Genomic DNA, 56813 nt, shown 5'->3' with positions numbered 1-56813 from the left:
CGCATGATTTTTTTCAGCTCTTGGTCCGACTTTTCTGGGAAAGCATTTTTGAGGTTGGTCCACACCTCTTTTTTGCGATAACCGACCAAATGGTAAGCGATCAGAAAGAAGCAGTCAGAAACAATATAAAGGCTCCAAAGCGGGAGATAAGAAATTAAGCGAAATGCAAACATTAACAGTTGTCTTACGTTTAATCCGTCTCATTCTAGGAAGAAAAGACGGTTTTTGAAATTCAAAATAAATCAAAACGAGGGAATTCTTTCAAAAAATTAGTGATAAATTGAGTCAATGATTATTTTTGAAACTTATGTCTGAGGTACAAAAGAAAAAATATTCCGACAAGGAGAAGAATAACATCTTCGATCATGAGTTTATGCCTCACATAGACTCGATGTATAATTTTGCCTTCAGGCTTACATTTGACGAGGATGATGCCAAGGATTTGGTGCAGGACACTTACCTTAAGGCGTACCGTTTTATCAATTCTTTTGAGCAAGGGACCAATGCAAAAGCGTGGCTGTTCAGGATATTGAAAAACAGTTTTATCAACGAATACAGGAAGAAAAGCAAGCAGCCATCCAAGGTTGATTATCAAGAGGTTGAAACTTATTATAACTCAGATAGTGTTGATTACAATATTACCTCTGATCTGAGGGTGGATGCGGTCAAGGACATGCTAGGGGATGAGATATCCAATGCCCTGAACAGTTTGGCCGTAGACTTCAGGACAGTGATCATATTGTGTGACCTGGAAGGGTTTACCTACGAGGAAATGGCCAAGATTTTGGACATTCCGATCGGAACCGTAAGGTCAAGATTGCACCGTGCCCGGAACTTATTGAAGGAGAAATTGCATTCTTATGCAAAGGACATGGGGTATGATGCTGATGAAGATTGATTTGAGTTTTAAAGTGAAAATAAAGTGACATGGAGAAAAATGTAAACTCATCCGGAGAAAGAAAACTAGAATGTGGTGATGTGAGCAAGTGCTTCCAGCTGTTGGAGCGTATTTTGGACGGTGATGATTGTGATGGTTCTAAGGAGGTCCTCAAGGATAAACTGTCCAAGTGCCAGCCATGCTTTGAGCATTATCATTTGGAGCAAGCCATACGTGAAATGCTAAAGAATAAATGCACCAAACAAGCTGTACCTGGTGAATTGGCCGCAAGCATTCGCCAAAAAATAGAAGAAATCAAATAAGCGATCACCACTCACCTATGTCTTCAGGAAAAGCTTTTATTTTTTCGGCCCCATCGGGTTCCGGAAAGACGACTATTGTCAAACACCTTCTTTCCTCCCGAAATGATTTGGGATTTTCGATATCCGCCTGCACCAGGGATAAGCGTGGACGCCACGAGGTGCATGGAAAGGACTATTATTTTCTGTCTCCCCAAGAATTCAAGCAAAAAATTGATGATGATGAATTTATCGAATGGGAAGAGGTCTACGAAGGGAATTTTTATGGCACCCTAAAATCTGAAATCCAACGTATCTGGGACAGTGGCAAGCATGTAATCTTTGATGTGGATGTCAAAGGAGGGCTTCAGCTCAAGGAATATTTCGGTGATAAGGCATTGGCGGTCTTCGTAAAGGTACCTTCACTGGATACGCTGGAAGAGCGGCTCAAGGATCGTGGCACGGAGTCGGAAGAAAGCCTGTCACGGCGAATCTACAAGGCGAAGTTTGAGATGTCTTTTGAGGACCAGTTTGACGTGACACTCGTCAATGACCATATGGAAAAGTCCTTTAAAGAGGCAGAAAAGTTAATCAATGCATTCATTGAGAAATAAAGTAAAGTGAAGGTAGGTTTATTTTTCGGTTCGTTTAATCCCATTCACATTGGACATTTGATCATTGCCAATGTCATGCAGGACAGGACTGACCTGGATGAAGTGTGGTTTGTGGTCTCTCCCCAAAATCCCTTTAAAAAACGTAAAGCATTGCTACACGAGTTTGATCGGCTTCGAATGGTCGAGTTGGCCATTGAGGGGAATTATCGCTTCCGTGCCAATGACGTAGAGTTTCACATGCCCAAGCCCAGTTATACGATTGATACCCTTACCTACCTTTCCGAAAAGCATCCACAGCATGAGTTCAAGTTGATCATAGGAGGTGATAACTTGACCCATTTCCATAAATGGAAAAATAGCGCACAGATACTGGAGCAGTACGGGCTCTATGTCTATCCACGGCCGGGAGAATCGGTTACGTATGATCATGTGAATGTCCGTCACGTGGAAGCACCTTTGATCGACATCTCCGCGACGTTTATTCGAAAGTCCGTCGAGGCGGGCAAATCGGTGACCTATCTGCTACCTCCATTGGTGGAAGATTACATCAAGGGGAAAAAGTTTTTTGTTTGATACACGCTGGAAAGGGCATCAAATCAATAGCCATAGCTGACCCCCAAGGATAATTCATCCATTCTAGGAACCTGTTTTAGCAGCATTCACCTTTCTTTTTTTACAAATTCCCGCTAAAATCCTTTAGGGTACTTGGAGGAAGCCGATCATCTGTACGGCATCAGCATCCTTTCCTGTAAAGGCATGTCAAATTCATCCTTCCAACGTCCATTGCTATCAATTTTTAGCTGCTTGGGCAGCGTCTAAATCAGTTTGTGGGAGCTTGTCGATGACCCAAGCACCGACTTCACGTCCTTGCTTTTGGCCCCTTGTGATGGCGTCCATAAAGTGAATACCTCCATAAAGCCGGGAAATGGCCGCTTCATTCGCTGCTTGGTTAAAGCTCGTGTAGCTTCTGGCCTTAAGCCCGTATCGCTCTTCCACCGTGTCCGAGTAACTGAAATTGTCTCCAAAATAATGCGTCAAAACCGCCGCAGCAGCGGTGGAAATAGTGCTGTGTCCACTCAGGTATTCCGGAAAGGGAGGAGTCTGCAAGAAAGGGGTCCACGTGGGGTCGATGTATTTTCGAATGGCTGTTTCCGGTCGTATGCGATTGCTTCGGTACTTTTCATCCCAGCAGGCGATAAATCCATCCATCAAGGTAGTGGCCACCATGGTGTGGATTTTCATGGATTCCGAAAAGGAACTTTTGGCTTTTTGGCAGGCGATATTGGTGATGCCCATCCAGTGGGCACCGGGGGAGATTTTTTTCATGCCCACCATGAGATGGCCGTTATCCTGTAAAGCAAAGGGATTGCAGTCCCAAAATGCCGCGATTTCCTTGTTCTTTTCCGACATGTCTACATCATAGACTTCCTTGGTGATTTTGTAGAACTCAGAGTCTTTGGTTTCTGCAAATGCGATGGGCGGCAAAGGCTTGAACTGCGCGGCGGAGTCCAAGAAAAAAGGCCTTACCGTTTCAAAATATGGTTCCACGGGAGCAAAGTATCCGGGAGGAGTCGGGTACCAGCTGCCCGGCGTGCCCAGCGGGGTGTAACGCGGATAATTACTGATGAGGTTATACCCATCTGCCTTGGCGTATTCAAGTACGGCCTTTGTCATGGCTTTGGCATAGGCCAATGACTGCTGAATGGTCTCTTCTGGAAAGCCCATTTTCCGACAGCTGTCCAGTAGCGCATCCTCATACCTTTGAAGCTCCGTGCCGGAGGGCTGGATGGTTTTGGCCGTTTGGATCATGCCCAGGACAGCGCTCAGCTGGTATGATTGCTCTGGGAAATCAGTAGGCTTTTGGATGGCAGGATATTGGTTAAGGATGCCGTGGAGATCATGGAGGGAGGAGTCATTTTGAGAAGTGATTTCATATCCCGTAATGCAAGCATAGGAAAAAAACCGAGCGGCCAAGGGTGGATTAGTGACATCATGGATCATCAGTTCGGTCATTTCCTGTGTTACCTCTCCGATGTACTTGGTCGGCAATTCAGGGATGTGCTGTTTGTCTGACTGGCAACTTGCCAAGGTGGCCAGCAGAAAGCAATATAGTAAGTGAAAGTTTATTCGTTTCATCGTGATCAGGGGTTATTTAAATTACTTTTTCTGGGTAGGGGCATAGGCGACAATCCCTTTTTGATTAATACCAAAGAGCCATTGATCTCCGCATTGGAGGATGCTGCGCACGTCCCCTTTCAGGGCAAATCCCGAGGAAGCTTGGGGAAGGCTTTTGAAGTTTCCATTTCCATCGCCCAAGAGCATCAAACCGTAATTGGCATCATACTTCCCAAAACGTAATCGGGCCTTTTGAATATTTCCGCAGAGAAGCAGGTCCTGATGCCCGTCACGGTTCATGTCTCCACTGGCGATGGCCATCACTGGAGCACTTTGGGTCTGGATAGGCAATTTACCCATTTTTAATTTGCCGGAAGGATTGCTGAGGAAAAGCGCCGTTTTCAGTTGGTTGGCAATGAGCTTCTGACTGTTTTCCAGCTCATCTTCGGTGAAAATATCCGATAGCTTGGCGTCAGCATAGCTCTTATAGTCGGGAAAGCGCGTGCGCATTTTGGCCATCTGATCCAGGAGCTCATCCCGGGTGACATAAGGATAGTTTTCCCCTTGGATATAGCAGCATAAAATCGGGTCCAAAGAACCATTTTCATCAAAATCCTTGTAGATCAGACTGGCCGGTTCATCATCACTGGCATGGATTTGTGTGTTGGTGCCTTGATTACCGAAAACCAAATCAGGCTTTTGGTCTCCATTCAGGTCGGCCACGTGGATGGTATTCCACCATCCGCTGTATTTTTTATCGAAGTATTGGTCCGTGACCTCTGCCAGTTTGCCTTGCTCCAGGCCAAATACCTGAATCGGTAACCATTCGCCCACCGTCACAAGTTCAGGCTGGCCGTCGAGGTTAAGGTCCGTTACGGCAGCATCCGTAATCATTCCGGGATGGGTCAAGGCCGGGGAAATGGTGCTGGTCTGATCCGTGTACTTGCCATGGCCATCATTGACAAGCAAGTAACTGCGTGGGGTTTCCGGATACCTTCCGGGTACTGTTCGGCCTCCCACAAAGATATCCATTGCCTGGTCGCCATTTACGTCCAAAAAGGTGGCGCAGCTGGTGCTGGTGAGCATTTTGGGCAGCGCAGAGGATTGCTTTTTAAACTGGCCCTTTCCGTCGTTTATGTAAAGGCGATCCTGGAGTTTGGGGTCGGTAGGCATGAAATTGCCATAGCCTCCGCTACAAACATATAGGTCTGGAAATCCATCTCCATTGACATCGGCAAAGGCGGCATGGCTGTCCTCACTGTCTTTGTCAAGCGCAAAATCACCATTGTTGCTGACGATAAACTGGCCATTTGCTTGCTGGATGAAAAGTTTTGATACATCTCCGGCGCCGGCGCCCACATAAATATCTTCTTTCCCATCACCATTGACATCCGCTTTTGCCATTGAGGGACTTTCAAAGGAAAGCGGGTTTACGATCAAAGGCTGCCTTTTGAAATCGTTGAGTTGGTTTTGTGCCAATTTTATATCCAGAGGGGGAGCTGTTTCGGTAAAGAGCGGAGTGGGCGCCTGACGATGCGGCGCCCGGTTTTCCGCTTCCGATTCGCGCAAGGTGATCAGTTGGTTGGTTTCTACATTGCGAACGGTTTGGGTTTTGCCGTTCAGCCAGTGTACTTGGATGGAATCGACGAAGTCGGCATTGCCCAGTCCGAAATGAAGGACGGGTGAAACACTGGATTGATAGCCACGGGAAGGCATTTGCTCTTGGTACATGGCCTGGTTTCCCTTGAATAGCGTTACCTGTGCTCCCAGCCCGTATTTGTTTGCTTTTTCGCCTGCTAGCTGGATTTTTAGGTAATGGTGGTCCAGCTGCTGGTTTGCCTTGTTCTCAAAGATAAAAGCTTCCAAGTTGATGTTGTTCACCACAAGGTCAAGGTCGCCGTCATTGTCAAGGTCAGCATAGGCGGCCCCATTGCTGTTGGATGAATAGTCCACTCCCCAACTGCTACTGACCTTTTTGAATGTCAGGTCACCGTTGTTTTTGAACATGTAATTGTGGAGGTTGGAGGAAGGGATTTGCTTGACAAGGTCCAGCACGTTTTGCCGTCTGATATTGCCATCATTGTTTTGGACATAATCTCCCATAAACTTCAGGAAGTCCATGTTGGTGTAATCGCGCAAGTAGCCATTGGTGATGTAAAGGTCCTTCCACCCGTCATTGTCAAAGTCTGCGAATTGGGCTGACCAACTCCAGTCGGTGTTGGATATGCCCGATAATTGGCCGATTTCGCTAAAAGTGCTGTTGCCGTTATTGACCTGAAGCATGTTCCGCATATATTGATGATGGAAGCCCATGTCCACTTTAAAGTCAAATTTCTCATAATTGTCCGGAGCCATCAGCAGCTTTTGGCGCTTGTTGTCTTCAGGGAGCATATCCAACGTAAAAAGGTCGGGGAGACCATCGTTGTTTACATCGGCGACATCATTGCCCATGGAAAAGTGGGAAGTATGCCCCATGCTGCTGCCAATCCGGTCGATGAAGGTACCGTCTTGGTTGTTAATGTATAAAAAATCCGGGGCGGTGTAATCATTACAGATGTAAAGGTCTGTCCAGCCATCGCCGTTGATGTCAGCCGCTCCTGCGCCCAGCCCATAGGAAAGGGCCGAATTTTGGATGCCTGCGGCTTCCGTTACTTCTGTAAACTTCCCCTTGTCGTTTCTGAAAAGCTGTGATCCTGCAGGATCTTTTTCTTTCAAGATGGCAGCGGTACTGGCTTCATCGAGGATGGGCAGTGACTTGTGGTTGTGATTGAGAAGGAACATGTCCAGGTCACCGTCCTGGTCATAGTCAAAGAAGATCCCCTGGGTACTGGTAGAGGTGCTCGCTAAGCCGTATGTGGATGCTTCTTCCGAAAATTTCGGAATACCGTTTTGGTCATTTCCTTGGTTAATGTAAAGCTCATTTTTTCGTTTTTCCGGTCGTAGGTTTCCAGAATAGCAAACGTATATGTCGAGTTTGCCGTCTCCGTTGACGTCGGCCATCGTGACGCCCGTTTTCCATGGGCCATTTCTGCCTGCCGTGCCAGAGCTGGTGGTAATGTCTTCAAAGGTCATGTCGCCCTTGTTCAGGTAGAGTTTGTTGGCGATCATATTGCCTGAAAAATAAATGTCATCCAAGCCGTCCCCATTCACGTCGCCGATGGCGACACCACCACCGTTGTAAAAATATTCGTACATCAGGACATTGGTGTTCAGCCCTTCGGTAAGTTTATTTTGGAAGGTGACATGGGTTTGGGAGGGCGGAAGCAAAGAGAAAAGTGATGGCTTTTCAGGAGCAGGGGATTCTTTTGGTTGGGTACATCGTAAGAGCAGCCCGCTGAGAATGACTAGAAAAGCCACCTTGAGGTATAGTTTAAGCATACAGGTATTGTTGGGTTTGGGGATTAAATATAAAAAGAATCTATACCATCCAAAGCAATGGTATAGATTCTTTTAAATGAAAAAAAATCAATAGGTTAGGGTTATTCAGTGTATCCAGGATTCTGGACAAGTTTTGCGTTTCTGTTCATCTCATTGAAGTGAATTGGCAAGTAGTACATTTTATCCAGCCATTGCCGGTCTTCTTTACCAGGGTCTATCGGTGTGACCTCGTAGGAATAGTTATAGATTTCAGGATCATATCGATAGAGGTCCAGACTCTGTCCGGGTTTGAAAGTCCCTACCACGTTGATGCCATTTGCTTTTCTTCCCAGGGTCTCTTCAGGGATCATCCAACGTCGGCAGTCATGGTAGCGCTGTTCTTCATAGGCCATTTCAATGCGTCGCTCATTTCGATAGCGCTCTACAAGGGCTTCACCGGAGTCGTTGATGGCAGGCATGCCCACCCGGTAGCGAATCCTGTTTAGCCAAGTGCGGGCCTCTTCTTCCTGCCCAAGTTCGATACAGGCTTCTACGTAATTCAGCACCGCTTCTGTGTAGCGCAAGAACGGCCAAGGAATTTCTTGCCAAGTATTTTGATCCACGATAGAAGGATCGGGGTCAATAAATTTGCGGAAATAATACCCCGTATATGAACCGTTCCAGTCTTCAATAGAACTATTTCGGGTATCCAGTCCGAAGTGCGTTCCTACCGAACCATTTTGCATGATCTCATATTGGCCGGTCTGGATCTGTCCTAAGGGATCCTTTGGTTGGTTGGCTGAAGATCTGGGCTTCCACTGCGCACCATCATAGAGCAAGGAAGCGTAGAAACGGGCATCCCGGTTTTCATAAGGAGCTTCCGCATGTTCCGGATTGTCCCAGTCAAATTCGGTACCGTCCATCATTTCATAATCGTCCACAAAATGCTGGATGGGAGTGTTCCCTGCCCAGTTGTTATAGCCGTTGGGGCCGTTGAAGAGGCCTTGACGACCCCCGTTTTCCTGCTTGGCATTGATGAAATACCTGGCAAAGATCAGCTCTTCTTCCCCGCCATTTTTGGAAAGGGAATTGTTCATGTAATTCTGAATGCCTTCCTCGTGGGAGACGGGGCCCGATAGGTTGAGCAAGTTGCCTTGGTCATTGTCCAAAACCGCTTTGGCGGCATCTTTTGCCCGTTGCCATCTGGACATGCGGTCACCAGAGGTGTATCCAAGGTATTCAGGATTGGCATAACCTGAGATCAGGCTGGAATTACTGGAAGCCGTAGGGATGTCGTGGAGGTCACTGGCTGCATAAAGCAGTACCCTTGATTTCAGGGCCAAGGCAGCCATTCTACTTGCCCGGCCGGAATCCATGGATTTTCCTTCCAGCAGAGCTGCGGCTTCGTCGAGGTCACCTACGATGAAGTTGATACACTCTTCCCAAGTATTCCGGGGAATTTCGTAGGATTCTTCGCCCAACTCATAAGCCCGGTCCACAATCGGGAAACCACCGTAGTAGCGCAACAGCTGATGACTGTAATAGGCCCGCATAAACTTGGCTTCGCCCATCAACCGGTCCACCAAATCCTGGTCTGTCAGCAGTGGCTCTGTTAGGTTCTCGATGGCGACATTACAGGCGCGGATATAACTGTACATATTGCCCCATTCCAAGGTGTTGTTGATCCAGCCTGGAGCGGCAGGATTGGACCTGGATTCCGTAATAACGGTAATGTCTCTGCCTGGGTGGGTAAAGATGGCTTCATCGGTAAGGGAGGCGAGCATTTGTTCGTCAAATCCCCCTTGGCCGAGCCCTACGTAGGTTCCTGTGACCGCTGCTTCGGCCAGTGCCGGATCCGACCATACATCTTCTTCTGATACCTCATCCAGTGGGCTGGTATTGACAAAATCAGCATTACAACTGGATAATATCCATAAGCTGACCGCCAAGAGGCACAGATAGGTTATATTTTTGAATTTGTTCATTTTCATGTCAGTTTAGGAATTAAAAGGTCACCGATAGTCCTGTGTTGATTACTCTTGCCTGTGGATAATATTGGCCAGTGGAGTTGGATGATTCAGGATCCATTACTTCCAGCTTGTTCATGATGTTGAACAAGTTTAGGCCATTGGCAAAAATCCGTAGGTTTTTGATGCCCACCTTTTCTCCAATTTCCATTGGCAGGGTGTATCCGATCTCAAAGTTCTTTAACCGGATATAATCAGCTTGCCTAAACCAATAGGTGTTGCCATTGGAGTAATACTGGTCACTTCTATTGGCGATCCTTGGGTGTTCGCTGCTTGGATTGGCCACGGTCCATCTGTTTTCATAAATGTCCAGCAGGTAGTTTCCGATGTTTCCTGATTCACCCGCGCTAACGTATTGTCGAGCACCAAAAGCCCCTTGTAAGAGGATGGATAGGTCGAAATTTTTATAAGAAGCCGTGATGTTCATACCACCTTGGAACAATGGAATGTTGTTTTGGTCCATTCTCACGCGGTCATCTGGTGTGATGGCTCCGTCGCCATCATAATCGACATATTTCATGTCGCCAGGACGGAGTTCATTGGTGATGGCAGAGTAATCCAGTTCTTCGTTATCGATGGATTGCTGGTCCGGGAATACACCATCGTATTGGTACACCAAAAACGTGTTCATCGGCTTGCCGGTAGAGAGCTGCCAATCCGGTGCCCCTGGCGGTTCATCCCAGAATAGGATTTTGTTTTTGGCATAGCCACCGTTTACGCTGACGCTATAGTTGAAGCCGCCGTTGGTCCTGCCGCGGTAGCCCATCAAGGCATCGAAGCCGGAGTTGGCCACTTCGCCGATGTTCTCGGCAGGTAAGGTGATGCCGGTGGTTTGCGGTACGGAAGCATTTTTTCTCCAAAGGATGTTGGTCCGTTTGTTATAGAAATAATCAAACTCGAAGAAAATCTTTCCGTCTAGCAATTGCCCTTCGATACCGATGTTTGAATTGTTGGCTATTTCCCAAGTGATGGCAGTATTTGGAACCCGGGTTTCGTACAATGTTTTGGTTTCGGTACCATCGATGATGTAACTATCAAATCCATAAGTGGCCAGGAATTGGTATTCCTGTAGTACATCATCAAAGTAAATCTGGTCGTTCCCCATTTGGCCCCAGCTACCACGGATCTTGAAGAATTCCAGTCCCGGGATGGCCTGCTTAAAGAAGTCCTCTTCAGAGGCTACCCAGCCCAGCATGATGCCGGGAAAGAAGCCGAATCGCGTGTCCTCAGGGAAGATGTAGGAAGCATCATATCTCCACAGGAATTCGGCGAGGTATTTTTCCTTGTAATTATAGGCTACCCTGCCGAAATAATTCAGCCTTGCGCGCTCATAGGCACCCCCGCCGTTGTCTTTTTCCAGTTCCCCACCGGCAAACAGCTGGTCAATGGCCGTAGAGATGTAGTACCTTCTGAAGGCATTGAAGTTGTCACCTTCTTCGGTTTCGCGGTTGGTACCGGCAAGAATATTCAATTTATGGGCTTCATTGAACGTCTTTTCATAAGAAAAAACACCACCCAGAAGGATGTTCAATTGGTTGAAATGTTCTTGTCTCAACCTTGGATCAGCAGGGCCTCTTTGGCTGGGTACGAGAACAGGAGTTACCCCATCTTCTTCAAAGCCCGTTCCACGCTCATAGAGGGTCCAAGGGGTTTCCCATCTTTTAAGGTCCCTGGAGAGTTTATCCACCGCAGCGGTACCGACAAATTTCAGGCCTTCTACCCCTGGGATTTTGATGGTCAGCTCACCATTGGACTGGAAGTAATCTCTTTTGTCTCGATCATATCCGGTAGCATTGGTGGTGATGACCACGGGGTTTTCACCGTTTTCTATATCCGGTCCGGGAAGCCCGTTTGGCCAGAAGGCCGGTTGATGGGGCTTGCCCCGCATTTGCATCCGGAAGATGGCTCCTGCACCGCGCGTCGGGAAGAAACGGAATTCCTCACGGCCAAGTACCCCGAGTTTCAAGCTGATGAAATCGTTGATCTTGGCGTCCAGGTTGATTCTCAGGTCATACTGTTTATAGCCAGTAGCCGAGTTTTTGTAATAAGCATCTTGGTTTTGGTATCCCAGCGAGGCCAGGTACTTGACATTCTCACTTCCTCCGACCAGCTGCAGGTTATGCTTGGACTGGGGAGACCATTCTTTAAGCGTGGCGTCGTACCAGTCTGTGTTCGGGTAATTCCAAGGGTCGTTTCCGGCCCGATAGGCAGCGATGTCCTCTGGAGTAAAAGGGGCTGCCCTTTCTTGACCGTTTGGTCGGGTATATACGCCCGATGTCCTGTAGGCATTGTCGGCTGCAGCCCATTCATCCACGGGCAATTCATAGACGCTGAGGTCGTTTAGCATTTCGGTGTATTGAGCCGCATTGGCCAGGTCTGGGATGACAGTAGGCTGGCCCCAGCCTTGGTTAAACTGATAGGAAAGTTCTGGTTTGCCGGATCTACCACGTTTGGTAGTGACCAAGATCACACCGTTTGCTGCCCGAGAACCGTAAATGGCCGCAGAGGCATCCTTCAGTACGGAGATACTCTCGATGTCATTGGGGTTAAGCCGTTCGAAACCACCGGCCCTGGCAGGGATACCATCGATGACGATTAGGGCATCGTTATTTCCCAAGGTGTTAGAACCACGGATACGGATGCCAGAGCCATCATAGCCGGGTTCACCACTTCTGTTTACCGCGACTACCCCGGGCATTCGGCCGGCGATGGAATTGGAAATGTTCGTGGCGGGTGATTTGGCCAGTTCTGATCCTTTTACCGCAGCTACAGATCCCGTGACCGTTTCCTTTTTCTGTTCACCGTAACCTACTACTACCACTTCTTCGAGTGCTTGCATGTCCGGAGAAAGGGTGACGGAAATTTCACTTTGATTGCCGACGGCTACACTTTTGCTTTCAAATCCAATGAACGAAAAGATCAGCACGTCTTCACCTTCATTGAGGGTGATGTTAAAATTACCGTCTAAGTCGGTAATGGCGCCCCGGGTAGTGCCTTGTACCAATACTGATACCCCCGGTAAGGGTTGTTTGTCTTCGGAAGAAATGACGTTACCGGTCACTTCCTTCCCTTGCCCATATGCTACCATCTGCCAACTGGCAGAAAAAAATAGGCATAGCATAAGGACCCTTAACTTGCGTAAAGTTTGAGTCATGTGGGTTAATGTTAAAAGGGTTATTAAAATGATTTATTGTATCTACTAAATTGATCTAATATTTAGAGAAAAACAAAACTATATTTTACGAAACCTTTCGGTAGTGATATTGTATTTCTATTTGATTCAAGAGTTTGTTGATAAAATTCTAATGGAAGCAATTTTGTGATGCTGAAATTAAAATCGAAACCGATTGTTGTGTTAATATTTGTTAAAGTGTAATAATAACAAATATTATTTTTTTAGTTGATCAGATGTCCGTTATATTATTGTTTTGAGCGAGTTGGTTTGGTATTTGACTATGGTGATGATAAGGTGCAGGAGAGTGGAAATGCAGCTATTTACTTGCGGGAAAATTTTGATTTTGGAAAATGCCAAGGTATATTTAGCACGTAAGGTTTAAATAAATGGAAAGAATTGGCAGCTCATAGCTGTCCGTTCTTTATTTCGAGGCTTCTTAGGAAGCTTTTTTTACGCCTTTATTTTTTTGTTCCTTTTATTTGGTATCAAGCGATATTACTGGGGGGCGAATTTGACATGGTCTTATAAAAGAAAGTTTCATACCGTTAAAACGATGGACCTCCTCCTCAGGGCAAACGCCTTTAAAAAAAATGTTCCTATTTGCATTTATATCTGCCGTTCCTACGGAACTTACCCTTTTGTGTAATCATTTTTGGTGCAGGTTGTCACCTGCAACTTCTATATGCCCCTCCGCCAAAGGCGGATTAGGCAGGATGCTCAGTTGCCAGCGCATATTCAGGGCTTAACCTCAACCAAGCCAACACCATACATGAGCAGATAGCTGCGACGGCTTGTACGATCCAAATCAGCAACTCATTCTTTCAGCCTACTCCGCCATTCGGCACCATAGGCTACCACGGTTTCCCATGTACAAATCGGGGCAAAGTGCCTGCGGCACGATAAATTTTGTAACCTGCGGATTCATCCGCAGGAACTCAAGCACTCCTCAACCTTCCGAAGGAGTGCCAGCGGCACGGATGATAGCTCCTCTACACGAAATAAGTACTAAATGCGTTTGCCCCACGTGAAAACCATCAGGGAAATCGCTTTTAGCCCCCTGAAGTTCTTTAATTTAGGCTGACATCTCTTTACTAATAATTTGAAAGTGTTTGCCTTGGGGAACTGCCAATTTTCATTTTGGAGTAAAATGCCCCCAACTTTTCCGCTTGATCCAATATTTCTACGAGGTGATGGATTTAGTTATCGGAGCAATCATTTGCCGCCAAGGCTCCCAGGCACAAAGCAATTATACATTCCTTTCTATGCAGGACCTACATGCACTTGGTGCCTTTGAGACGTTGTGGCATTTTTTTACTCGTGATTTTGCCATGAAATAAAACTGGCAGCCCCCAATTTTCACGCTTGGTCCCTGATTGGGCCCTTCCATTTTCTTTTTGTTAAAGTATGTCAAGAGCTGGTGGTTTTTGTAGATGTTTGCTATTTATTGTTTAATTTTTCCCTGTAAACATCTTCAAGTTTCTTATGAGTCTTTTTTTAATCCGTAGGGTATTCATTTTTATGGTGCTTGGTTTTGCCCTGTTGGATACGGCGCTGGGACAGGGGATTCGCGGAAAGGTGATGGACGAAAGTGGGCAGCCAGTGCCCTATGCGTCCGTGTTTGTCCGTAACCTCAATGACGGGATTCCGACCAACCAAAATGGGGCGTTCGAATATCCACTAGCACCGGGGTATTACGATATCATTGTGCGGCACTTGGGCTACGAGACCCAGCAGCGAACAGTGGAGGTGAAGGGGGAATGGGTCCCATTAGAGGTGACGTTGGTGTCGCAAACCTATGCCATGGAAGAAGTGGAAGTAAAAGGCGGTGCCGAGGATCCCGCGCTGACGGTGATGAGAAAGGCCATTGCCAAAGCCAAATACCACCGCCTTCAGGTCGCCGAATACTCCATGAAGGTGTATATCAAGGGCACGGGTGAATTGACCAATGCGCCTTTTTTCTTGAAGAAAAAGCTAAAGGAAGAAGGGATTTCGCTCAACGAGGCCTATACCTCAGAATCAGTTTCCGAAATCACGTTCAGGCAGCCAAATGAACTGGAAGAAAAGGTAATCAGCATTCGCTCTTCTGGAGAAAGTAATCAGACCGATCCGGCACCCTATATTGGGGCTTCTTTTTATCAAGACAAGATCAATGATGTGGTGTCGCCCCTTAGCAGGTACGCATTTTCCTATTACCGATTTAAGCATGAAGGGACGTTTTTTGAGCACGGTGTTTTAGTCAATAAGATCAGGGTGACTCCCCGATCCCGTGGCGAGCAGGTTTTTGAGGGACATATTTATATCATCGAAGATCTATGGGCCATCCATAGTCTGCAGCTGACCACCTCCATCATGGGGTTTGATGTGGGCGTGACGCAGCAGTATGCTCCAGTGGAGGAGAATGTTTGGATGCCGCTGACGCATGTTTATACTTTTGGCGGGAGCTTTTTTGGGTTTAAAGGACATTATAAATACCTCGCTTCTACGCGTGATTATCAAATTACCCTTGATCCCGACTTGGTGGCCGATACCGAGATTTTGGATGAGCATGTAGAGGAGATTCCTGAAGAAGTAGAAACTTTTGAGCGGAAGGTCCCAGCAGCTCAGCAGCTTGCCGATGCTGATAAAATGTCCCGAAAGGATTTTCGCAAAATGATCAACCAATACGAAAAAGCACAGGAAAAACAGCGGAAAGATGCCGAGGTAGCAGTAGTACGAAATCATGCGGTGGATTCTTTGGCCCATGAGCGAAGCAAGGCGTATTGGGACAGTGTTCGCCCCGTTAAGCTTACTGAAAAAGAAATCCAAGGATACCACCGAGATGACAGCTTGGCCGTGGTGGAGGAGGCCAAAAAAAGTGAGGTGGATTCCATTGCAGAGAAGGCTAAAAAAGGCTTTAACCCACTGGATATCCTAGGAGGGGGGAGGTATCACTTTGGAGCTGGGAGGTCTGCTGGATTCGATGCCAATTTCACGAAGCTGTCCTTCAATACCGTGGAAGGATTTAAGGTTGGACTGGGGGGCTATTATCGGGTGGACCGGCTGGACAGTGCGTCCAAAAGAATAAGCACTTGGAAGATAAGTCCTGAGGTGCGTTATGGGTTTTCCAGTAAGCAGTGGTACGGGACCTTGGATTTTCAAAAATCCTGGAAGCAGGACCGGGCTAGGTTTCTGTATGGGTTGACCGCAGGAAAATACATTTATCAGTTTAATGGCGATCGGCCGATCAGTGAGCTGGTAAATGCGGCGTATTCCTTATTCCTTCGCCAAAATTACATGAAGCTTTACGACCAGCAATTTGTAAAGCTCTACATGGACCATAGGCCAAAAGATGCTTTTTCTTACAGTATATCCTTGGCTTATGCTGAGCGGGGAATGCTCGCCAATACCTCTAACTACAGTTTTTATCAAAAACCAGCGCGCGCGTATACCTCCAATATGCCAGAAAACATCGAGGCAGATCAAGCGGCGTTTCAATCAAATGAGTCCTTGTTGCTCCGTGCTGAATTCAATTGGCGGCCGGGGTTAAAATACTACCTGCGCAATGGTGAAAAATACCCGTTGGGAAATACTGCTCCAGTGGTGAGTTTCCGGTATAAAAAAGGTCTTTCCAATGTGGGGCTTGGAGAGGGCAGTGCGGATTTTGATCAGGTGGAGTTGGGAGTGAAGCACGGGTTTGAATTTGGGGTGAGTGGTGATTTGGATTTTAACGTTCGGGCAGGAGCTTTTCTAAATGCCGATCAGGTTTATTTTATGGACTATGAGCATTTTGGTGGCAATCGGACCATTTTTAGTAATATGGGCACTGTCAGCAATTACCGCTTTATGGATTATTATAAATTCAGCACCAAGGGCAGCTTTGTCAGCGGGATTGTGCATTATCAGTTTCGGAAGTTTTTGTTGACCCAGCTGCCAGTGCTGCGGTTCTCAGGGGTTCGGGAAAATGTTTTCCTTAATTACTTAAAAACAGCGCATTCCCCACATTACTGGGAGGTGGGCTATTCCCTGGACAACCTGTTCAGGATATTCAGGCTGGAAGTGGGGGCTGGGTTTGAAAACGGCGAATATTCCCGCGGGGGAGTCCGGTTGGGCATAGCGACGTTTATTAATGTTGATTTTGGAGAGTGATGGGGTGAAAGGGGGTAAGCAATATTTCTGGGGATGAGGAATTTCCGACCAAGCCGAAGGATTGTGGAGTGGAAAAATACGATTGAGGTACCTTTCGCCCGAAATGGTATATGGGCGGTGTAGACGTTGCAAAAGAAGTTCCAATACATTTTCAAAAACCACAGCTTCTTAGTAAAGGTCGATATGTTACATACTATTATCGTGTTACTAAACACAGGTGCCAAATTGCAGGAGGAGACATTTCTGGTGGAGGGTTCGCTGGATCCTGAATATGAATATACAGCATACGAAGTGGAAGTAAATATTGGTGGCGTTCATTATTGATCTGGCATTGGATGGGTGAAATGATGATGACGCGGATTGTGCAATAGATATGAATGAACGTAAAAGTTTTTGTGGGATTTATTTAGTAGTAGTGGTGTTTTGTGCTTCTTGCAATATTATGAAACATGAGCTTTCAGCCTCCAAAATAATTAGAGAGGTACTGAAGTTGTGAAAGAAATTCTCAAGAACGTTATCAAAGAGGTGATCATTGAAAAGGGTGTTTTTTCGGCTATTGTTTATGTTCCTATTGATAGGGCTGCTCTGTAATTTTACTTCTTCATTTCTTTTCCTTAGATGAAAAGAAACGAAGCAAAGAAAAATCAAGACACAGCAAAGCTTCTACCCTCAAGGCCATCGCCGGCTCGCTGCTGTGTCAGCCTCCCCGCTTAGTCAATCCATACATTACTATTTAGGACTTTTTCTAACTAGCGCAACGAGTTAAGAATAGCATTATGGTATAACAAAAAAGCCCGAAATAATCCGGGCTTTTGGTTATGATAAGCTGAAGGATGATACTTACACCTTCATGATTTCTGCTTCTTTTTTCTCGAAGAGGGCGTCTATTTTGGCCGAAAATTCATCCGTTAATTTTTGGACTTTGTCTTCAGCCCTTTTGACCTCGTCTTCTGAAACACCATCTTTTTGGAGTTTCTTTAGGGCGTCATTGGTTTCTTTTCTAGCGTTTCTTACACTGATTTTACCGTTTTCGCATTCGTTTTTGACGTGTTTTACCAAGTCTTTTCTCCGCTCTTCCGTAAGCGGCGGAATGGTCAGAATGACGATTTCCCCGTTGTTTTGTGGGGCCAGCCCCAAGTCAGAATTGATGATGGCTTTTTCGATTTCGCCGATCAGGTTTTTTTCCCAAGGTTTGATGGCCAATGTCCTGGCGTCAGGAGTATTGACTGAAGCTACCTGTTGGATCGGGGTGGGGGCACCGTAGTAGTTGACCATGATCCCGTCCACCAAGTTGGGCATGGCTTTTCCTGCCCTGATTTTGAGGAGTTCACTGGCGGTATGGTCTACCGCTTTTTGCATTTGTTCCTTGGCTGCATCGAGCTCTAACTGTATCTCTTCCATCTTTATGTTTACTTAATTTGAGGTAATTAAAGTACCAACTTCTTCTCCTTTAACCAAATCTTCCAGGTTTCCGGCTTTATTCATATCAAACACAATAATCGGCAGGTTGTTTTCCTGGCAGAGTGTAAAGGCAGTCATGTCCATTACGTTCAGGTTTTTTTCGTAGACTTCCTGGAAGGAGATATTGGTATATCGTTCTGCATTTTTGTCTTTTTCCGGATCGGCCGTATAGACACCGTCTACCCGAGTACCTTTTAGCACCACATCGGCTTCGATCTCAATGGCCCTGAGGCTGGCGGTCGAATCAGTGGTGAAGTAGGGGTTTCCTATCCCTGCACCAAAAATCACAATCCTTCCTTTTTCCAAGTGTCGGATGGCCCTTCTTCGGATAAAAGGCTCACAGACACTTTCAATTTTAATGCCGGACATAAGTCGGGTGTACATCTCGTTTTGCTCCAGGGAGCTTTGGAGGGCCATGGCATTGATCAGGGTGGCCAGCATTCCCATGTAATCGCCCTGCACCCTATCGATGCCGACTTTTTCTCCTTGAACGCCCCTAAAAATGTTTCCGCCGCCAATGACAATGGCGAGCTCTACACCCAGTTCCTTAACCTTTTTGATTTCCTGGGTGTATTGCTTTAGTTTTTCGGAGTCAATGCCGTAGCCATTGGGCCCCATCAAAGCCTCACCACTGAGTTTGAGCAGAATTCGTTTGTATTTCATAAGTAAAATTGGTTAGCTAGCCTGCCAATAATTGATTTTTGATGAATAGATAAACTCGACAAATATAAATTCTTGAGCTTAGAAAACTAAATGATCGTTTCTAAAATTGTATCAAGATTTGTTTTTTTTCCACACTTTCCCCTGTGGTCACTAGTATTTTTTTCACGATGCCGTCTCCGGGAGATTTAATGATGTTCTCCATTTTCATGGCTTCCAAAATTACCATTGGTTGGTCCTTTTCGACCGTATCCCCTTCTTGGACATTGATTTCCAGGATCAGTCCTGGCATTGGGGCGGTGATCGAGGTGAGTTTGGCATTGGCCTGCCCGTTCATGCCCAGCTTTTCCAACAGGAGGTCAAATTTATCCTGGATCTTGACCTCAGCGGACTTGTTGTTGATTTTTAAGGTCAACTCTTTTTTGGCAGCATCCAGCTTTACCAGCTCCACCACATAGGATTTTTGGCCTTTGATAATTTGAAAATGGCGGTTATCTATCGGGTTTATTTCCCAGTCCATGATGGTGCCGTTAATCAAAAAGTCTCCACCATCCTGCTCGATACTAAAGTTTTTTTCGTTTACAGTAACTGAGTACATTTGTGCTGTTTTGACTTTAAATATACAATTTATCTTTAATTGGCCTTTATGAATATAAAATTCTCTTTTCCTTTTTTCTTGGCAGGGATGCTTTTGGGAGCTTGTAGCGTCCAAAAGAATACCCCGCCTCCAGCCAGTAAGCAGTCGTTAGCTGTGACTGAAGAGAATGATTCCGAGGATGTCCGGCGGTTGGTAGCAGCGCAGGAGGCAGCCATAAAAAATTATAGGGCTACTCCTGAGAGAACCTTTGATTTGCTCCATACTTCTCTTGACGTGCGCTTTGATAAGGAAAAAAAACTAGTCTTCGGAGAAGCGAATTTAACGCTCAAGCCCTATGGCTATCCCCAAGACCGTCTGGTGCTCGATGCGCAGGATTTTGACCTGCACGAAGTCAGCATGGATGATTCCCGGCAGCAGCTGGAGTTTAGGTATGATTCGCAGCAGATAGAAATACAATTTCCAACTACCCTTACGACAGCGGATACCATTTTGATAAACATCCGCTACACGGCCCATCCCAGTAGGAATAGTGGCGAAGGAAGCCAGGCGATCACCGATACCCAGGGACTTTATTTTATCAATCCAACGGGGGAAGCATCCCTGCCGACACAAATATGGACACAGGGGGAAACCGATCACAATTCCAAATGGTTTCCGACCATCGATGCACCAAATGAGCGTGCCACCCATGACTTGAAGCTCACTGTGGAAGAAAAATTCACCACCGTTAGCAATGGTGAATTGGTGGGTCAGGAGCAGCTAGGCAATGGGATGCGCAGGGATCACTGGAAGATGAGCCAGCCTTCAGCCCCGTATTTGGTGGCATTTGCCGTAGGGGAATTTGAGCGGATTTCCTCCCAATGGAAAGGGATCCCACTTGGCTACTATGTGGAAAAGCCCTTTGCTGAAGGGGCTAAAAAAGTGTTTGGCAGGACACCGGAAATGCTGGACTTCTACTCGGATTTACTGGGCGTGCCCTATCCATGGCCAAAGTACGATCAGGTGGTGGTCAGGGAGTTTGTTTCAGGAGCGATGGAAAACACCACGGTTTCTATTTTTATGGAGGAACTGAACATGAATGCCCGGGAGGCGATTGATAGTGAATATGATGGGATTATTGCCCATGAGCTTTTCCATCACTGGTTTGGAGACTATGTGACCACAGAGTCCTGGTCAAATTTACCATTAAACGAAGCTTTTGCGAATTATGGAGAGTATTTGTGGTATGAGCACAAAGAGGGAAGGGATGCTGCAGATCTTCACCATATTGGAGAGCTGGAGACCTACCTTTGGGAAGCGGAAGAAAAGCAGGTGGACCTTATTCGCTTTGAGTATGCGCATAACGAAGACATGTTTGACAGTCACAGCTATGCCAAAGGCGGAAGGGTGCTGCATATGTTACGGGATTATTTGGGGGATGAAGTGTTTTTTGCAGGGCTGAACAATTACCTGACCAAGCATGCTTTTCGTTCTGTGGAGATTCATGACCTCAGGCTGGCACTGGAAGAAACCAGCGGCAAAGACCTGAACTGGTTTTTTGAACAGTGGTTTTTGGCATCGGGCCATCCTGTCTTGGAGATTGATTTCGATTACAGCCAGCCGGAAAATGTGGTGTTGACGGTGACACAGCAACAGGACTTGGGGAATACACCGCTATATGTTTTGCCTTTTGAGGTGAGTTGGTATGTGGATGGAGCGCGGTTTACGCGGCGTTTTACGTTGGATGCCAAGCAGGGCAGCTTTTCATTGGAAAACAAAGTGCCCATTTCACAAGCCTATTTTGATGAGCGAAAGGTACTCTTGGCCGAAAAGCACACCCATAGGAGTGATGATCAGCTGGTGGACCAGTTTGGAGCATCACATTTTGGGGTGGCAAGGTATGAGGCCTTGGATAGTTTGAGCCAGCGGTCGCTGGACACAGCAGCCATCAAGGAATTGGTGCGCGTGGGATTGGCAGATGATTTCTGGCCGATCAGGGAAGTTACCCTTCATCACTTTGGCGACAGTATTTTATCATTTGGGATGGAGGAGACATTATTGGCGCTAGCGAGCGAGGACAAAAGCAACAGTGTCCAGGCGAGTGCCATCACTGCATTAGCTTCGAGTGGAGGGGATTATGGCAGCAATTACATGCTTTGGATGGAGGACTCTTCGTACTACGTGGCCGGGGCTGCATTGGATGCTTATCTGCAAATGAATGGGGAAGGATTGGGAAAAGAAAAGGTAGCAAGTGCATTCGAAGATGAGCGGAGTATCCGGATGCTTATTCCTTTGATTGATTTTTACACACAACAGGAAATACCGGGAAAGGGAGCATGGTTACACGAGGTCTATGACCGTACATCCGGTCAAGATTTATACTACCTGATCGGTTACTATGGGGATTACTTTGTGAAGTTGCCTGGAGAAGGCAGTGATCGGGCGATAGAGAAGCTCTATCAGACGGGGATGAAACACACAGCATCGTACGTAAGGTTTGCGGCATTCCAGGCACTTTTTGGCTTTATTGACGAGGAGGGAGTACTGGAAAAAGCCAACGCTATATTTGACCAAGAATCTGATGAATCCATTAAGAACAGTGAAAAGTATTTCTTGCTGCCATATGAAGATGAAAATTAATTCCCTGATTTCGAAAACCTTAATAAAAAGGTTGAAAAAAACTTCAGGAATTTTTGTTCAATATTTTGAATGTTTCAGAAAAGGGTATAATTTTGCCATCCGTTAAGACAAACAAAAAAGAACAAAAGTGTTCGAAAAAGGGCTTAACGTATTGAAATACTGATTTGGGGGAATACCAAAGCGGCCAACTGGGACGGACTGTAAATCCGTTGACTTATGTCTTCACAGGTTCGAATCCTGTTTCCCCCACACTTTATATTTCCACGGATTTTTCTAAATTTGTGGAAATCATACAGCAAAAGTTTTTCAAAAAGTAAGACGACGATTGAAACTATTGTCAAGAGTTGATTTTCTTTTGCAAGATTTTGGTATGTGAAAAATATGCCCAGCTGTAAGGTCACGAAGTGTAATGACGAATACATCGGGACTTAAGGTCGGGATGTCAGTATAAAAAACAAGATAGAGTAATAAGCGGGAGTAGCTCAGTTGGTAGAGCGGCAGCCTTCCAAGCTGCAGGTCGCGGGTTCGAGCCTCGTCTCCCGCTCTATGCTTATTTATAAGGCATAGATAATCGATGTTATCAGCCGACGTAGCTCAGGGGTAGAGCGCTTCCTTGGTAAGGACGAGGTCACGGGTTCAAATCCCGTCGTTGGCTCAATGACATTAGCATAATTTAACTAATTCATATCATTAACTAAACAGAGGATTTTCACGCATGGCAAAAGCAACCTTTGACCGTTCCAAACCGCACGTAAATATCGGTACTATTGGTCACGTCGATCACGGTAAGACTACCTTGACTGCTGCCATTACAACTGTATTGGCTAGAAAAGGTCTTTCTGAATTAAGAGACTTCTCTTCTATCGATAACGCTCCAGAAGAGAAAGAAAGAGGTATCACTATCAATACTTCACACGTAGAATATCAAACTGAAGCAAGACACTACGCACACGTGGATTGTCCTGGTCACGCTGACTACGTGAAAAACATGGTAACTGGTGCTGCGCAGATGGATGGTGCTATTCTAGTAGTTGCTGCCACTGACGGTCCAATGCCACAGACAAGAGAGCACATCCTTCTTGCTCGTCAGGTAGGTGTACCAGCACTTGTTGTTTTCTTGAACAAAGTTGACTTGGTAGATGATGAAGAGCTACTTGAGCTTGTAGACATGGAAGTAAGAGAATTGCTTTCTTTCTATGACTTTGATGGCGATAACATCCCAGTTATCCAAGGTTCAGCACTTGGTGCCCTTAACGGCGAAGACAAGTGGGAAGAAAAAGTAATGGAATTGATGGATGCAGTAGATAGCTATATTCCACTTCCTGAGCGTCTTGTTGACAAAGACTTCTTGATGCCTGTAGAGGACGTATTCTCGATCACTGGTCGTGGTACAGTAGCTACTGGTAGAGTAGAAAGAGGTGTTATCAACTCTGGTGATGCAGTGGACATCATCGGTATGGGAGCTGAAGGTCTTAAGTCTACCGTAACAGGTGTTGAGATGTTCCGTAAGATTTTGGACAGAGGTGAAGCTGGTGACAACGTAGGTCTACTTCTTAGAGGTATTGAGAAAGCTCAGATCAAGAGAGGTATGATCATCTGTAAGCCAGGTTCTGTAACGCCTCACTCTTTGTTCAAAGCAGAGGTTTACGTACTGTCTAAAGAAGAAGGTGGACGTCACACTCCATTCTTTAACAAATACCGTCCTCAGTTCTACCTAAGAACCACTGACGTAACTGGTGAGGTAAAACTTCCAGAAAACGTTGAGATGGTAATGCCAGGTGACAACATCACCATGGAAGTACAATTGATCAACAAAGTTGCCTTGGAGAAAGGTCTACGTTTCGCGATCCGTGAGGGTGGTAGAACAGTAGGAGCCGGTCAGGTAACTGAAATTCTTGACTAATCTTACTTGATCAAGAGATATAAAATAGATGCGATCCTGATGTTTTTCAGGATCGCATTTGTTTCTTTATAGATTATTACCTACTTTTGCATTCCTTTTGGACTGTAAAAGGAAACACGGGCATAGTTCAATGGCAGAATAGCGGTCTCCAAAACCGTTGATGGGAGTTCGAATCTCTCTGCCCGTGCAATAAAAATCATAGAACATGAACGTAAAAAACTTTGTTGTAGAGTCAATAGACGAAATGAAGAACAAGGTTACATGGCCGAAGTATTCTTCATTGCAAAGCAATGCTGTGCTGGTTCTTGTTGCCTCTTTGATCTTTGCCGTAGTGATCGGCTTGATTAACCTGGGCTTTGAGAACATCATGAAATGGTTTTATGATTTATTCTAAATAGAATCAATAGTTACTGATGGCAGAACATAAATGGTATGTACTCAGAGTGGTAGCTGGGCAAGAGAAGAAGGCCAAATCATATTTGGACAACGAGATTACCCGGCAAAAACTGGAGGATTATATTCCCGAGGTATTGATACCTTCTGAAAAAGTATATGAAATGCGCAATGGCAAAAAGCGAGTCAGAGAGAGAAACTTCTTTCCTGGCTATGTTTTGGTTAATGCGGATTTGTCCCATGGTGAAGCCAATCACGTAATCACGAGTATCCCGGGTGTCATCGGGTTTCTAGGTGCAAACGCAGGAGGAGCTTCCAAAACTCCTGAGCCATTACGACAATCAGAGATCAACCGTATCTTAGGTAGGGTTGAAGGGATTGATGAGTTTGCCGAGAAGCTTGATACGCCATATATAGTCGGAGAGACCATAAAAGTAATGGATGGTCCCTTTAGTGGTTTCTCGGGAACGATAGAAGAGGTGTTTGAGGATAAGAAAAAGCTTAATGTTATGGTTAAGATTTTCGGCCGAAACACCCCTGTTGAGTTAAACTTTATGCAAGTAGAAAAACAAGACTAGGAAATGGCTAAGGAAATTACTGGTTATCTGAAATTACAGGTGAAAGGTGGCCAGGCAAATCCATCTCCTCCTGTTGGTCCGGCCCTTGGTGCCAAGGGTTTGAACATCATGGAGTTCTGTAAGCAGTTCAATGCCAGAACTCAGGAAAAAATGGGTCAACTTCTACCTGTCCTTGTTACGATTTATTCTGACAAGTCCTTTGACTTCGTGATCAAGACTCCTCCAGCAGCAAACTTGTTGTTAGAGGCAGCGAAGCTAAAAGGAGGTTCTCCGGAGCCAAACAGGAAAAAAGTAGGTTCAGTATCCTGGGACCAGGTAAAAGAAATTGCTGAGGTGAAAATGCCTGACTTAAATGCCTTTAAGGTGGAGTCCGCAATGAAAATGGTTGCCGGAACAGCAAGAAGTATGGGAATCACAGTTTCAGGAAAAGCTCCTTGGGAGGAATAAATATAAAACAATGGCTAAGTTAACAAAAAAGCAAAAAGAAGCTCTTTCTAAGTACGACCCAAGCCAGCAGTACTCCCTTACTGAGGCTTCTTCTATTGTCAAAGATATCACTGCCGTGAAATTTGACGCTTCAGTGGATTTGGACATCCGTTTGGGTGTAGATCCTCGAAAAGCAGATCAAATGGTAAGAGGCGTGGTGGCTTTGCCCCATGGAACGGGAAAAGAAGTAAAAGTATTGGTACTTTGTACTCCGGACAAGGAAGAAGAAGCGAAAGAAGCTGGAGCTGACTACGTCGGCTTGGATGACTATATTGCCAAAATCGAAGGCGGATGGACTGATATCGATGTGATCATCACCATGCCTAACGTAATGGCGAAAGTAGGTAGATTAGGTAGAGTGTTAGGACCAAGAGGCCTGATGCCTAACCCTAAGTCTGGAACTGTTACCCTAGAAGTAGGTAAGGCAGTGAAGGAAGTGAAAGGTGGTAAAATAGATTTTAAAGTAGATAAGTTTGGTATCGTGCACGCAAGTGTAGGTAAAGTTTCCTTTGATCCGGATAAGATCCAAGAAAATGCCCAAGAGCTTATCAATACTATTTCTAAGTTGAAGCCTGCATCTTCAAAAGGGACGTACTTCAAGAGTATACATTTATCTAGCACAATGTCTCCTGGTATTGCAATTGATAAGGGGAGTATTCAAGGTATTTAATTATGACTAGAGAGGAAAAGAAAGCAATAATCGAAAGTCTTACCGAGAAATTCAAAGAAACTCCGCATTTCTATATCACAGATGCCTCAGGTTTCACTGTTGCTCAGGTAAATACTTTCAGAAGAATGTGTTTTGAAAAAGGAGTGGAATACCGTGTATATAAAAACACGTTTATCAAACAAGCTCTGAATAATCTAGACGCAGACTTCTCAGAATTAGACAGTGTTCTTAAAGGCTTTTCAGGAATTATCTTTGCTTCAGAGACAGCAAACTTGCCTGCAAAAGTAATCAAGGACTATCGAAAAAAGGCAGGTTCTAAAGAGACTAGACCCGTATTTAAAGGCGCTTCAATAGATAGCGATGTGGTGATTGGTGAAAACAATCTTGACATGCTGGCTTCTTTGAAATCCAAAGAGGAACTATTGGGCGAAGTTATCGGATTGCTACAGTCTCCAGCCAAAAACGTTATTTCTGCTCTTCAGAGTGGTCAAGATACATTGGCAGGGCTTGTTAAAACTCTTTCAGAAAGAGAATCATAATATCATTCAAATCAATTAAGTAAAAAAATCAGTTAATTTTAAATAATAATACAATGGCAGATCTTAAAGCATTCGCTGAGCAGTTAGTTAACTTAACTGTTAAAGAGGTTAGTGAATTAGCCGAAATATTGAAAGAAGAGTATGGTATCGAACCTGCTGCTGCAGCTGCTCCAGTAATGGTAGCTGGTGGTGCTGGTGAAGGTGCTGGCGAAGAAGAAAAATCTTCTTTCGATGTAGTTCTTAAAGCTGCTGGTGGTCAGAAACTTGCAGTAGTGAAATTGGTTAAAGAATTGACCGGACTAGGTCTTAAGGAAGCTAAGGAAGTTGTAGATGGCGCTCCTAAGGCTATCAAAGAAGGAATCGCAAAAGACGAAGCTGAAGCACTTAAGAAGCAACTTGAGGAAGCTGGTGCTGAAGTAGAGCTTAAATAATTTGAATAACCTCATCTGATAGGATGTAGGTTATTGATTAGACCTGACTTTTAAGTCAGGTCTTTTCCTGTTTGTGCACAGTTTTAAAATTGCACTATTCTAAGCGGAAATTGCCGCATTCAGTTATTTATTATCACTATAAACATATACTGCCTTGGCTATCCAGAATCAAACCGAAAGGAAAAGTTTCTCATCTATTAAGGTGGTCAAAGACTATCCGGATTTCCTCGATATCCAGTTACAATCATTCAAAGATTTTTTCCAATTGGATACTCCCGCTGAAAAGAGGAGACAGGATGGGCTTTTCAAGGTGTTCTCTGAAAACTTCCCCATAAGTGACTCCAGGGAAAACTTCACACTTGAATTCATTGATTATACCGTAGATCCGCCTAAATATAGTGTGGGTGAATGTATTGACAGAGGGTTGACCTATTCTGTTCCATTGAAGGCAAAACTTCGCTTGTTATGCTCCGATGAGGACAATGAAGATTTTGAAACAATAGAACAGGAAGTATTCTTGGGGAACTTACCGTATATGACCGAGAAAGGTTCCTTTGTCATAAATGGCGCAGAGCGGGTGATCGTTTCCCAGCTGCACAGGTCTCCAGGGGTGTTCTTTGCTCAAAGTAAACACACCAACGGTACGAAGCTGTATTCTGCCAGAATTATCCCTTTTAAGGGATCCTGGATAGAATTCGCTACAGATATCAACAATGTCATGTACGCGTACATTGACAGGAAGAAAAAATTCCCCGTTACCACTCTTTTGAGAGCTATTGGTTATGGTTCGGATAAAGCTATCTTGGATTTATTTGGGCTATCTGAAGAAATAGAGGCCAATAAGTCCAACCTTAAGAAAATTGTCGGTAGGAAACTGGCCGCACGTGTTTTGAAGACGTGGGTTGAGGATTTTGTGGATGAGGATACCGGTGAAGTAGTTTCTATTGACCGAAATGAAGTATTGTTGGAGCGGGATTCCGTGCTTACTGACGAGGACATCGAATTGATCCTTGATTCAGGTGCAAAAAGCGTGATCCTTCACCGTGATGATGTGAACATCGCTGATTACTCCATCATATACAATACACTTCAGAAAGATAATTCCAACTCGGAGAAAGAGGCAGTTGAGGTAATTTACCGTCAATTGCGTAATACAGAGGCACCAGATGAGGCCACCGCAAGAGAGGTGATCCATGGCCTGTTTTTCTCCGATAAACGATATGATCTTGGTGAAGTAGGTCGTTACAGGATCAACAAAAAACTCGGGCTTGATATTGAAGCCGAGAAGATCGTGTTGACGACAGAAGATATCATCAACATCGTGAAATACCTTATCGGTCTGATCAACTCCAAGGCTGTGGTCGATGATATTGACCACTTGAGCAATAGGAGGGTTAGAACCGTAGGGGAACAATTATATAGCCAATTCGGTGTGGGACTTGCCAGAATGGCGAGGACTATCCGAGAAAGGATGAACGTTAGGGATAACGAGGATTTTAAGCCCGTTGACCTGATCAATGCGAGGACACTGTCTTCCGTGATCAATTCCTTCTTTGGTACCAACCAGCTATCTCAGTTTATGGACCAGACCAACCCACTGGCAGAGCTTACGCACAAGCGTAGGTTATCCGCTTTGGGACCAGGAGGTCTTTCCCGTGAGCGAGCAGGTTTTGAGGTGCGTGACGTTCACTATACACACTATGGCCGTCTGTGTACCATTGAAACACCAGAAGGACCGAATATTGGGTTGATTTCTTCACTTTGCGTACACGCGAAAGTGAACGCCATGGGCTTTTTGGAAACACCTTATAGAAAGGTGAAAGAAGGAAAAGCCGGCATGGAAGCCGAAGATATTGTATTCCTGACGGCTGAAGAAGAAGACAATAACAACATCGCCCAGGCCAATGCACCTTTGGAAACGGATGGAAGCTTTGTCAATGATCGTGTGAAGGCACGTTATGAAGGTGACTTCCCTGTGCTGGAGCCGAAAGAAATCAGCTATATGGATGTGGCACCAAACCAGATTGTATCTGTGGCTGCTTCCTTGATTCCTTTCTTGGAGCACGATGATGCCAACCGTGCCTTGATGGGATCAAACATGCAGCGCCAGGCCGTTCCGCTTTTGAAAGCTGAATCACCTATCGTAGGTACCGGTCTAGAAGCCAAAGCAGCGGTGGATTCACGTTCACTTATTATTGCAGAGGCCGATGGTGTTGTGGACTTTGTGGATGCCAAGAAAATCGTCATCAAGTATGACTTGAGCGATGATGAATTGTTGGTCAACTTCAGTGATGAGTACAAGTCTTATGACTTGATCAAATTTAGAAGAACAAACCAAGATACGACCATTAACCTGACGCCATTGGTGCTGAAAGGACAGCGTGTGACCAAAGGGCAGGTATTGGTAGAGGGCTACTCCACCAATCAGGGAGAGTTGGCCTTGGGTAAAAACCTTAAAGTGGCCTACATGCCATGGCAAGGATATAACTTTGAGGATGCCATTGTAATTTCCGAGCGCGTTGTGCGGGAAGATATCTTTACTTCTATCCACGTAGAGGAGTTCCAGCTAGAAGTTAGGGACACGAAGCGAGGCGAGGAAGAATTGACTTCCGAGATTCCAAATGTATCTGAAGAGGCTGTTAAAAACTTGGATGAGAACGGTATCATTAGAATCGGTGCCGAACTGAAAGAAGGTGATATCATCATCGGTAAGATTACGCCAAAAGGTGAAACGGACCCTACTCCGGAAGAGAAGCTCCTCAGAGCGATCTTCGGTGACAAAGCGGGGGATGTTAAAGATGCATCACTTAAAGCTTCACCATCCTTGAATGGTGTGGTGATCGAGACCAAGTTGTTCTCCAGGCCTAAAAAAGACAAAGAGCTTCGCGCAAAAGCTAAAGCTGAAGTGGAAAAACTGAAGCAGGCTTATACGAAAGAGCTTCTTGGTGTCCGTGCCAAGATGATCAATAAATTGGTCAGCATATTGGACGGAATGACCTCTTTGGGTGTGAAGCATAAATTTGGTGATGAGATCATCAGCAAAGGCGTGAAGTTTAACCACCAGAATATTGAGAACAACCTCTTCCCGGCTAAGAACCCTTACCGTGATGAGAGTAACTATAATGTTCCGGAAGAGGCAAACCTTATTTCAGACATCATCCTTGATGACTGGACAGAAGACGAACATGCCAACAGTTTGATCCAGCAATTGGTGAAAAACTATACCAATACGCGAAATGAGATTTCGGGTAGGTTTAAGCGTGACAGGTTTACCCTTGAAGTAGGGGATGAGCTGCCAGCCGGTATCGTAAGACTTGCCAAAGTTTATGTGGCCAAGAAGCGTAAACTGAAAGTGGGGGATAAGATGGCCGGTCGTCACGGTAACAAAGGTATCGTGGCAAAAATCGTCCGTGATGAGGACATGCCGTTCTTGGAAGATGGTACGCCAATGGACATCGTTCTTAACCCGCTAGGGGTACCTTCCCGTATGAATATCGGTCAGATCTTTGAGACCGTATTGGCATGGGCAGGAGAGAAGATGAACAAAAAATATGCAACACCGATCTTTGATGGTGCGAGTACAGAAGAAGTGGCCGCTGAGCTGGATGCAGCAGGCTTGCCATCTTTTGGAAGGACCTACCTTTTCGACGGCCTTACAGGAAAGCAGTTTGACCAGCCGGTAACGGTGGGAATTGCCTATATGCTGAAACTAGGTCACTTGGTAGATGATAAGATGCACGCAAGATCGATTGGACCATACTCTCTGATTACGCAGCAGCCACTTGGCGGTAAAGCCCAGTTTGGTGGTCAGCGATTTGGAGAGATGGAGGTTTGGGCATTGGAGGCCTTCGGTGCGTCCCATGTGCTCCAAGAAATTCTTACTGTGAAGTCTGATGATGTGATTGGTAGGGCCAAGGCTTACGAGTCTATCGTAAAAGGTGAGAACCTTCCGAAGCCGAATATTCCTGAATCCTTTAACGTATTGGTTCATGAATTGAGAGGTTTGGCACTAGAAATCACACTCGACTAAATTAGATCTTATTGGGCCGAAAGGCCCTTCACATAAGCACAAAACAAATTATGGCGTTCAGAAAAAATAAAAAACTAAACAACGACTTTTCCAGGGTCACCATTAGTTTGGCTTCTCCGGAATCCATCTTGGATAGCTCTCATGGGGAGGTGACACAGCCAGAAACCATCAATTACAGAACGTACAAGCCTGAAATGGGCGGACTTTTCTGTGAGCGGATTTTTGGTCCTGTCAAAGACTGGGAATGTCATTGTGGTAAATACAAGCGCATAAGATATAAAGGCATCATTTGTGACAGATGTGGGGTTGAGGTAACGGAGAAAAAGGTTCGACGTGAGCGAATGGGCCACATTGAATTGGTGGTTCCAGTGGCACACATCTGGTATTTCAAATCCCTGCCGAACAAAATCGGTTACTTGCTAGGGTTACCTACCAAGAAGCTGGATCAAATTGTATACTACGAAAGATATGCTGTAATCAATCCAGGTATTAAGGCTGAAGATGGTCTTCAGTATCTTGATTTCCTTACAGAAGATGAGTATTTGGATATCATGGACAAGCTTCCAAAAGAAAACCAAATGCTCGACGACGATGATCCTAATAAGTTCATCGCCAAAATGGGGGCAGAAGCCATTGAGATGTTATTGTCTCGTTTGGATCTGGATGATCTATCCTATAGCCTTCGTCACCAAGCGGCCACCGATACTTCTCAGCAGCGTAAAGCGGAAGCGTTGAAGCGACTGAAAGTAGTGGAAGCATTTAGGGATGCAAGGACACGTATCGAAAACCGTCCAGAGTGGATGGTGGTAAGAATGGTGCCTGTAATTCCACCTGAGCTTCGTCCATTGGTGCCATTGGATGGTGGACGTTTTGCTACATCTGACCTTAACGACCTTTACAGAAGGGTGATCATCCGTAACAACCGTTTGAAGCGATTGATCGATATCAAAGCGCCAGAAGTAATCCTTCGAAATGAGAAGCGTATGCTTCAGGAAGCGGTGGATTCCCTTTTTGATAATTCCAGAAAGGTAAACGCGGTAAGGTCTGACGGAAACAGGGCATTGAAGTCACTTTCCGACATGCTTAAAGGAAAGCAAGGGCGTTTCCGTCAAAACTTGCTTGGTAAGCGGGTAGATTATTCTGGACGTTCTGTAATTGTGGTAGGTCCTGAGCTAAAACTTCACGAGTGTGGCTTGCCTAAAAACATGGCAGCGGAACTCTTCAAACCCTTTATCATCAGAAAGCTGATCGAAAGAGGGATCGTGAAGACCGTAAAATCAGCCAAGAAGATCGTAGACCGAAAAGATCCAGTGGTATGGGATATCCTTGAGAACGTATTGAAGGGACACCCTGTATTGCTTAACCGGGCTCCTACGCTGCACCGATTAGGGATCCAGGCTTTCCAGCCAAAATTGATCGAAGGTAAAGCGATCCAGCTGCATCCGTTGGTATGTACGGCCTTTAACGCCGACTTTGACGGTGACCAGATGGCGGTTCACGTGCCGCTTGGACACGAGGCGATTTTGGAAGCGTCTACCTTGATGCTTTCCTCTCATAATATCCTTAATCCTGCCAATGGAGCGCCGATTACCGTACCTTCCCAAGATATGGTATTGGGACTTTATTATGTGACCAAAGGAAGAAGGTCTACAGAAGAAGAGCCTGTTCCAGGTGAAGGCATGACCTTCTACGGTGAGGAAGACGTGATCATCGCCTTGAATGAGAAAGTTATTTCTCAGCACGCTTATATCAAGTGTAAGGTGAAAGTGAGGGATGAGAACGGAGAATTGGTGGATAAGATCGTGGAGACGGTTGCGGGTAGATTGATCTTTAACCAATTTGTTCCAGAGGAAGTAGGTTATGTAAATGAGCTATTGACTAAGAAAAAGCTTCAGCAGATCATCGCTGAGGTGGTAAAAATATGTGGTATCGCACGTAGTGCCCAGTTCTTGGATGATATCAAGCACCTAGGATTCCAAATGGCTTATGCCGGTGGACTATCCATGGGATTGAATGATGTAATTATTCCAAGCGACAAGGATCCATTGATCACGAAGGCGAAGGACGAGGTGGATCAGGTGTGGAATAACTACCTGATGGGATTGATCACGGACAATGAGCGATACAACCAGGTGATTGACATCTGGACCAGAACCAACTCCAATCTGACCAATATTCTGATGAAGCAGATGGAGGAGGATAAGCAAGGCTTCAATGCCATCTACATGATGATGCACTCTGGCGCGAGGGGTTCAAGAGAGCAGATCCGTCAGTTGGGTGGAATGAGAGGATTGATGGCCAAGCCACAGAAAAACCTTCAAGGTTCTGTTGGTGAAATTATCGAAAACCCAATTTTGTCCAACTTTAAAGAAGGGTTGGATGTATTGGAGTACTTTATCTCTACCCACGGTGCCCGTAAAGGTCTTGCCGATACGGCCCTTAAAACAGCCGATGCGGGTTACTTGACCAGAAGGCTTGTAGATGTGGCGCAGGATGTGATCGTTTCTGAGGAAGACTGCGGTACCTTAAGAGGACTGGTCGTACAGGCCTTGAAAGATAATGATGAAATCGTAGAGCCTCTTTCTGAGCGTATCGTAGGCCGTGTATCTGTGCATGATGTGATCGATCCAATCACGGATGAGGTAATCATCCAGTCTGGTGAAGAAATCACAGATGAGCTGGCACGAAAAGTAGACGAGTCAGCGGTAGAGGAAGTGGAGATCAGGTCCGTATTGACCTGTGAATCCAGAAGAGGTGTATGTACCAAGTGTTATGGCCGTAACTTGACCACAGGAAGTGTGGTACAGAACGGTGAATCGGTAGGGGTGATCGCCGCCCAATCCATCGGTGAACCTGGTACACAGCTTACCTTGAGAACATTCCACGTTGGGGGTACGGCATCCAATATTTCCGTAGAGGCCAGTATCAATGCGAAGTTTGAAGGTGTTGTAGAATTTGAAGAAGAATTCAGGTTCATCAATACGACCAATAAAGATGGTGATCCGGTAGCTGTCGTAATGGGACGATCCGGAGAAATCAAAATCAATGATGCGAAGTCAGGAAAGACGTTGGCTTCCAACCACGTTCCTTATGGTGCCATCCTGAACGTAAAAGATGGACAGAAAATTGGTAAAGGTGACTCTCTATGTACATGGGATCCATATAATGCCGTGATCTTGTCCGAATTTGACGGTGAGGTTTCATTTGAATCCATCATTGAAGGGGTGACGTTCAAGGAAGTGGCCGATGATCAAACTGGATATAAGGAAAAAGTTATCATTGATACCAAAGATAAAACCAAGAACCCAGCTGTAGTAGTGAACTACGGTGACGAAACCAAGAGCTATAACATCCCGGTGGGAGCGCACTTGGCAGTAGAAGAGGGGGATAAAGTGAAAGCTGGTCAGATCTTGGTGAAGATTCCTCGTTCTGTAGGTAAAACCCGTGATATTACCGGTGGTCTTCCTAGGGTAACAGAGCTGTTCGAAGCCCGTAACCCATCCAATCCGGCGGTTGTTTCTGAAATCGACGGTGTGGTAACCTATGGTGGTATCAAGCGTGGTAACCGGGAAATCTTCATCGAATCCAAAGATGGCGTGAAGAAGCGTTATATGGTGTCACTGTCCAAGCATATCTTGGTACAAGAGAATGACTTTATCAGAGCTGGTGAACCACTATCTGATGGAGCCATCACGCCAAACGATATCCTTTCCATCAAAGGTCCAACAGCTGTTCAGGAGTACTTGGTGAATGAAATCCAGGAAGTATACCGACTGCAAGGGGTGAAGATCAACGATAAACATATCGAGGTGATCGTAAGCCAGATGATGCAGAAAGTAGAAATCCTTGACGCTGGTGATACTGGATTCCTTCAAGGACAAATCGTGGACAAGTGGGCTTTCCGAGAGGAGAATGATAATATCCTTGACAAGAAAGTAGTAATGGATGCAGGTGATTCTTCGACGCTCAAAGCAGGTATGATCATTACATCCAGAAGGTTGCGTGATGAGAATTCCAGTTTGAAGCGTAAGGACCTTAAGCTTGTTCAGGTGAGAGATGCGGAGACTGCCGTATCCAAGCCGACACTTCAAGGTATCACAGCTGCTTCATTGGGAACTGAAAGCTTTATCTCTGCAGCTTCCTTCCAAGAGACGACCAAGGTCTTGAGTGAGGCAGCCATCCGAGGTAAGCGAGATGAGTTGTTGGGCTTGAAAGAGAATGTAATTGTGGGGCACCTTATCCCTGCAGGTACGGGACAACGAGACTTCCAACATATCATCGTGGGCTCCAAAGAAGAATACGAGAAGCTTTCTTCCACAGAAAGGGAGAGAGAATCCCGTAAGGCTAAGGAAACCGTAAAATAATAGCTTAATATAAAAGTGCGAAAGGCCTGTATTCATTGCAGGCCTTTTTTTGGTTCAAGCCAATTGCGGCCTTCAGGAAGTAAGCCTACTTCCATTGGATCGAAGACTATCGTGGCTGGGGAGATTGGTGCTCCTATGAACCGGTAATAAGAACAAATCAATAACGTCATGGAAGATAATAAAGAAGAAGAAAAAGCGAACAATCAGCAGATCAATGTGGAATTGTCCGATGAGGTGGCAGAGGGCATCTATGCCAATCTCGCCATGATTGCGCATTCCAATTCTGAATTTGTATTGGATTTTATCCGGTTAATGCCCGGAGTGCCCAAAGCTCGGGTAAAGTCGCGCATTATCATGACCCCGGATCATGCCAAGCGATTGCTTTCAGCGCTACAGGACAATGTGGAAAAGTACGAAAAGGCTTTTGGTAAGATAGAAGCAGGTCAAGATGTTCCTGAATTTCCAATGAACTTTGGCGGGACACTTGGTGAGGCTTAATCAAAATATAACTCTTTAATTTTGTTTGTTTTACCGATTTCGTTACCTTTGCAGTCCAAATTTCATATGTTAAAGGAGTAAAATAAATTTTATCAGTTAATGCCTACTATACAACAGTTAGTTAGAAAAGGTAGAACCACTTTGGTGACAAAGTCCAAGTCAAGAGCACTGGATGCATGTCCTCAAAGGAGGGGTGTGTGTACAAGGGTGTACACCACTACGCCTAAGAAACCTAACTCGGCGATGAGAAAAGTGGCCAGGGTTAGATTGACAAATGGAAAAGAAGTGAACGCTTACATTCCAGGAGAAGGACATAATTTGCAAGAGCACTCTATCGTATTGATCAGAGGTGGTCGTGTGAAGGATCTTCCTGGTGTGCGTTATCACATCATCCGAGGTGCACTGGATACAGCAGGGGTGAAAGACCGTAAGCAAGGTCGCTCCAAGTACGGTGCTAAGCGTCCTAAGGACAAAAAATAAACATTAGAAAACAAACTGAACAATGAGAAAAGCGAAACCGAAAAAGAGATATATTCTTCCTGATCCGAAGTTCAATGATACTTTGGTGACCAAGTTTGTGAACTGCCTTATGGTAGACGGGAAGAAGAGTATTGCTTACAGAATCTTCTACGATGCAGTAGATAAAGTAGAAGAGAAGTTGGGTGAGAATGGTCTTGAGGTTTGGAAAAAAGCGCTTAACAATATAACTCCAGCTGTAGAGGTGAAGAGTCGTAGGGTTGGGGGAGCTACATTCCAGGTACCAATGGAAGTAAGACCTGAAAGAAAGACATCACTTGGTATTAAGTGGATGATTACTTTTGCCAGAAGAAGAGGCGAAAAGACGATGATGGACCGACTTGCTGGCGAGATCATCGCTGCATCCAAAGGAGAAGGTGCGGCTGTGAAGAAAAAAGACGATACACACAGAATGGCCGAAGCCAATAAAGCATTCTCTCACTTTAGATTTTAATTAGGATGGCAAGAGACTTAAAATTTACAAGGAACATCGGTATTGCCGCTCACATCGATGCTGGTAAAACAACAACCACTGAGCGGATTCTATTTTATTCAGGCGTTTCCCATAAAATCGGAGAGGTGCACGATGGTGCTGCTACGATGGACTGGATGTCTCAAGAGCAGGAGAGAGGTATTACCATTACTTCCGCCGCTACGACGGTTTTCTGGCCTTACAGAGATAATAATTACCAAATCAATATCATCGATACCCCAGGTCACGTGGATTTTACCGTAGAGGTAAACCGTTCCCTGCGTGTATTGGATGGGCTTGTGTTCCTGTTTAGTGCAGTGGATGGCGTAGAGCCACAGTCTGAGACTAACTGGAGACTGGCTGATAACTATAAAGTACCTCGTCTTGGTTTTGTGAACAAGATGGACCGAGCAGGTGCAAACTTCCTTGACGTATGTAAACAAGTGAAGGAGATGCTAGGAAGCTATGCAGTTCCTTTGCAAATCCCTATCGGATCTGAAGATCGATTCCGAGGTGTGGTTGACTTGATCAACAACCGTGGTATCATCTGGAATGAAGATGATATGGGAATGACTTTCGAAGAAGTGCCGATTCCTGATGATCTTAAAGAGGAAGCTGCTGAATACAGAGAGTATTTGCTTGAAGCAGTAGCCGAATATGATGAGACCTTGATGGAGAAGTTCTTCGAAGATTCCAGCTCCATTACAGAAGATGAAATCCTGACTGCTCTTAGGGCAGCTACCATTGACATGAAGATCGTTCCAATGGTATGTGGTTCTTCTTTCAAAAATAAAGGTGTACAGACCATGCTTGACTTGGTGATGGAATTGCTTCCTTCTCCGTTGGACAAGCATGATATGATCGCTAACGATCTGAATGACGAAGAGAAGCAGGTAGCGATTGCTCCTGACCGCAATGAGCCATTCGCAGGTCTTGCATTTAAGATTGCCACGGATCCTTTCGTAGGCCGTCTATGTTTCGTAAGGGCTTACTCAGGTGTACTTGAGTCAGGTTCTTATGTATTCAATAGCCGTTCCGGTAACAAGGAGCGTATCTCCCGTGTATTCCAAATGCACGCCAACAAACAAAACCAAATCGAACGTCTAGAAGCAGGTGATATCGGTGCGGTAGTTGGATTTAAGGATATCAAAACCGGTGATACCCTATGTTCTGAAGAACGTAAAGTGGTATTGGAATCCATGATCTTCCCAGAGCCAGTGATTGGTTACGCGATCGAGCCTAAAACGAAGGCCGACGTGGATAAACTGTCCATGGCCATTACCAAGTTGGTAGAAGAGGATCCTACGCTTCAAGTGAACACTGACCACGAAACTGGCCAGACGATTCTACGAGGTATGGGAGAGCTCCACTTGGATATTATCATTGACCGTCTTAAGCGAGAGTTTAAGGTGGAAATCACCCAAGGTGCTCCACAGGTAGCTTATAAAGAAGCGTTGTTTGGTTCTGTAGAACACAAAGAGGTTTATAAGAAACAAACCGGTGGTAAAGGTAAATTTGCCGACATCGTATTTGAACTAGGACCGAAAGAAGAAGATCCAGAAACTGGTGAAGTAAAGCCTGGATTGGAATTTGAAAACGGTATTGTTGGTGGTGTAATTCCTAAGGAATTTATTCCATCCATCCAGAAAGGATTCCAAGAAGCGATGAAGAATGGTCCTTTGGCAGGTTACCCAATCGAAGCGATGAAAGTAAGGTTGTTCCACGGATCCTTCCACGATGTCGATTCAGATGCACTGTCCTTTGAATTGGCTGCAAGACTAGGGTTCAAGGAGGCTGCCAAGAAATGTAAGCCTCAGCTGTTGGAGCCAGTAATGTCAGTGGACGTGGTTACACCAGATGAGTATACTGGTCCTATTACCGGTGACTTGAACAGAAGAAGAGGTTTGATGAAAGGGATGGATACCAAAGGTACTTCATCTGTAGTTAAAGCTGCTGTACCATTGTCAGAGTTGTTTGGTTATATTACTGACCTTAGGACAATTTCTTCAGGTAGAGCGACTGCTACCTTGACATTCTCACACTACGAACCAGTTCCAAATAATATCGCCGAAGGTGTAATCGCTGAAGTAAAAGGAGCTAAGGCCTAAATTTAATTGAACATGAATCAGAAAATAAGAATAAAACTTAAGTCTTACGATCATACTTTGGTGGACAAGTCATCAGAGAAAATCGTTAAAGCTGTAAAGACTACCGGTGCTGTGGTGGTTGGTCCGATTCCTTTGCCTACTAAAAAGGAGAAGTTTACGGTACTGAAGTCCCCACACGTAAATAAGAAAGCAAGAGATCAGTATCAATTGTGTACCTACAAAAGATTGGTGGATATCTATTCCAACAGTTCTAAAACTGTAGATGCCTTGATGAAGATCGAACTTCCAAGTGGAGTAGATGTGGAGATCAAAGTTTGATCTTCCGTCCTAAAAATTAACATGAGGACCCATACCGTTATCAACGGATGGGTCCTTTCTTTTTGCTAGCATGCTCATATAATCTTTGGTCAGCGGTACCTAAAGGGGCCGATTCGGGGAAGATAATTTTTGTAAATGTTTGAAAATATATGAGTTGTAATTTGTTAGCTGTTTTAAAATCACTAACTTTGCAGTCCTTAAAAAGGCACAAGTGTGTAAATACTTGTGCATAATTATATTATATAACAGAAGATGTCTGGAATAATAGGTAAAAAAGTAGGAATGACTAGCATTTTCAGTGCCGATGGACGAAGTGTCGCATGCACGCTAATAGAAGCTGGTCCTTGCGTAGTGACGCAAGTAAAAAATGTAGAAACAGACGGGTACAGCGCTGTTCAGTTGGGGTACGGTGAGCGAAAGGAGAAAAACACTCCTAAGCCATTGTTAGGTCATTTTAAAAAGGCCGGAACCACACCTAAGCAGAAAGTTGTAGAATTCAGAGACTTCAGAGTTGAATTTGAAGGTCAAGTGGATCTTGGTAAGTCCGTAAAAGCAGGAGAGGTTTTCGCAGAAGGAGACTTTGTGGATGCTATCGGTACTTCCAAGGGTAAAGGTTTCCAAGGTGTCGTAAAACGTCACGGCTTTGCTGGTGTAGGTGGATCTACCCACGGTCAGCACAACCGTCAGAGACACCCAGGTGCTATTGGTGCATGTTCTTGGCCATCTCGAGTATTCAAGGGGCTAAGAATGGCAGGTAGAACCGGAGGAAGTCGTGTGAAAGTATTGAACCTTAAAGTATTGAAGGTTTATGCTGAAAAGAACTTGATCTTGGTAAGTGGCTCTGTCCCTGGTCCAAAAAATTCTTACGTTATTTTAGAGAAGTAATCAAATGGAATTAGCAGTATTAAAACATAACGGTGAAGAGACAGGTAGAAAGGTAAATCTTTCTGACGAAATTTTCGCGATCGAGCCTAATGATCATGCGATCTACCTGGATGTGAAGCAGTTTTTGGCCAACCAAAGACAGGGTACTCATAAGAGCAAAGAGAGGGCTGAGATAGCCGGCTCAACAAAGAAGATTAAAAAGCAAAAGGGTACCGGTGGTGCCAGAGCTGGTTCTATTAAATCTCCATTGTTCAGGGGTGGGGGTAGAGTATTTGGTCCTAGACCAAGAAACTACTCTTTCAAGTTGAACAAGAAAGTGAAACAATTGGCAAGAAAATCTGCCCTTACTTACAAAGCTAAAGACAACAGCCTAACCATTTTGGAAGATGTGAGCTTTGACAACATCAAGACCAAAAATTATGTAGCCTTGTTGTCTGGACTTTCTTTGGCGGATAAGAAGACCTTGTTGGTGCTTCCAGAAGCAAACAACAATGTGTATTTGTCAAGCAGAAACCTTCCAAAAGCGCAAGTTAAGACGGTATCAGACATCAATACGTATGATCTGTTGCATGCAGATACTTTGGTGCTATGCGAAGGCTCAGTAAGTAAGTTGGAAACCCTTTTATCGAAGTAAGACAATGGATATACTAAAGAAGCCTTTGATTACGGAAAAGATTTCGGCGATGAACGAAAGAGGCGTTTATGGATTTGTAGTGGAAAAGACTGCTAAAAAGCCAGAAATCAAAGCAGCCGTAGAGAAAATGTTCGGTGTAAAAGTGGTGTCAGTAAGGACCATGCGTTATGCAGGAAAGTTGAAGACGCGCTACACGAAGACAAAAGTAGTATCCGGTTATACCAATGCTTTCAAGAAAGCTATTGTACAAGTAGCCGATGGAGAAGTAATTGACTTTTACGGAGAAATTTAATTGAATCAGAATCATGGCAGTTAAAAAATTAAAGCCTGTAACTCCCGGTACCCGATATAGATTGGCGCCGACTTTTGACGAAGTCACTAAGTCTAAGCCAGAAAAGTCGCTATTGGCTCCGTTGAAGAGATCAGGCGGTAGAAATAACTCAGGTAAAATGACCGCCCGTTACATCGGTGGAGGTCATAAGAAGAGACTAAGAATCGTAGATTATAAGCGAAACAAGGATGGCGTGCCTGCTACTGTAAAAGGAATCGAATACGATCCTAACAGAACAGCTCGATTGGCATTATTGTATTATGCTGATGGTGCGAAGGCATACATCGTTGCACCGGAAGGATTGACCGCCGGAGATACGGTGATTTCTGGTGAGCATGTTGCTCCAGAGGTCGGTAACAACCTTCCGATGATGAACATTCCTTTAGGTACCATTATCCACAATGTGGAGCTTAAGCCTGGAAAAGGTGGTACTTTGGCAAGAAGTGCTGGTAGCTATGCGCAATTGGTAGCGAAAGAAGGTAAATATGTGGCCATCAAACTACCATCAGGCGAGTTGCGCTTGATCCTTGGAGTATGTAAGGCCACTGTAGGAACCGTGTCAAATGCAGATCACATGAACGTGGTATTGGGCAAGGCTGGTAGAAATCGTTGGTTAGGCAAGCGTCCAAGAGTAAGAGGTGTGGCCATGAACCCTGTCGATCACCCAATGGGTGGTGGTGAAGGTCGTTCATCAGGTGGACACCCAAGATCTAGGACTGGTTTGCTGGCTAAGGGTAAGAAAACCAGAACGCCTAAAAAGTATTCAAACAAGTTTATCATTAGTAAAAGATCTAAATAATTATGGCACGTTCATTAAAAAAAGGGCCTTATATAGCTCATCACTTGGCCAAAAAAGTAGATGCAATGAACGAATCCGGCAAAAAGTCTGTCATCAAGACTTGGTCAAGAAGATCTATGATCTCTCCGGATTTTGTAGGCCATACCTTTGCTGTGCATAACGGAAATAAGTTTATTCCTGTATTTGTAACAGACAACATGGTAGGTCACAAGCTTGGTGAATTTGCTCCTACAAGAAACTTTAGAGGTCACATTGCCAAAAAAGATAAAGGAAGAAGATAATCATGGAAGCAATAGCAAGACTAAATAATGTACCTACATCGCCTCGTAAGATGCGTCTTGTAGCTGACCTGGTAAGGGGACAGAGAGTAGGTAACGCCTTGAGTATATTGAAATTTACACCGAATCACGGTGCTGCAAAACTGGAGAAATTATTGCTATCTGCCATTGCAAACTGGCAAGCAAAAAATCCAGACGAGAAACTTGAAGAGGCTGATCTGTATGTGAAGACAATTCAAGTGGACGGTGGTCGAATGCTGAAAAGACTTAGACCTGCTCCCCAGGGTAGGGCCCACAGAATTCGTAAAAGATCAAATCATGTGACTTTGGTAGTAGATGCGTTCAACTCTGAAGTTACCGCTGATGAAGTAGAAACAAAAGAAAACGCTAATTAAGATTAGAATATGGGACAAAAAGTTAACCCTATTGGTCTTAGACTAGGTATCGTTAAGGGCTGGGATTCCAACTGGTATGGCGGCAGGGATTTTGCCGATAAACTGTACGAAGATCAAAAGATCAGGAAATATGTATATGCCAGGATTCCTAAAGGGGGCATTGCAAAAGTAATTATCGAAAGAACGCTTAAGCGAATCACCCTTACTATCCACACTGCCCGACCAGGAGTAGTGATCGGTAAAGGTGGTGCGGAAGTAGATAAATTGAAAGAAGAGCTTAAGAAACTTACCAGCAAGGATGTTCAGATCAACATCTTTGAGATCAAGCGTCCCGAGTTGGATGCTAAATTGGTAGGTGAGTCTATCGCTCAACAACTTCAGGCCAGGATTTCATTTAGAAGAGCAATGAAGCAATCCATTGCCGCTACGATGAGAGTAGGCGCTGAAGGAATCAAGATAAAACTTTCAGGACGTCTTGGTGGAGCAGAGATGGCCCGTTCAGAGATGTACAAAGAAGGAAGAATTCCTTTGCATACCTTGAGAGCGGACATTGATTATGCCATTTCTGAAGCGCAAACCGTATATGGTATCATCGGCATCAAAGTATGGATTTTCAAGGGTGAGGTTTATGGCAAGCGAGATCTATCTCCAAATGCCGGAATTGCCAATGAGAAATCAGGTGGTGCGGGTCGTAGAAGAAGAGAAGGCGGTCCTAAGAGAAGAAAGAGAAATAACTAATTTTCACCCAATAAGTGAGAAATCATGTTACAGCCAAGAAGAACTAAATATAGAAAGATGCAAAAGGGACGCATCAAAGGAATCGCGCAAAGAGGGCATACTCTTGCGTTCGGTAACTTTGGTATCAAGTCCCTGGAAGCAGGATGGATTACCTCTCGTCAAATCGAGGCAGCTCGTATTGCGATGACAAGAGCAATGAAAAGGGAAGGGCAAGTATGGATCAGGATTTTCCCTGACAAGCCTATCACCAAGAAGCCTGCTGAGGTTCGTATGGGTAAGGGTAAAGGTGCCCCTGAGTACTGGGTAGCAGTAATCAAGCCGGGAACCATCCTTTTTGAAGCAACAGGTGTAAGCCAAGAATTGGCCCAAGAGGCCCTTCGACTTGCCCAACAAAAGCTTCCAGTGAGTACAAAATTTGTAGTGCGTAGAGATTACGTAGGATAATAACAACTATGAAAAACTCTGAAATCCAAGCACTCTCCGAGAGTGAAATCATTGAGCGTATTGCCGCTGAGCAAGAGAAACTTACAAAGTTGAGGTTTGCTCATGCAATTTCTCCTATAGAGAATCCTAATAGAATTAGTGAGACAAGGAAGCTTATCGCAAGATTGAAGACTTTCTTGACCGCCAAACAACTAGCTAAATAACAATAAGATGGCTACTGAGAGAAATCTACGTAAAGAAAGAATAGGAAAAGTAGTCAGCAACAAGATGGACAAGTCCATTACCGTTGCCGTAGAAAGAAGGATGAAACACCCGATGTACGGTAAGTTTGTTGCTAAGACTACAAAATTTATGGTTCATGACGAGAACAACGAGTGTGGCAAAGGAGACCTCGTTAAGATAAGTGAAACTCGTCCGCTGAGTAAGAACAAGCGTTGGAGATTAGTAGAAATTATAGAAAGAGCTAAATAATCATGATACAGTCAGAATCCAGATTAAGTGTTGCGGATAATTCAGGTGCTAAAGAAGTGCTTGTTATCCGAGTACTGGGAGGAACCGGTAAGCGTTATGCCTCTATCGGAGATAAAGTAGTCGTGACAGTGAAATCTGCTCTTTCTTCCAGCAATATGAAAAAAGGCACCGTTTCTAAAGCGGTAATCGTAAGAACTCGAAAAGAGGTTAGAAGAAAAGATGGATCTTATATCCGTTTTGAAGATAACGCAGCGGTTCTTTTGAACAATAACGATGAGCCAAGAGGTACCCGTATCTTTGGTCCAGTGGCAAGAGAGCTGAGAGAGAAGCAATTTATGAAGATCGTATCTTTGGCACCTGAAGTATTGTAATCATGGAAAGAAAAAAGAATAAGCAACCTAAATTGCACATCAAAAGAGGAGATACCGTGAAGGTATTGTCCGGAGATGACAAAGGTAAGTCTGGTAAAGTTCTTTCGGTAAACTTGGAGAAGAGAAGAGCTATTGTGGAAGGCCTTAACATGGTAACCAAACATGTGAAGCCTACTGCTGCCAACCCTCAAGGAGGTATCGAAAAGAAAGAAGCTGCCATTCACGTAAGTAACCTGATGCTGATCGATCCGAAGACTGGTGAAGCTACCAGAACAGGAAGAAAGCCAGGAGAAAATGGAAAATTAGTTAGATATTCTAAGAAAACCGGGGAGGTAATCAATGGCTAATCCTAGAGTAAAAGATAAATATATCAAGGAAATCGCTCCAGAGCTTAAGGAGAAATTTCAATATAAGACAGTAATGCAAGTGCCTAAGTTGGTGAAAATCGTCATCAACAAAGGAATCGGTGCAGCTGTAGCGGACAAAAAATTGGTAGACCAAGGTGTGGAAGAGCTTTCTTTGATTACAGGTCAGAGAGCTGTTGCTACCAAGGCAAAGAAATCGGTCTCTAACTTTAAGCTTAGAGATGGGATGCCAATTGGTGCAAAAGTAACCTTGAGAGGAAACAGAATGTATGAATTTCTGGATCGTCTTACTACTGTGGCACTTCCACGTGTAAGGGACTTTAAAGGTATCAGCGATAAAGGTTTTGACGGAAGAGGTAACTACACCTTGGGTGTAGAAGAGCAAATTATCTTCCCAGAGATCAGCATCGAGAGAGTCAACAGGATTTCCGGTATGGACGTTACGTTCGTGACCACTGCTGAAACCGATGAAGAGAGCTATGCTTTGTTGAAAGCTTTCGGGATGCCTTTTGTAAACAACAATAAAGAAGAATAATTATGGCAAGAGAGTCGATCAAAGCTCGTGAGAGAAAAAGAGAACGTCTGGTAGCAAAATATGCCAAAAAGAGAGCAGAACTAAAAGCAGCAGGAGACTATGAAGCCCTGGACAAACTGCCAAAGAATGCTTCTCCGGTAAGGCTGCATAACAGATGTAAATTGACTGGCCGTCCTAAAGGATATATGAGGAAGTTTGGAATCAACAGGGTGACCTTTAGAGAAATGGCCTCTGCGGGTAAAATTCCTGGTATCACGAAGGCCAGCTGGTAAAAATCATATAAAAGTTTTTATTCTAAGAATCAATGTGTAACTTTGCACGCTCTTTAGGGCGTGCAGTTAGACTTATATTAATATGACTGATCCAATAGCTGATTATTTGACCAGGTTGAGAAATGCCATCAAGGCCTCTCACCGTATCGTTGAGATCCCTGCTTCCAATATCAAGAAGGAGATCACAAAGGTACTTCATGACAAGGGATACATCCAGAACTATAAGTTCGAGGAAGTAGGACCTCAAGGCACCATCAAGATTGCCTTGAAGTATAACCCTGCCACGAAGCAGAATGCCATTGTGAAACTTTCCAGAGTAAGTAAGCCAGGATTGCGGAAGTACGCACCTAAGAATGAACTTCCTAGGGTGATCAACGGACTGGGAATTGCAATTATCTCCACCTCAAAAGGTGTGATGACCGATAAGGAAGCCCGTACTGAAGGAATAGGCGGGGAAGTACTTTGTTACGTATATTAATAATACCGTTATGTCAAGAATAGGTAAAAAACCAATAAATCTACCAGCGGGTGTTACTGTAGACGTAGCAGCAGATAATGTTGTTACTGTTAAAGGTCCCAAAGGTACGCTGACTCAGGATGTGAATCCCGACATTGCCGTTTCGGTGGAAGACAACGAGGTGGTATTCACCCGTCCGACTGAATCGAAGAGGCACAAGTCACTTCATGGCCTGTATCGTGCTTTGATCAACAACATGGTTGTTGGTGTAAGTGAAGGATATAAGAAAGAATTGGAACTAGTAGGTGTGGGTTATAAAGCCACTACCCAGGGCCAAGTGTTAGAACTTTCCCTAGGTTACTCCCACAATATTTTCTTTGCCCTTCCTGATGAAATCAAAGTTAGTGCTGAGACACCAAAAGGTAAGAACCCGGTGGTATCACTAGAGAGTATTGATAAGGAATTGATCGGGCAAATAGCCGCTAAAATCAAGTCGCTACGTAAGGTAGAACCTTACAAAGGTAAAGGTATTCGCTTTGTAGGTGAACAAATTAGACGTAAGGCTGGTAAAACTGCCGCTAAAAAATAATTGAAAGATGGCTTTTAATAAAAATTTACGAAGATCTAGGATCAAGAGAAGTGTTCGGAAGAAGATTTCCGGCACGGACGCGAGACCTCGTTTGTCCGTATTCAAAAGCAATACGGGTATATACGCGCAACTGATAGATGACCTTAAGGGTCATACGCTTGCCCAAGCTTCTTCTAAAGAGCTAGGTAACAAGGCCAATATCAATGTATCTACTTCCAAAGAAGTAGGTAAGAAATTGGCTGAGCGTGCGGTAGCAGGCGGATTAACAGAAGTAGTTTTTGATAGAAATGGCTACTTGTACCATGGTAATGTAAAAGCTCTCGCAGAAGGTGCGAGAGAAGGTGGCCTTAAATTTTAATCAATTATGTCGCAACTAAGAAGAAAACCCATCAGGGCAACAGATACAGAGCTTAAAGAAAAAGTAGTGGCTATCAACCGTGTAGCTAAAGTAGTGAAAGGTGGTAGACGTTTCTCTTTCTCAGCTATCGTAGTAGTAGGAGATGGCAACGGCATTGTTGGTTTTGGCTTGGGAAAAGCCAATGAGGTAACCGATGCTATTACCAAAGGTATTGAGGATGCTAAGAAAAGCTTGGTACAAGTACCTATCCTTAAAGGAACCATTCCACATGAGTCTATTGGTAAATACAGTGGTGGTTTGGTATTGATCAAACCAGCTGCGCCAGGTACTGGTGTGATTGCAGGTGGTGCGATGCGTGCTGTTTTGGAGAGTGCTGGTGTAACAGACGTTTTGGCAAAGTCCAAAGGGTCTTCCAACCCTCACAACGTGGTGAAGGCAACGATCGATGCATTGTCTCAAATCAGAGATGCGATTGCCGTTTCACAACAACGCGGTGTTAAATTGTCTAAAGTATTTAACGGGTAAGAACATGGCGAAGGTAAAAGTAACTCAAGTAAGAAGCACGATCAGCAGACCTAAGGATCAAAAAGCTACCATCGTAGCCCTTGGCCTTGGTAAAATCAACAAATCTGTAGAAGTGGAAAATACTCCTCAGATTGCTGGAATGATAAGAAAAGTTAGTCACCTTGTAAAAGTAGAGGAAGCCTAATCATGAAATTACATACATTACAACCTGCAAAGGGATCTGTTAAAAACCGTAAGAGAATCGGTAGAGGACAAGGATCCGGTAGAGGCGGTACTTCGACAAGAGGCCACAAAGGTGCTCAGTCAAGATCCGGCTACAGCCGTAAGCTTGGTTTTGAAGGTGGTCAGATGCCCCTTCAAAGACGAGTTCCTAAATTTGGCTTTAAAAACCACAACAGAGTTGAGTACAAACCAATAAATTTAGACGTGTTACAGTCACTGGCTGAAAAGCTTGACACTGACTCCATTACGTTTGATGTACTAGTGGAAAACGGATTGGTTTCTAAAAAAGATGTTGTAAAAGTCCTAGGAAGAGGCGAACTTACGTCTAAATTAAACGTAAGTGCTCATTATTTCTCAGCTTCTGCATCAGAATCCATTGAAAAGCTGGGCGGAACTGTTAACAAGATTTAACAAATGAAAAAATTTATCTCAACAGTTAAGAATATCTTTTCTATTGAAGATCTAAGAATCCGTATCGTGAATACAATTGGTTTTCTGGTTGTATTCAGATTGGGTTCTTACATCGTTTTGCCTGGAGTTGATCCCAATCAACTCGAGGGTTCATCGGAAGGGATCTTTGGCTTGATCGATACATTCCTTGGTGGTGCATTCAGTAACGCATCCATCTTTGGCTTAGGTATCATGCCGTATATTTCTGCATCTATTGTGTTGCAATTATTAACTGTTGGAGTGCCTTATTTCCAAAAACTTCAGAAAGAAGGGGAGTCAGGGAGAAAAAGGATCAATCAAATCACACGTGTTTTGACGATTTTGATCACCTTGGCGCAAGGAATAGGGTATATTAAAGCTACTATCCCTAGCGATGCCATTTTGGTAAGTCAGGTATTGTTTATGTTCAGTTCTCTGATTCTGCTTACATCCGGAACGATGTTCTGTATGTGGTTAGGAGAGAAAATTACAGAGAAAGGGATTGGAAACGGTATCTCCATGCTTATCATGATTGGGATCATATCTAACCTGCCAGGGGCAATCCTAGGAGAGGTTGTTTCTAAAGGAACTTCTGGCGCATTATTATTGATCATTGAATTCTTCGTGTTGTTCTTCGTTGTTGTGGGTGTAGTAGCCCTGACGGAAGCTACCAGAAGAATCCCTGTTCAATATGCCAAGCAAGTGGTGGGCGGAAAAGTATATGGTGGACAACGTCAATACATTCCGATCAAGGTCAATGCATCAGGCGTTATGCCAATTATCTTTGCACAGTCCTTGATGTTTGTGCCGGCCCTTATTGCCCAGATTTGGTCATCTGAAAGTGATATTGCCAATTATATTGGCAGCACATTCAGTAATCCTACATCATGGCAGTATAACTTGGTGTTTGCCTTAATGATCATTCTTTTCACTTTCTTTTATACTGCAATCACGGTTAATCCAGAGCAGATAGCGGAAGATATGAAGAGAAACGGTGGGTTTGTTCCTGGCGTAAAGCCCGGTGCACCAACTGCTGACTTTATTGATAATATTATATCCAGAATAACTCTTCCTGGATCTGTACTCTTGGCGCTTGTAGCGATTATGCCTGCCTTTGCCATGATTGCTGGTGTGGGGAACCAATTCGCTCAGTTTTACGGAGGTACCTCCTTGCTGATCATGGTGGGTGTAATCATGGATACATTACGTCAAATCGAAAGCTACCTGCTGATGAGGCATTATGAAGGGATGATGAAAAGTGGTAACATGAAGAACAATCCTTCTAATTACGCAGTAGCATAATATGATACACTATAAGACTTCAGAAGAAGTCCAGTTAATTAAAGAAAGTGCTCAAATATTAGGCAAGGCTCACGGAGAAGTGGCCAAACTTGTAAAGGCAGGGGTAACGACCTCACAGCTTGACAAGGTAGCCGAAGAATTTATAAGGGATCACGGAGGTGTACCTTCCTTTAAAGGTTACAATGGTTTTCCCGCTTCACTTTGTATTTCCGTGAACGAAGTAGTAGTTCACGGTTTTCCTAGTGATTATGTTTTGAAAGATGGCGATATAATCTCAATAGATTGTGGAGTCTTTCACCAAGGTTTTCATAGCGATTCCGCTTATACTTACCCTGTCGGTGAAGTTTCCCCAAAAGTATTGTCATTGCTCAAAAACACCAAGGAGTCATTGTACCTAGGTATTGAAAAGGCTGTTTTTGGAAATCGAATTGGAGATATCGGTAATGCCATTCAAAAGTTTGTCGAGGCCCGTGGTTATACGGTGGTCAGAGAACTCGTCGGACACGGAGTAGGCAAAAGCCTCCATGAATCTCCAGAGGTACCCAATTACGGTAAAAAAGGTAGTGGTCCTTTGCTAAAAGATGGTATGGTCATCGCGATCGAGCCCATGGTGAATCTGGGAACCCGGAATGTCGTTCAGGAGAGAGATGGATGGACGATCAGGACGGCAGACCGAAAGCCCTCGGCGCATTACGAACATACCATAGCGATCTTTGAGGATCGGACAGAAGTACTTACTACGCATCAATACATAGAAGAAAACTTTAAATTCTAAATATGGCTAAACAAGCATCAATAGAGCAGGATGGCACAATCATAGAAGCGTTATCCAACGCGATGTTTAAAGTGGAACTGGAGAATGGACATCAATTGATCGCCCATATATCCGGTAAAATGAGAATGAATTACATAAAGATCTTGCCTGGGGACAAGGTAAAACTCGAAATGTCTCCATATGATCTTTCTAAAGGCAGAATTGTATATCGATATAAATAAAATGTCATGAAAGTTAAGGCATCTATTAAGAAGAGAAGTGCTGACTGTAAGGTGATCAGAAGAAAAGGTAAACTTTACGTCATCAACAAGAAGAATCCTAAGTTTAAACAAAGACAAGGTTAAAATTATGGCTAGAATTGCAGGTGTTGACATTCCCGACAACAAGCGCGGGGAAATAGGCTTGACCTATATCTTCGGAATAGGCAGAAGCTCTGCTAAAGCGATCCTAACGAAAGCAGGAATATCGTTTGATAAAAAGGCCGGAGAGTGGACAGATGATGAATCTACCGCAATCAGGAATATCATTGCTGAGGAGTTCAAAACAGAAGGTGTTTTGAAGTCAGAGGTTCAGTTGAACATTAAGAGATTGATGGATATCGGTTGTTACAGAGGTCTTCGACACAGAAAAGGTCTTCCAGTAAGGGGACAGAAGACAAAGAACAACGCTAGAACTAGAAAAGGTAAGAGAAAGACTGTTGCTAACAAGAAGAAGGCAACCAAATAAATCTTGATATAGATTATGGCTCAAAGAAGAAACGATAAAGCGAAAGGAAAAAAGAGAGTTGTTAAGGTGGAAGCTGTAGGCCAGGCCCACATCAAAGCTTCTTTTAACAATATCATCATTTCCATTACCAATAATTCAGGTCAGGTGATCTCCTGGGCCTCTGCCGGTAAAATGGGCTTCAGAGGTTCTAAGAAGAACACTCCTTATGCTGCACAAATGGCTGCCCAAAACTGTGGCCAAGTAGCTTATGACTTGGGACTGCGTAAAATCGAAGTGTTTGTAAAAGGTCCAGGTTCTGGTAGAGAGTCTGCAATCAGAACATTGCAGAATGTAGGTCTTGATGTTACTACGATTATTGATGTGACTCCGCTTCCACACAATGGATGTCGTCCTCCAAAACGTAGAAGAGTTTAATTTAACGAAGAAATAAGAATGGCTAGATATAGAGGTCCAAAAGCGAAAATTTCTAGAAAATTCGGAGAGCCTATCGAAGGACAGAGCAAGGCACTTCAGAAGAAAAACTATCCTCCTGGTCAACACGGAAGAGGAAGAAGAAAGAAGCAGTCTGAATATGCAATTCAGCTAGCTGAGAAGCAAAAAGCGAAATACATCTACGGTGTATTGGAGCGTCAGTTTGCCAAAATGTTTGGTATTGCTTCCAGAAAACAGGGGATTACAGGTGAAAACCTTCTTCAGTTGTTGGAAGCTCGTCTGGACAACACTGTGTTCAGATTGGGGATTGCCCCGACCAGAAGAGGAGCGAGACAGTTGGTTTCTCATAAGCATATATTGGTAAATGGGGAATTGGTGAACATTCCTTCATATACATTAAAACCAGGTGATATTGTGTCAGTAAGAGAGCGATCTAAGTCGCTTGAGGCGATTACCTCCAGTCTTGCAGGTAGAGCAAACCGTTATTCCTGGTTAGAGTGGGATAATAATTCATTGTCTGGTAAGTTTGTAAGTGTTCCAGTAAGAGAGGACATTCCTGAGAATATCAAGGAGCAACTTATCGTCGAATTATACTCTAAGTAATAACTAAACTTTCTGACTTAAAAGAACTATTGATATGTCCATACTTGCATTTCAAATGCCCGAAAAAGTGGTGATGGAAAAAGCCGATGATTTCCACGGTTTGTTCACTTTTAAGCCACTTGAAAAAGGTTACGGGGTTACAATTGGTAATGCGCTGAGAAGAATCTTGCTCTCTTCCCTTGAGGGCTACGCCATCACCTCGGTGAAATTACCTGGTGTAGTTCATGAATTTTCAACGATCGAGGGGGTTGTGGAAGACGTAACTGATATTATCCTTAACCTGAAACAGGTGAGGTTTAAAAAGATCCATGATTCCATCGATGGTAAGATCACTGTGGAAGTGAAAAACCAAGATGTTTTTACTGCTGGAGATATCGCTAAGTTCACCTCTTCTTTTGAGGTCTTGAATCCAGACTTGGTCATTTGCCACCTGGATGATTCGAAGAGCTTTGAAATTGAGCTTACTGTGGAGAAAGGTAGAGGATACCTTCCTGCAGAAGAATCAAAACCAAAAGAGCAGGTGTTTGGAGTGATCCCAATCGATGCGATTTTCACTCCTATCAAAAACGTAAAATATAGCGTAGAGAATACAAGGGTAGAACAAAAGACTGACTTTGAGAAATTGGTTCTTGAAGTAAGCACTGACGGTTCTATTCACCCTGAGAAGGCGCTGCAGGAATCTGCAAAGATCTTGATTCAGCACTTTATGTTATTCTCTGACCAAACAATGGTTATTGATACTCCAGGTGGAGATTCTCCTGAACCGATAGACGAAGAATTCCTTCATATGCGTAAGTTGCTTAAAACTCCGCTTAGTGATTTGGACCTATCTGTCAGAGCGTTTAACTGCCTGAAAGCTGCCGATGTAAAAACATTGGGAGACTTAGCAAAACTGGAGATTTCTGACATGATGAAATTCAGGAACTTCGGTAAAAAATCCTTAGCGGAACTGGAACAACTCATCCAAGAAAAAGGACTTCAGTTCGGCATGGACATATCTAAGTATAAACTTGACGAAGAATAATAAACGATGAGACACGGTAAGAAATTCAACCACCTTGGTAGAAAAGCTTCCCATAGAAAGGCTATGCTTTCCAATATGGCAGCTTCTCTAATTCTTCACAAGCGTATTTCTACGACGCTTGCCAAGGCCAAGGAATTAAGAAAATATGTAGAGCCTCTAGTGACTAGAGCCAAGGAAGACACTACACATAACAGACGTATTGCTTTCTCTTATCTTCAGAACAAGGAAGCCATCAAGGCACTCTTTGGTGAGGTGATCGAGAAAGTGGCCAGCAGACCTGGTGGATACACGCGAATTATCAAGACTGGATTCCGTCTGGGTGATAATGCCGAAATGTGTATCATCGAATTGGTAGACTTCAACGAATTGATGTTGAAAGAAGCTAAGCCTGAGAAGAAGAAAACCAGAAGAAGCCGTCGTGGATCTGGTAAGTCTGCTGAGGCAGCTGATGCAACCACTGAAGCGAAAGCCGAAGGTACTGAGGAAGCATCTAGTGAAGCTAAAGAGGAAAAAGCTCCTAAAGCCAAAAAGAAGGCAGCCGAGCCGAAGGCTAAAAAGGAAGATAAGGCAGCAGATGATAAGGCTGCTGATGGTGATGCTGATTCAGATAAAGAAACAAAATCTGAATAAGATATGCATTCATTATATTAAATATAAAAGGGGTTGGACATTCGTTCAATCCCTTTTTTATTATCCTTTTCATAAAAATTTGGGTCTCTTAGTGATAAAATCCTTAAATTTGAGCATTCAATTTCAATAAATGGACAAACAAAAAGCAACACTCCTTCTTGAAGATGGTACCGTATTCTATGGTACGTTGATTGGTAAGCATGGTACAAATGGTGGCGAGATCTGTTTTAACACAGGTATGACAGGCTACCAGGAAATCTACACAGACCCGTCTTACACGGGACAAATTGTGGTAACCACGACTTCGCACATTGGTAATTATGGCGTGATCGATTCTGAAGCGGAATCCGACGGGCCTACTATCGCCAGCATTGTGGTCAACAGTTTTTCTGAAATCTACAGTAGGCTCGATGCAACCCAATCCCTTCAGGAATTTCTCGAATCCAATGGCATCACGGGAATCGCTGATGTGGACACTAGAAAATTGGTACGGCATATCCGTTCTAAGGGCGCCATGAACGCTATCATTAGCTCTGAATTTGACAATCTTGAAGACCTGCAAAAAGAGCTTGATAAAGTGCCTGACATGGCTGGCCTTGAGCTGTCTTCCAAAGTCTGCACCAAGGAGCCTTACTATGTGGGGGATGAAAATTCAACCATCAAAGTCGCTTGTGTAGATTACGGTATCAAAAGGAACATTCTTCGTAACTTGGCGGCACGTGGGGTCTACTGCAAGGTGTTTCCTGCGAAAACAGCCGTGGCAGATATGGAGGCTTGGCAACCCAATGCCTACTTCCTTTCCAATGGCCCTGGAGATCCAGCAGTGATGGATTATGCTGTGGAAACGGTTAAAGAAATCCTTGCCCTCAATAAACCGGTCTTTGGAATCTGTCTTGGACATCAATTACTGGCAGAGGCCGTGGGCATAAAAACCTACAAAATGCACCATGGACACCGTGGAATCAATCACCCTATCAAAAACCTGAATACTGGAAAAAGTGAAATTACTTCACAAAACCACGGGTTTAATATCGTGAGGGAGGATAGTGAAAATCATCCTGATATAGAGATTACCCATGTGCACCTAAATGACAATACGGTAGCCGGTATCAAATTAAAGGACCGACCTGCATTCTCAGTGCAATATCACCCAGAATCTGCTCCTGGACCGCATGACTCTAGATACCTCTTTGATGACTTTATTTCTTTAATCAACAATAATTAATACAACCTATAAACCTTTTAGCATTATGACTTTGATTACAGCAATTCATGCTAGACAAATTTTAGATTCTAGGGGCAACCCTACCGTGGAAGTAGATGTCGCTACTGAAAGCGGTGCTTTTGGAAGGGCAGCTGTGCCGAGTGGTGCTTCTACCGGTGTCAATGAGGCCGTTGAGCTTCGTGATGGCGATAAGAGCAAATACTTGGGTAAAGGTGTCTTGGAAGCTGTGAAAAATGTAAATGAAATCATCCAACCAGAACTGATCGGACAGTCTGTTTTTGATCAGAGAGGTATCGATGAATTGATGATCCAGCTGGATGGTACTGATACGAAATCCAAATTGGGCGCCAATGCGATCTTGGGTGTTTCTTTGGCAGTGGCTAAAGCAGCAGCCGATGACTTGGGCTTGCCATTGTTCAGGTATGTGGGGGGTGTGAATGCAAAGACACTTCCAGTACCGATGATGAACATCATCAATGGCGGTTCTCACTCTGATGCACCGATCGCATTCCAAGAGTTTATGATCCGTCCTGTGGGGGCACCAAACTTCTCAGAAGCCATGAGGATGGGAGCTGAGATTTTCCATAACCTTAAGAAAATCCTTCATGACAAAGGCCTCAGCACTGCTGTGGGTGATGAAGGAGGTTTTGCGCCTAACTTCTCAGGCGGAACGGAAGAAGCACTTAACTGCATCTTGGATGCCATTTCCAAGGCTGGATACAAACCAGGTGACGATGTGACCATCGCGCTTGATTGTGCTGCTTCTGAGTTCTTCGAAGATGGAAAATACAATTATAAGAAATTTGAAGGCGATACCGGCGTCGAAAGAAATAGAGAAGAGCAAGTAGCCTATCTTGCTGAGCTAACCGAAAAATACCCAATCGACTCCATCGAAGATGGTTGCGGTGAAGAGGACTGGGAAGGCTGGGCGATGCTTACTGCCAAAATCGGTGACAAGGTACAGCTAGTAGGTGATGACCTTTTCGTAACCAATGTGAAATTCCTTCAGAGAGGTATCGAAGAGAAATCTGCCAACTCTATCCTGATCAAAGTAAACCAAATCGGTACATTGACGGAGACCTTGGAAGCAATTGATTTGGCTCACAAGGCTGGATTTACTGCTGTGATGTCCCACAGATCAGGTGAGACCGAAGACAGTACCATTGCTGACCTTGCAGTAGCTTGCAACACTGGACAGATCAAAACCGGTTCTGCTTCCCGTTCTGACAGAATGTCCAAGTACAACCAGCTTTTGAGAATCGAAGAGCTTTTAGGCGACACCGCCTATTTCCCTAAGAAATAAGCATTCATTCCAAACTAATAACTGTAGACGCACCCCGACTTGTCGGGGTGCTTTTTTTGTGCATTGCAAATGCACTCATCGGTTAGGTGCCTCGTTATAAACGAGGGGTGGTGGGTACTTTTTTTACTGGGCATGGTTGCGGGTTCACTCCACGTTAAATTCCCTTACCTTTAAAAATTCTTGAAGCCCGATAACTTCTACATTACCTGGAAGGGAGTAAAGGTCTTTTTCTGCGTTGATCAGTCGTTTATAACGGCCTGAACATCTTCATAGGCCTGATGGAATCGTTTGGGTAACGTTGGAGCAGAAGCACGTTTGGCTTCTACTGCCCATGTTTGATTATCCGGGGTTTCAAGGACCAGGTCGATCTCATTTTGTGTATGTGTCCGGTAATAGCTACAGGTCCATCGGTGGTCAAGCTGACCGATGATGTTTTCTACCACAAAGCCTTCCCCGCAGGCT

The 56813-nt window shown here is 44.4% G+C and carries 60 protein-coding genes, 4 tRNA genes and 1 pseudogene (2 of these 65 running past the window's edge); 56 read left to right on the top strand and 9 right to left on the bottom strand.

The annotated features are described in order from the left end of the window. On the bottom strand, positions 1 to 173 hold the beginning of the coding sequence (locus ECHVI_RS01415) for a lysophospholipid acyltransferase family protein (protein WP_015264146.1). It extends 664 nt beyond the left edge of the window; only the first 173 of its 837 coding nucleotides appear in the window; the start codon lies at positions 171 to 173; its stop codon lies off the left edge, out of view. A gap of 134 nt (positions 174 to 307) precedes the next feature. Here ECHVI_RS01415 and ECHVI_RS01410 point away from each other — a divergent pair, with 134 nt between their 5' ends. The 4 genes from ECHVI_RS01410 to nadD are packed head-to-tail and all read left to right on the top strand — an operon-like array spanning position 308 to position 2363. Then, a complete protein-coding gene (locus tag ECHVI_RS01410) occupies positions 308 to 898 on the top strand; it encodes a sigma-70 family RNA polymerase sigma factor (RefSeq protein WP_015264145.1) in 591 nt (196 codons plus the stop codon). A gap of 29 nt (positions 899 to 927) precedes the next feature. Further along, positions 928 to 1200 (top strand): hypothetical protein, encoded by a 273-nt coding sequence (locus ECHVI_RS01405; protein WP_015264144.1) that lies wholly within the window; start codon positions 928 to 930, stop codon positions 1198 to 1200. A gap of 17 nt (positions 1201 to 1217) precedes the next feature. Continuing rightward, on the top strand, positions 1218 to 1790 hold the full coding sequence (gmk, locus tag ECHVI_RS01400) for a guanylate kinase (protein ID WP_015264143.1): 573 nt from the start codon (positions 1218 to 1220) through the stop codon (positions 1788 to 1790). 6 nt (positions 1791 to 1796) lie between these two features. Then, positions 1797 to 2363 (top strand): nicotinate (nicotinamide) nucleotide adenylyltransferase, encoded by a 567-nt coding sequence (nadD, locus tag ECHVI_RS01395; protein WP_015264142.1) that lies wholly within the window; start codon positions 1797 to 1799, stop codon positions 2361 to 2363. A gap of 216 nt (positions 2364 to 2579) precedes the next feature. On the opposite strand, the gene ECHVI_RS01390 is transcribed toward nadD, so the two are convergent. The 4 genes from ECHVI_RS01390 to ECHVI_RS01375 all read right to left on the bottom strand — a co-directional run bounded on the left by ECHVI_RS01390 (position 2580) and on the right by ECHVI_RS01375 (position 12443). Next, on the bottom strand, positions 2580 to 3926 hold the full coding sequence (locus tag ECHVI_RS01390; RefSeq protein ID WP_015264141.1) for a vanadium-dependent haloperoxidase: 1347 nt from the start codon (positions 3924 to 3926) through the stop codon (positions 2580 to 2582). A gap of 21 nt (positions 3927 to 3947) precedes the next feature. Further along, positions 3948 to 7283, bottom strand: coding sequence for a VCBS repeat-containing protein (locus ECHVI_RS01385; protein ID WP_015264140.1), 3336 nt, complete (start codon positions 7281 to 7283; stop codon positions 3948 to 3950). Between the two features lie 101 nt (positions 7284 to 7384). After that, positions 7385 to 9247, bottom strand: coding sequence for a RagB/SusD family nutrient uptake outer membrane protein (locus tag ECHVI_RS01380; RefSeq protein ID WP_015264139.1), 1863 nt, complete (start codon positions 9245 to 9247; stop codon positions 7385 to 7387). Positions 9248 to 9266: 19 nt separating this feature from the next. After that, positions 9267 to 12443, bottom strand: coding sequence for a SusC/RagA family TonB-linked outer membrane protein (locus ECHVI_RS01375; protein WP_015264138.1), 3177 nt, complete (start codon positions 12441 to 12443; stop codon positions 9267 to 9269). A gap of 1503 nt (positions 12444 to 13946) precedes the next feature. On the opposite strand from ECHVI_RS01375, the gene ECHVI_RS01365 reads away from it, so the two are divergent. Both ECHVI_RS01365 and ECHVI_RS23570 read left to right on the top strand, forming a co-directional pair. Further along, positions 13947 to 16589, top strand: a complete 2643-nt coding sequence (locus tag ECHVI_RS01365; RefSeq protein ID WP_015264137.1) for a DUF5686 and carboxypeptidase regulatory-like domain-containing protein — start codon at positions 13947 to 13949, stop codon at positions 16587 to 16589. A gap of 183 nt (positions 16590 to 16772) precedes the next feature. After that, positions 16773 to 16913, top strand: coding sequence for a hypothetical protein (locus ECHVI_RS23570; RefSeq protein ID WP_015264136.1), 141 nt, complete (start codon positions 16773 to 16775; stop codon positions 16911 to 16913). A gap of 516 nt (positions 16914 to 17429) precedes the next feature. Here ECHVI_RS23570 and frr read toward each other — a convergent pair. The 3 genes from frr to ECHVI_RS01350 all read right to left on the bottom strand — a co-directional run bounded on the left by frr (position 17430) and on the right by ECHVI_RS01350 (position 19308). Beyond that, on the bottom strand, positions 17430 to 17990 hold the full coding sequence (gene frr, locus ECHVI_RS01360; RefSeq protein ID WP_015264135.1) for a ribosome recycling factor: 561 nt from the start codon (positions 17988 to 17990) through the stop codon (positions 17430 to 17432). Between the two features lie 12 nt (positions 17991 to 18002). Next, a complete protein-coding gene (gene pyrH / locus ECHVI_RS01355; RefSeq protein WP_015264134.1) occupies positions 18003 to 18713 on the bottom strand; it encodes a UMP kinase in 711 nt (236 codons plus the stop codon). 100 nt (positions 18714 to 18813) lie between these two features. Further along, the gene (locus ECHVI_RS01350) at positions 18814 to 19308 is read right to left on the bottom strand and encodes a biotin/lipoyl-containing protein (protein WP_015264133.1); all 495 of its coding nucleotides are present in this window, start codon (positions 19306 to 19308) and stop codon (positions 18814 to 18816) included. Positions 19309 to 19356: 48 nt separating this feature from the next. Between ECHVI_RS01350 and ECHVI_RS01345 the strand changes: the two genes are divergently transcribed. The 50 genes from ECHVI_RS01345 (at position 19357) to eno (ending at position 56351) form a co-directional block, all read left to right on the top strand. Beyond that, a complete protein-coding gene (locus ECHVI_RS01345; RefSeq protein ID WP_015264132.1) occupies positions 19357 to 21927 on the top strand; it encodes a M1 family metallopeptidase in 2571 nt (856 codons plus the stop codon). Positions 21928 to 22093: 166 nt separating this feature from the next. Then, positions 22094 to 22176, top strand: a tRNA-Tyr gene (locus ECHVI_RS01340). 222 nt (positions 22177 to 22398) lie between these two features. Next, a tRNA-Gly gene (locus ECHVI_RS01335) sits at positions 22399 to 22471 on the top strand. A gap of 39 nt (positions 22472 to 22510) precedes the next feature. Next, positions 22511 to 22582 (top strand) — tRNA-Thr (locus ECHVI_RS01330). Positions 22583 to 22642: 60 nt separating this feature from the next. Beyond that, on the top strand, positions 22643 to 23830 hold the full coding sequence (gene tuf, locus ECHVI_RS01325; RefSeq protein ID WP_015264131.1) for an elongation factor Tu: 1188 nt from the start codon (positions 22643 to 22645) through the stop codon (positions 23828 to 23830). A gap of 116 nt (positions 23831 to 23946) precedes the next feature. Next, positions 23947 to 24017 (top strand) — tRNA-Trp (locus ECHVI_RS01320). A gap of 18 nt (positions 24018 to 24035) precedes the next feature. After that, a complete protein-coding gene (gene secE, locus ECHVI_RS01315; RefSeq protein WP_015264130.1) occupies positions 24036 to 24224 on the top strand; it encodes a preprotein translocase subunit SecE in 189 nt (62 codons plus the stop codon). A gap of 19 nt (positions 24225 to 24243) precedes the next feature. Further along, positions 24244 to 24801 carry a transcription termination/antitermination protein NusG gene (gene nusG / locus ECHVI_RS01310; RefSeq protein ID WP_015264129.1) on the top strand — a complete coding sequence of 186 codons (558 nt, stop codon included), beginning with the start codon at positions 24244 to 24246 and terminating at the stop codon, positions 24799 to 24801. A 3-nt stretch (positions 24802 to 24804) separates the two neighbouring features. Further along, positions 24805 to 25248 (top strand): 50S ribosomal protein L11, encoded by a 444-nt coding sequence (rplK, locus tag ECHVI_RS01305; RefSeq protein WP_015264128.1) that lies wholly within the window; start codon positions 24805 to 24807, stop codon positions 25246 to 25248. 10 nt (positions 25249 to 25258) lie between these two features. Then, positions 25259 to 25957 (top strand): 50S ribosomal protein L1, encoded by a 699-nt coding sequence (gene rplA / locus ECHVI_RS01300; RefSeq protein WP_015264127.1) that lies wholly within the window; start codon positions 25259 to 25261, stop codon positions 25955 to 25957. Between the two features lie 2 nt (positions 25958 to 25959). Next, a complete protein-coding gene (gene rplJ, locus ECHVI_RS01295) occupies positions 25960 to 26496 on the top strand; it encodes a 50S ribosomal protein L10 (protein ID WP_015264126.1) in 537 nt (178 codons plus the stop codon). Between the two features lie 53 nt (positions 26497 to 26549). Further along, positions 26550 to 26927 (top strand): 50S ribosomal protein L7/L12, encoded by a 378-nt coding sequence (gene rplL, locus ECHVI_RS01290; protein ID WP_015264125.1) that lies wholly within the window; start codon positions 26550 to 26552, stop codon positions 26925 to 26927. A gap of 154 nt (positions 26928 to 27081) precedes the next feature. Next, positions 27082 to 30957: a DNA-directed RNA polymerase subunit beta gene (rpoB, locus tag ECHVI_RS01285; RefSeq protein ID WP_015264124.1), complete on the top strand. Its 3876-nt coding sequence runs from the start codon at positions 27082 to 27084 to the stop codon at positions 30955 to 30957. 50 nt (positions 30958 to 31007) lie between these two features. Beyond that, a complete protein-coding gene (gene rpoC / locus ECHVI_RS01280) occupies positions 31008 to 35321 on the top strand; it encodes a DNA-directed RNA polymerase subunit beta' (protein WP_015264123.1) in 4314 nt (1437 codons plus the stop codon). Positions 35322 to 35489: 168 nt separating this feature from the next. Continuing rightward, complete coding sequence (locus tag ECHVI_RS01275) at positions 35490 to 35819, top strand: DUF3467 domain-containing protein (protein WP_015264122.1); 330 nt, start codon at positions 35490 to 35492, stop codon at positions 35817 to 35819. 99 nt (positions 35820 to 35918) lie between these two features. Then, positions 35919 to 36299: a 30S ribosomal protein S12 gene (rpsL, locus tag ECHVI_RS01270; protein ID WP_015264121.1), complete on the top strand. Its 381-nt coding sequence runs from the start codon at positions 35919 to 35921 to the stop codon at positions 36297 to 36299. Between the two features lie 22 nt (positions 36300 to 36321). Further along, positions 36322 to 36789: a 30S ribosomal protein S7 gene (gene rpsG, locus ECHVI_RS01265; RefSeq protein WP_015264120.1), complete on the top strand. Its 468-nt coding sequence runs from the start codon at positions 36322 to 36324 to the stop codon at positions 36787 to 36789. A gap of 5 nt (positions 36790 to 36794) precedes the next feature. Further along, positions 36795 to 38915: an elongation factor G gene (gene fusA, locus ECHVI_RS01260; protein WP_015264119.1), complete on the top strand. Its 2121-nt coding sequence runs from the start codon at positions 36795 to 36797 to the stop codon at positions 38913 to 38915. A gap of 12 nt (positions 38916 to 38927) precedes the next feature. Next, entirely contained in the window at positions 38928 to 39233 is a 306-nt protein-coding gene (rpsJ, locus tag ECHVI_RS01255; RefSeq protein WP_015264118.1) for a 30S ribosomal protein S10, read from the top strand. Positions 39234 to 39485: 252 nt separating this feature from the next. Beyond that, entirely contained in the window at positions 39486 to 40118 is a 633-nt protein-coding gene (gene rplC, locus ECHVI_RS01250) for a 50S ribosomal protein L3 (protein ID WP_015264117.1), read from the top strand. Between the two features lie 4 nt (positions 40119 to 40122). Continuing rightward, complete coding sequence (gene rplD, locus ECHVI_RS01245) at positions 40123 to 40752, top strand: 50S ribosomal protein L4 (RefSeq protein ID WP_015264116.1); 630 nt, start codon at positions 40123 to 40125, stop codon at positions 40750 to 40752. 4 nt (positions 40753 to 40756) lie between these two features. Beyond that, positions 40757 to 41044, top strand: a complete 288-nt coding sequence (rplW, locus tag ECHVI_RS01240; RefSeq protein ID WP_015264115.1) for a 50S ribosomal protein L23 — start codon at positions 40757 to 40759, stop codon at positions 41042 to 41044. Between the two features lie 13 nt (positions 41045 to 41057). Next, positions 41058 to 41882, top strand: coding sequence for a 50S ribosomal protein L2 (rplB, locus tag ECHVI_RS01235; protein ID WP_015264114.1), 825 nt, complete (start codon positions 41058 to 41060; stop codon positions 41880 to 41882). Positions 41883 to 41884: 2 nt separating this feature from the next. Further along, positions 41885 to 42163, top strand: a complete 279-nt coding sequence (gene rpsS / locus ECHVI_RS01230; protein ID WP_015264113.1) for a 30S ribosomal protein S19 — start codon at positions 41885 to 41887, stop codon at positions 42161 to 42163. Positions 42164 to 42165: 2 nt separating this feature from the next. Further along, positions 42166 to 42555 carry a 50S ribosomal protein L22 gene (gene rplV, locus ECHVI_RS01225; RefSeq protein WP_015264112.1) on the top strand — a complete coding sequence of 130 codons (390 nt, stop codon included), beginning with the start codon at positions 42166 to 42168 and terminating at the stop codon, positions 42553 to 42555. Positions 42556 to 42564: 9 nt separating this feature from the next. Beyond that, positions 42565 to 43293 (top strand): 30S ribosomal protein S3, encoded by a 729-nt coding sequence (rpsC, locus tag ECHVI_RS01220; RefSeq protein ID WP_015264111.1) that lies wholly within the window; start codon positions 42565 to 42567, stop codon positions 43291 to 43293. A gap of 24 nt (positions 43294 to 43317) precedes the next feature. Beyond that, positions 43318 to 43737 (top strand): 50S ribosomal protein L16, encoded by a 420-nt coding sequence (gene rplP / locus ECHVI_RS01215; protein WP_015264110.1) that lies wholly within the window; start codon positions 43318 to 43320, stop codon positions 43735 to 43737. A gap of 8 nt (positions 43738 to 43745) precedes the next feature. Continuing rightward, a complete protein-coding gene (rpmC, locus tag ECHVI_RS01210) occupies positions 43746 to 43940 on the top strand; it encodes a 50S ribosomal protein L29 (RefSeq protein WP_015264109.1) in 195 nt (64 codons plus the stop codon). A gap of 7 nt (positions 43941 to 43947) precedes the next feature. After that, positions 43948 to 44208, top strand: a complete 261-nt coding sequence (rpsQ, locus tag ECHVI_RS01205; RefSeq protein WP_015264108.1) for a 30S ribosomal protein S17 — start codon at positions 43948 to 43950, stop codon at positions 44206 to 44208. Positions 44209 to 44210: 2 nt separating this feature from the next. Next, positions 44211 to 44579 carry a 50S ribosomal protein L14 gene (gene rplN, locus ECHVI_RS01200; RefSeq protein WP_015264107.1) on the top strand — a complete coding sequence of 123 codons (369 nt, stop codon included), beginning with the start codon at positions 44211 to 44213 and terminating at the stop codon, positions 44577 to 44579. A gap of 2 nt (positions 44580 to 44581) precedes the next feature. After that, positions 44582 to 44926, top strand: coding sequence for a 50S ribosomal protein L24 (gene rplX, locus ECHVI_RS01195; RefSeq protein ID WP_015264106.1), 345 nt, complete (start codon positions 44582 to 44584; stop codon positions 44924 to 44926). Continuing rightward, positions 44919 to 45479, top strand: coding sequence for a 50S ribosomal protein L5 (gene rplE / locus ECHVI_RS01190; RefSeq protein WP_015264105.1), 561 nt, complete (start codon positions 44919 to 44921; stop codon positions 45477 to 45479). The genes rplX and rplE overlap by 8 nt, the downstream gene beginning before the upstream one ends. A gap of 2 nt (positions 45480 to 45481) precedes the next feature. Continuing rightward, positions 45482 to 45751 carry a 30S ribosomal protein S14 gene (rpsN, locus tag ECHVI_RS01185; protein WP_015264104.1) on the top strand — a complete coding sequence of 90 codons (270 nt, stop codon included), beginning with the start codon at positions 45482 to 45484 and terminating at the stop codon, positions 45749 to 45751. An 82-nt stretch (positions 45752 to 45833) separates the two neighbouring features. Next, entirely contained in the window at positions 45834 to 46229 is a 396-nt protein-coding gene (rpsH, locus tag ECHVI_RS01180) for a 30S ribosomal protein S8 (protein ID WP_015264103.1), read from the top strand. Positions 46230 to 46239: 10 nt separating this feature from the next. Further along, positions 46240 to 46797: a 50S ribosomal protein L6 gene (gene rplF / locus ECHVI_RS01175; RefSeq protein ID WP_015264102.1), complete on the top strand. Its 558-nt coding sequence runs from the start codon at positions 46240 to 46242 to the stop codon at positions 46795 to 46797. 7 nt (positions 46798 to 46804) lie between these two features. After that, entirely contained in the window at positions 46805 to 47155 is a 351-nt protein-coding gene (gene rplR / locus ECHVI_RS01170) for a 50S ribosomal protein L18 (RefSeq protein WP_015264101.1), read from the top strand. A gap of 6 nt (positions 47156 to 47161) precedes the next feature. After that, the gene (rpsE, locus tag ECHVI_RS01165; RefSeq protein ID WP_015264100.1) at positions 47162 to 47680 is read left to right on the top strand and encodes a 30S ribosomal protein S5; all 519 of its coding nucleotides are present in this window, start codon (positions 47162 to 47164) and stop codon (positions 47678 to 47680) included. A gap of 4 nt (positions 47681 to 47684) precedes the next feature. After that, entirely contained in the window at positions 47685 to 47864 is a 180-nt protein-coding gene (gene rpmD, locus ECHVI_RS01160) for a 50S ribosomal protein L30 (RefSeq protein ID WP_015264099.1), read from the top strand. Positions 47865 to 47866: 2 nt separating this feature from the next. Next, positions 47867 to 48313, top strand: a complete 447-nt coding sequence (rplO, locus tag ECHVI_RS01155) for a 50S ribosomal protein L15 (RefSeq protein WP_015264098.1) — start codon at positions 47867 to 47869, stop codon at positions 48311 to 48313. A gap of 3 nt (positions 48314 to 48316) precedes the next feature. Next, complete coding sequence (gene secY / locus ECHVI_RS01150) at positions 48317 to 49633, top strand: preprotein translocase subunit SecY (protein WP_015264097.1); 1317 nt, start codon at positions 48317 to 48319, stop codon at positions 49631 to 49633. Between the two features lies 1 nt (position 49634). Then, a complete protein-coding gene (gene map, locus ECHVI_RS01145; protein ID WP_015264096.1) occupies positions 49635 to 50408 on the top strand; it encodes a type I methionyl aminopeptidase in 774 nt (257 codons plus the stop codon). Between the two features lie 2 nt (positions 50409 to 50410). Then, positions 50411 to 50629 (top strand): translation initiation factor IF-1, encoded by a 219-nt coding sequence (gene infA / locus ECHVI_RS01140; RefSeq protein WP_015264095.1) that lies wholly within the window; start codon positions 50411 to 50413, stop codon positions 50627 to 50629. Positions 50630 to 50635: 6 nt separating this feature from the next. Further along, positions 50636 to 50752 carry a type B 50S ribosomal protein L36 gene (gene ykgO / locus ECHVI_RS01135; protein ID WP_009053196.1) on the top strand — a complete coding sequence of 39 codons (117 nt, stop codon included), beginning with the start codon at positions 50636 to 50638 and terminating at the stop codon, positions 50750 to 50752. A gap of 4 nt (positions 50753 to 50756) precedes the next feature. Beyond that, on the top strand, positions 50757 to 51134 hold the full coding sequence (gene rpsM, locus ECHVI_RS01130; protein WP_015264094.1) for a 30S ribosomal protein S13: 378 nt from the start codon (positions 50757 to 50759) through the stop codon (positions 51132 to 51134). Positions 51135 to 51149: 15 nt separating this feature from the next. Further along, a complete protein-coding gene (gene rpsK, locus ECHVI_RS01125; protein WP_015264093.1) occupies positions 51150 to 51548 on the top strand; it encodes a 30S ribosomal protein S11 in 399 nt (132 codons plus the stop codon). A gap of 18 nt (positions 51549 to 51566) precedes the next feature. Further along, complete coding sequence (gene rpsD / locus ECHVI_RS01120) at positions 51567 to 52169, top strand: 30S ribosomal protein S4 (protein WP_015264092.1); 603 nt, start codon at positions 51567 to 51569, stop codon at positions 52167 to 52169. A gap of 34 nt (positions 52170 to 52203) precedes the next feature. Further along, positions 52204 to 53193: a DNA-directed RNA polymerase subunit alpha gene (locus tag ECHVI_RS01115; RefSeq protein ID WP_015264091.1), complete on the top strand. Its 990-nt coding sequence runs from the start codon at positions 52204 to 52206 to the stop codon at positions 53191 to 53193. Positions 53194 to 53199: 6 nt separating this feature from the next. Beyond that, on the top strand, positions 53200 to 53823 hold the full coding sequence (gene rplQ, locus ECHVI_RS01110) for a 50S ribosomal protein L17 (protein ID WP_015264090.1): 624 nt from the start codon (positions 53200 to 53202) through the stop codon (positions 53821 to 53823). 130 nt (positions 53824 to 53953) lie between these two features. After that, complete coding sequence (carA, locus tag ECHVI_RS01105) at positions 53954 to 55048, top strand: glutamine-hydrolyzing carbamoyl-phosphate synthase small subunit (protein WP_015264089.1); 1095 nt, start codon at positions 53954 to 53956, stop codon at positions 55046 to 55048. Between the two features lie 25 nt (positions 55049 to 55073). Further along, the gene (eno, locus tag ECHVI_RS01100; RefSeq protein WP_015264088.1) at positions 55074 to 56351 is read left to right on the top strand and encodes a phosphopyruvate hydratase; all 1278 of its coding nucleotides are present in this window, start codon (positions 55074 to 55076) and stop codon (positions 56349 to 56351) included. Between the two features lie 239 nt (positions 56352 to 56590). On the opposite strand, the pseudogene ECHVI_RS01095 reads toward eno, so the two are convergent. Then, positions 56591 to 56813, bottom strand: a pseudogene (locus ECHVI_RS01095) (DUF4143 domain-containing protein) (its annotated part continues 41 nt past the right edge of the window); the annotation flags it as partial.

The sequence above is a fragment of the Echinicola vietnamensis DSM 17526 genome (genome assembly GCF_000325705.1).
In the GTDB taxonomy this organism is placed as follows: domain Bacteria; phylum Bacteroidota; class Bacteroidia; order Cytophagales; family Cyclobacteriaceae; genus Echinicola; species Echinicola vietnamensis.
This window is presented reverse-complemented; position numbering and strand designations above follow the sequence as displayed.

Bases quoted from the DNA above. Each gene is read 5' to 3' on its own strand.
- ECHVI_RS01115 (WP_015264091.1), top strand. From the start codon at position 52,204: ATGTCCATACTTGCATTTCAAATGCCCGAAAAAGTGGTGATGGAAAAA.
- rpsN (WP_015264104.1), top strand. From the start codon at position 45,482: ATGGCAAGAGAGTCGATCAAAGCTCGTGAGAGAAAAAGAGAACGTCTG.
- eno (WP_015264088.1), top strand. From the start codon at position 55,074: ATGACTTTGATTACAGCAATTCATGCTAGACAAATTTTAGATTCTAGG.
- secE (WP_015264130.1), top strand. From the start codon at position 24,036: ATGAACGTAAAAAACTTTGTTGTAGAGTCAATAGACGAAATGAAGAAC.
- gmk (WP_015264143.1), top strand. From the start codon at position 1,218: ATGTCTTCAGGAAAAGCTTTTATTTTTTCGGCCCCATCGGGTTCCGGA.
- rplL (WP_015264125.1), top strand. From the start codon at position 26,550: ATGGCAGATCTTAAAGCATTCGCTGAGCAGTTAGTTAACTTAACTGTT.
- rplB (WP_015264114.1), top strand. From the start codon at position 41,058: ATGGCAGTTAAAAAATTAAAGCCTGTAACTCCCGGTACCCGATATAGA.
- rplJ (WP_015264126.1), top strand. From the start codon at position 25,960: ATGACTAGAGAGGAAAAGAAAGCAATAATCGAAAGTCTTACCGAGAAA.
- ECHVI_RS01390 (WP_015264141.1), bottom strand. From the start codon at position 3,926: ATGAAACGAATAAACTTTCACTTACTATATTGCTTTCTGCTGGCCACC.
- rpmD (WP_015264099.1), top strand. From the start codon at position 47,685: ATGGCGAAGGTAAAAGTAACTCAAGTAAGAAGCACGATCAGCAGACCT.
- ECHVI_RS01385 (WP_015264140.1), bottom strand. From the start codon at position 7,283: ATGCTTAAACTATACCTCAAGGTGGCTTTTCTAGTCATTCTCAGCGGG.
- ECHVI_RS01350 (WP_015264133.1), bottom strand. From the start codon at position 19,308: ATGTACTCAGTTACTGTAAACGAAAAAAACTTTAGTATCGAGCAGGAT.
- rpsG (WP_015264120.1), top strand. From the start codon at position 36,322: ATGAGAAAAGCGAAACCGAAAAAGAGATATATTCTTCCTGATCCGAAG.
- rpsM (WP_015264094.1), top strand. From the start codon at position 50,757: ATGGCTAGAATTGCAGGTGTTGACATTCCCGACAACAAGCGCGGGGAA.
- rplA (WP_015264127.1), top strand. From the start codon at position 25,259: ATGGCTAAGTTAACAAAAAAGCAAAAAGAAGCTCTTTCTAAGTACGAC.
- rplV (WP_015264112.1), top strand. From the start codon at position 42,166: ATGGAAGCAATAGCAAGACTAAATAATGTACCTACATCGCCTCGTAAG.
- rplX (WP_015264106.1), top strand. From the start codon at position 44,582: ATGGAAAGAAAAAAGAATAAGCAACCTAAATTGCACATCAAAAGAGGA.
- rpsQ (WP_015264108.1), top strand. From the start codon at position 43,948: ATGGCTACTGAGAGAAATCTACGTAAAGAAAGAATAGGAAAAGTAGTC.
- rplQ (WP_015264090.1), top strand. From the start codon at position 53,200: ATGAGACACGGTAAGAAATTCAACCACCTTGGTAGAAAAGCTTCCCAT.
- rplE (WP_015264105.1), top strand. From the start codon at position 44,919: ATGGCTAATCCTAGAGTAAAAGATAAATATATCAAGGAAATCGCTCCA.
- rpsL (WP_015264121.1), top strand. From the start codon at position 35,919: ATGCCTACTATACAACAGTTAGTTAGAAAAGGTAGAACCACTTTGGTG.
- map (WP_015264096.1), top strand. From the start codon at position 49,635: ATGATACACTATAAGACTTCAGAAGAAGTCCAGTTAATTAAAGAAAGT.
- rpsE (WP_015264100.1), top strand. From the start codon at position 47,162: ATGTCGCAACTAAGAAGAAAACCCATCAGGGCAACAGATACAGAGCTT.
- rpsD (WP_015264092.1), top strand. From the start codon at position 51,567: ATGGCTAGATATAGAGGTCCAAAAGCGAAAATTTCTAGAAAATTCGGA.
- rpmC (WP_015264109.1), top strand. From the start codon at position 43,746: ATGAAAAACTCTGAAATCCAAGCACTCTCCGAGAGTGAAATCATTGAG.
- rplK (WP_015264128.1), top strand. From the start codon at position 24,805: ATGGCTAAGGAAATTACTGGTTATCTGAAATTACAGGTGAAAGGTGGC.
- rplW (WP_015264115.1), top strand. From the start codon at position 40,757: ATGGATATACTAAAGAAGCCTTTGATTACGGAAAAGATTTCGGCGATG.
- rplF (WP_015264102.1), top strand. From the start codon at position 46,240: ATGTCAAGAATAGGTAAAAAACCAATAAATCTACCAGCGGGTGTTACT.
- pyrH (WP_015264134.1), bottom strand. From the start codon at position 18,713: ATGAAATACAAACGAATTCTGCTCAAACTCAGTGGTGAGGCTTTGATG.
- ECHVI_RS01375 (WP_015264138.1), bottom strand. From the start codon at position 12,443: ATGACTCAAACTTTACGCAAGTTAAGGGTCCTTATGCTATGCCTATTT.
- infA (WP_015264095.1), top strand. From the start codon at position 50,411: ATGGCTAAACAAGCATCAATAGAGCAGGATGGCACAATCATAGAAGCG.
- rpsC (WP_015264111.1), top strand. From the start codon at position 42,565: ATGGGACAAAAAGTTAACCCTATTGGTCTTAGACTAGGTATCGTTAAG.
- ECHVI_RS01410 (WP_015264145.1), top strand. From the start codon at position 308: ATGTCTGAGGTACAAAAGAAAAAATATTCCGACAAGGAGAAGAATAAC.
- ECHVI_RS01345 (WP_015264132.1), top strand. From the start codon at position 19,357: ATGAATATAAAATTCTCTTTTCCTTTTTTCTTGGCAGGGATGCTTTTG.
- ykgO (WP_009053196.1), top strand. From the start codon at position 50,636: ATGAAAGTTAAGGCATCTATTAAGAAGAGAAGTGCTGACTGTAAGGTG.
- rplN (WP_015264107.1), top strand. From the start codon at position 44,211: ATGATACAGTCAGAATCCAGATTAAGTGTTGCGGATAATTCAGGTGCT.
- frr (WP_015264135.1), bottom strand. From the start codon at position 17,990: ATGGAAGAGATACAGTTAGAGCTCGATGCAGCCAAGGAACAAATGCAA.
- rplR (WP_015264101.1), top strand. From the start codon at position 46,805: ATGGCTTTTAATAAAAATTTACGAAGATCTAGGATCAAGAGAAGTGTT.
- rplC (WP_015264117.1), top strand. From the start codon at position 39,486: ATGTCTGGAATAATAGGTAAAAAAGTAGGAATGACTAGCATTTTCAGT.
- ECHVI_RS01275 (WP_015264122.1), top strand. From the start codon at position 35,490: ATGGAAGATAATAAAGAAGAAGAAAAAGCGAACAATCAGCAGATCAAT.
- rpoC (WP_015264123.1), top strand. From the start codon at position 31,008: ATGGCGTTCAGAAAAAATAAAAAACTAAACAACGACTTTTCCAGGGTC.
- secY (WP_015264097.1), top strand. From the start codon at position 48,317: ATGAAAAAATTTATCTCAACAGTTAAGAATATCTTTTCTATTGAAGAT.
- fusA (WP_015264119.1), top strand. From the start codon at position 36,795: ATGGCAAGAGACTTAAAATTTACAAGGAACATCGGTATTGCCGCTCAC.
- ECHVI_RS23570 (WP_015264136.1), top strand. From the start codon at position 16,773: ATGTTACATACTATTATCGTGTTACTAAACACAGGTGCCAAATTGCAG.
- ECHVI_RS01405 (WP_015264144.1), top strand. From the start codon at position 928: ATGGAGAAAAATGTAAACTCATCCGGAGAAAGAAAACTAGAATGTGGT.
- rplD (WP_015264116.1), top strand. From the start codon at position 40,123: ATGGAATTAGCAGTATTAAAACATAACGGTGAAGAGACAGGTAGAAAG.
- rpsJ (WP_015264118.1), top strand. From the start codon at position 38,928: ATGAATCAGAAAATAAGAATAAAACTTAAGTCTTACGATCATACTTTG.
- ECHVI_RS01380 (WP_015264139.1), bottom strand. From the start codon at position 9,247: ATGAACAAATTCAAAAATATAACCTATCTGTGCCTCTTGGCGGTCAGC.
- rplP (WP_015264110.1), top strand. From the start codon at position 43,318: ATGTTACAGCCAAGAAGAACTAAATATAGAAAGATGCAAAAGGGACGC.
- nusG (WP_015264129.1), top strand. From the start codon at position 24,244: ATGGCAGAACATAAATGGTATGTACTCAGAGTGGTAGCTGGGCAAGAG.
- rpsK (WP_015264093.1), top strand. From the start codon at position 51,150: ATGGCTCAAAGAAGAAACGATAAAGCGAAAGGAAAAAAGAGAGTTGTT.
- carA (WP_015264089.1), top strand. From the start codon at position 53,954: ATGGACAAACAAAAAGCAACACTCCTTCTTGAAGATGGTACCGTATTC.
- rpsH (WP_015264103.1), top strand. From the start codon at position 45,834: ATGACTGATCCAATAGCTGATTATTTGACCAGGTTGAGAAATGCCATC.
- ECHVI_RS01365 (WP_015264137.1), top strand. From the start codon at position 13,947: ATGAGTCTTTTTTTAATCCGTAGGGTATTCATTTTTATGGTGCTTGGT.
- rplO (WP_015264098.1), top strand. From the start codon at position 47,867: ATGAAATTACATACATTACAACCTGCAAAGGGATCTGTTAAAAACCGT.
- tuf (WP_015264131.1), top strand. From the start codon at position 22,643: ATGGCAAAAGCAACCTTTGACCGTTCCAAACCGCACGTAAATATCGGT.
- rpsS (WP_015264113.1), top strand. From the start codon at position 41,885: ATGGCACGTTCATTAAAAAAAGGGCCTTATATAGCTCATCACTTGGCC.